General features: G+C 45.5%; 50 protein-coding genes (2 of these 50 running past the window's edge). 30 read left to right on the top strand and 20 right to left on the bottom strand.

The window, feature by feature from the left end:
* From GTQ38_RS12305 to GTQ38_RS12275, 7 genes are all read left to right on the top strand, one after another.
* Positions 1-128 carry the final stretch of a purine-nucleoside phosphorylase gene (locus GTQ38_RS12305; RefSeq protein WP_161435823.1) on the top strand. Its footprint begins 691 nt before the window's first position, so the window shows 128 of its 819 coding nt (coding positions 692-819); the start codon falls outside the window, past its left edge; the stop codon is at positions 126-128.
* The gene (gene arsM / locus GTQ38_RS12300) at positions 125-1,090 is read left to right on the top strand and encodes an arsenosugar biosynthesis arsenite methyltransferase ArsM (protein ID WP_161435822.1); all 966 of its coding nucleotides are present in this window, start codon (positions 125-127) and stop codon (positions 1,088-1,090) included. Before GTQ38_RS12305 ends, arsM begins: the two co-directional genes overlap by 4 nt.
* 42 nt (positions 1,091-1,132) lie before the next feature.
* Positions 1,133-1,894: a DUF547 domain-containing protein gene (locus GTQ38_RS12295; protein WP_161435821.1), complete on the top strand. Its 762-nt coding sequence runs from the start codon at positions 1,133-1,135 to the stop codon at positions 1,892-1,894.
* Complete coding sequence (locus tag GTQ38_RS12290; RefSeq protein ID WP_161435820.1) at positions 1,866-2,567, top strand: TIGR04283 family arsenosugar biosynthesis glycosyltransferase; 702 nt, start codon at positions 1,866-1,868, stop codon at positions 2,565-2,567. The genes GTQ38_RS12295 and GTQ38_RS12290 overlap by 29 nt, the downstream gene beginning before the upstream one ends.
* A 92-nt stretch (positions 2,568-2,659) precedes the next feature.
* Positions 2,660-3,526, top strand: coding sequence for a helix-turn-helix domain-containing protein (locus GTQ38_RS12285; protein WP_161435819.1), 867 nt, complete (start codon positions 2,660-2,662; stop codon positions 3,524-3,526).
* Positions 3,527-3,610: 84 nt separating this feature from the next.
* The gene (locus GTQ38_RS12280) at positions 3,611-4,489 is read left to right on the top strand and encodes an NAD(P)-dependent oxidoreductase (protein ID WP_161435818.1); all 879 of its coding nucleotides are present in this window, start codon (positions 3,611-3,613) and stop codon (positions 4,487-4,489) included.
* 10 nt (positions 4,490-4,499) lie between these two features.
* Positions 4,500-5,276, top strand: coding sequence for an outer membrane lipoprotein-sorting protein (locus GTQ38_RS12275; RefSeq protein ID WP_161435817.1), 777 nt, complete (start codon positions 4,500-4,502; stop codon positions 5,274-5,276).
* A gap of 30 nt (positions 5,277-5,306) precedes the next feature.
* Here GTQ38_RS12275 and GTQ38_RS12270 read toward each other — a convergent pair whose 3' ends face one another.
* The 5 genes from GTQ38_RS12270 to GTQ38_RS12250 all read right to left on the bottom strand — a co-directional run bounded on the left by GTQ38_RS12270 (position 5,307) and on the right by GTQ38_RS12250 (position 10,580).
* Positions 5,307-6,368: an N-acetylmuramoyl-L-alanine amidase family protein gene (locus GTQ38_RS12270; protein ID WP_161435816.1), complete on the bottom strand. Its 1,062-nt coding sequence runs from the start codon at positions 6,366-6,368 to the stop codon at positions 5,307-5,309.
* A 176-nt stretch (positions 6,369-6,544) separates the two neighbouring features.
* Positions 6,545-7,807 (bottom strand): POTRA domain-containing protein, encoded by a 1,263-nt coding sequence (locus tag GTQ38_RS12265; protein WP_394350968.1) that lies wholly within the window; start codon positions 7,805-7,807, stop codon positions 6,545-6,547.
* Between the two features lie 87 nt (positions 7,808-7,894).
* On the bottom strand, positions 7,895-8,896 hold the full coding sequence (locus tag GTQ38_RS12260) for a glycoside hydrolase family 113 (RefSeq protein WP_161435815.1): 1,002 nt from the start codon (positions 8,894-8,896) through the stop codon (positions 7,895-7,897).
* Positions 8,897-8,942: 46 nt separating this feature from the next.
* Positions 8,943-9,830 (bottom strand): hypothetical protein, encoded by an 888-nt coding sequence (locus GTQ38_RS12255; protein ID WP_161435814.1) that lies wholly within the window; start codon positions 9,828-9,830, stop codon positions 8,943-8,945.
* Between the two features lie 30 nt (positions 9,831-9,860).
* Positions 9,861-10,580 (bottom strand): DUF547 domain-containing protein, encoded by a 720-nt coding sequence (locus GTQ38_RS12250; RefSeq protein WP_161435813.1) that lies wholly within the window; start codon positions 10,578-10,580, stop codon positions 9,861-9,863.
* 236 nt (positions 10,581-10,816) lie between these two features.
* Here GTQ38_RS12250 and GTQ38_RS12245 point away from each other — a divergent pair, with 236 nt between their 5' ends.
* The 5 genes from GTQ38_RS12245 to GTQ38_RS12225 are packed head-to-tail and all read left to right on the top strand — an operon-like array spanning position 10,817 to position 16,502.
* Positions 10,817-12,163, top strand: a complete 1,347-nt coding sequence (locus GTQ38_RS12245; protein WP_161435812.1) for an NAD(P)/FAD-dependent oxidoreductase — start codon at positions 10,817-10,819, stop codon at positions 12,161-12,163.
* A 46-nt stretch (positions 12,164-12,209) separates the two neighbouring features.
* Complete coding sequence (locus GTQ38_RS12240) at positions 12,210-13,793, top strand: 4Fe-4S binding protein (RefSeq protein WP_161435811.1); 1,584 nt, start codon at positions 12,210-12,212, stop codon at positions 13,791-13,793.
* A 45-nt stretch (positions 13,794-13,838) separates the two neighbouring features.
* Positions 13,839-14,327, top strand: a complete 489-nt coding sequence (locus tag GTQ38_RS12235; RefSeq protein WP_161435810.1) for a toxin-antitoxin system YwqK family antitoxin — start codon at positions 13,839-13,841, stop codon at positions 14,325-14,327.
* Positions 14,327-15,016: a glycosyltransferase family 2 protein gene (locus GTQ38_RS12230; protein ID WP_161435809.1), complete on the top strand. Its 690-nt coding sequence runs from the start codon at positions 14,327-14,329 to the stop codon at positions 15,014-15,016. Before GTQ38_RS12235 ends, GTQ38_RS12230 begins: the two co-directional genes overlap by 1 nt.
* A gap of 1 nt (position 15,017) precedes the next feature.
* A complete protein-coding gene (locus tag GTQ38_RS12225; protein ID WP_161435808.1) occupies positions 15,018-16,502 on the top strand; it encodes a cellulose synthase family protein in 1,485 nt (494 codons plus the stop codon).
* A gap of 15 nt (positions 16,503-16,517) precedes the next feature.
* On the opposite strand, the gene GTQ38_RS12220 is transcribed toward GTQ38_RS12225, so the two are convergent.
* Positions 16,518-19,268: a DUF6797 domain-containing protein gene (locus GTQ38_RS12220; RefSeq protein WP_161435807.1), complete on the bottom strand. Its 2,751-nt coding sequence runs from the start codon at positions 19,266-19,268 to the stop codon at positions 16,518-16,520.
* A gap of 337 nt (positions 19,269-19,605) precedes the next feature.
* On the opposite strand from GTQ38_RS12220, the gene GTQ38_RS12215 reads away from it, so the two are divergent.
* The 11 genes from GTQ38_RS12215 to GTQ38_RS12165 all read left to right on the top strand — a co-directional run bounded on the left by GTQ38_RS12215 (position 19,606) and on the right by GTQ38_RS12165 (position 30,864).
* Positions 19,606-20,967, top strand: coding sequence for a mannosyltransferase (locus GTQ38_RS12215; protein WP_161435806.1), 1,362 nt, complete (start codon positions 19,606-19,608; stop codon positions 20,965-20,967).
* Between the two features lie 228 nt (positions 20,968-21,195).
* Positions 21,196-21,813 (top strand): GNAT family N-acetyltransferase, encoded by a 618-nt coding sequence (locus tag GTQ38_RS12210; RefSeq protein ID WP_161435805.1) that lies wholly within the window; start codon positions 21,196-21,198, stop codon positions 21,811-21,813.
* Positions 21,810-23,000 carry an argininosuccinate synthase gene (argG, locus tag GTQ38_RS12205; protein WP_161435804.1) on the top strand — a complete coding sequence of 397 codons (1,191 nt, stop codon included), beginning with the start codon at positions 21,810-21,812 and terminating at the stop codon, positions 22,998-23,000. Before GTQ38_RS12210 ends, argG begins: the two co-directional genes overlap by 4 nt.
* The gene (gene argC, locus GTQ38_RS12200) at positions 22,993-23,967 is read left to right on the top strand and encodes an N-acetyl-gamma-glutamyl-phosphate reductase (RefSeq protein WP_161435803.1); all 975 of its coding nucleotides are present in this window, start codon (positions 22,993-22,995) and stop codon (positions 23,965-23,967) included. Before argG ends, argC begins: the two co-directional genes overlap by 8 nt.
* A gap of 51 nt (positions 23,968-24,018) precedes the next feature.
* Complete coding sequence (proC, locus tag GTQ38_RS12195; RefSeq protein ID WP_161435802.1) at positions 24,019-24,816, top strand: pyrroline-5-carboxylate reductase; 798 nt, start codon at positions 24,019-24,021, stop codon at positions 24,814-24,816.
* Between the two features lie 51 nt (positions 24,817-24,867).
* On the top strand, positions 24,868-25,992 hold the full coding sequence (locus GTQ38_RS12190; protein ID WP_161435939.1) for an aspartate aminotransferase family protein: 1,125 nt from the start codon (positions 24,868-24,870) through the stop codon (positions 25,990-25,992).
* Complete coding sequence (locus GTQ38_RS12185) at positions 25,992-26,930, top strand: Rossmann-fold NAD(P)-binding domain-containing protein (RefSeq protein ID WP_161435938.1); 939 nt, start codon at positions 25,992-25,994, stop codon at positions 26,928-26,930. Before GTQ38_RS12190 ends, GTQ38_RS12185 begins: the two co-directional genes overlap by 1 nt.
* Positions 26,927-27,706, top strand: a complete 780-nt coding sequence (gene argB, locus GTQ38_RS12180; protein ID WP_161435801.1) for an acetylglutamate kinase — start codon at positions 26,927-26,929, stop codon at positions 27,704-27,706. Before GTQ38_RS12185 ends, argB begins: the two co-directional genes overlap by 4 nt.
* Positions 27,703-28,776, top strand: a complete 1,074-nt coding sequence (locus GTQ38_RS12175; protein WP_161435800.1) for a M20 family metallo-hydrolase — start codon at positions 27,703-27,705, stop codon at positions 28,774-28,776. The genes argB and GTQ38_RS12175 overlap by 4 nt, the downstream gene beginning before the upstream one ends.
* A gap of 72 nt (positions 28,777-28,848) precedes the next feature.
* Positions 28,849-30,129: an argininosuccinate lyase gene (argH, locus tag GTQ38_RS12170; protein WP_161435799.1), complete on the top strand. Its 1,281-nt coding sequence runs from the start codon at positions 28,849-28,851 to the stop codon at positions 30,127-30,129.
* A 42-nt stretch (positions 30,130-30,171) separates the two neighbouring features.
* Positions 30,172-30,864, top strand: coding sequence for a cyclase family protein (locus tag GTQ38_RS12165; RefSeq protein WP_161435798.1), 693 nt, complete (start codon positions 30,172-30,174; stop codon positions 30,862-30,864).
* A 33-nt stretch (positions 30,865-30,897) separates the two neighbouring features.
* Here GTQ38_RS12165 and GTQ38_RS12160 read toward each other — a convergent pair whose 3' ends face one another.
* From GTQ38_RS12160 to GTQ38_RS12140, 5 genes are all read right to left on the bottom strand, one after another.
* Positions 30,898-31,737 carry a pseudouridine synthase gene (locus GTQ38_RS12160; RefSeq protein WP_161435797.1) on the bottom strand — a complete coding sequence of 280 codons (840 nt, stop codon included), beginning with the start codon at positions 31,735-31,737 and terminating at the stop codon, positions 30,898-30,900.
* 62 nt (positions 31,738-31,799) lie between these two features.
* Positions 31,800-32,750 (bottom strand): carbon-nitrogen hydrolase family protein, encoded by a 951-nt coding sequence (locus GTQ38_RS12155; RefSeq protein WP_161435937.1) that lies wholly within the window; start codon positions 32,748-32,750, stop codon positions 31,800-31,802.
* Positions 32,750-33,655, bottom strand: a complete 906-nt coding sequence (locus GTQ38_RS12150; protein WP_161435796.1) for a geranylgeranylglycerol-phosphate geranylgeranyltransferase — start codon at positions 33,653-33,655, stop codon at positions 32,750-32,752. The genes GTQ38_RS12155 and GTQ38_RS12150 overlap by 1 nt, the downstream gene beginning before the upstream one ends.
* Positions 33,656-33,664: 9 nt before the next feature.
* Complete coding sequence (locus tag GTQ38_RS12145; protein ID WP_161435795.1) at positions 33,665-34,603, bottom strand: mevalonate kinase family protein; 939 nt, start codon at positions 34,601-34,603, stop codon at positions 33,665-33,667.
* Positions 34,604-34,660: 57 nt separating this feature from the next.
* Positions 34,661-35,743 (bottom strand): diphosphomevalonate/mevalonate 3,5-bisphosphate decarboxylase family protein, encoded by a 1,083-nt coding sequence (locus tag GTQ38_RS12140; protein ID WP_161435794.1) that lies wholly within the window; start codon positions 35,741-35,743, stop codon positions 34,661-34,663.
* 92 nt (positions 35,744-35,835) lie between these two features.
* Here GTQ38_RS12140 and GTQ38_RS12135 point away from each other — a divergent pair, with 92 nt between their 5' ends.
* On the top strand, positions 35,836-36,309 hold the full coding sequence (locus GTQ38_RS12135) for a TspO/MBR family protein (protein ID WP_161435793.1): 474 nt from the start codon (positions 35,836-35,838) through the stop codon (positions 36,307-36,309).
* Between the two features lie 13 nt (positions 36,310-36,322).
* Here the strand turns inward: GTQ38_RS12135 and GTQ38_RS12130 are convergent, their stop codons facing one another.
* On the bottom strand, positions 36,323-36,871 hold the full coding sequence (locus GTQ38_RS12130; protein WP_161435792.1) for a DUF1697 domain-containing protein: 549 nt from the start codon (positions 36,869-36,871) through the stop codon (positions 36,323-36,325).
* 115 nt (positions 36,872-36,986) lie between these two features.
* Between GTQ38_RS12130 and glpK the strand changes: the two genes are divergently transcribed.
* A complete protein-coding gene (gene glpK / locus GTQ38_RS12125) occupies positions 36,987-38,483 on the top strand; it encodes a glycerol kinase GlpK (RefSeq protein WP_161435790.1) in 1,497 nt (498 codons plus the stop codon).
* 16 nt (positions 38,484-38,499) lie between these two features.
* Entirely contained in the window at positions 38,500-39,225 is a 726-nt protein-coding gene (locus GTQ38_RS12120) for an MIP/aquaporin family protein (protein ID WP_161435789.1), read from the top strand.
* A 19-nt stretch (positions 39,226-39,244) separates the two neighbouring features.
* Here the strand turns inward: GTQ38_RS12120 and GTQ38_RS12115 are convergent, their stop codons facing one another.
* The 7 genes from GTQ38_RS12115 to GTQ38_RS12085 all read right to left on the bottom strand — a co-directional run bounded on the left by GTQ38_RS12115 (position 39,245) and on the right by GTQ38_RS12085 (position 49,172).
* Positions 39,245-40,537, bottom strand: a complete 1,293-nt coding sequence (locus GTQ38_RS12115; RefSeq protein WP_161435787.1) for a BaiN/RdsA family NAD(P)/FAD-dependent oxidoreductase — start codon at positions 40,535-40,537, stop codon at positions 39,245-39,247.
* Entirely contained in the window at positions 40,537-41,283 is a 747-nt protein-coding gene (locus tag GTQ38_RS12110; RefSeq protein WP_161435786.1) for a glycerophosphodiester phosphodiesterase, read from the bottom strand. The genes GTQ38_RS12115 and GTQ38_RS12110 overlap by 1 nt, the downstream gene beginning before the upstream one ends.
* A 72-nt stretch (positions 41,284-41,355) precedes the next feature.
* Complete coding sequence (locus GTQ38_RS12105) at positions 41,356-43,236, bottom strand: alpha-amylase family protein (RefSeq protein ID WP_394350967.1); 1,881 nt, start codon at positions 43,234-43,236, stop codon at positions 41,356-41,358.
* Positions 43,237-43,245: 9 nt separating this feature from the next.
* Entirely contained in the window at positions 43,246-45,078 is a 1,833-nt protein-coding gene (locus GTQ38_RS12100) for a glycoside hydrolase family 13 protein (protein ID WP_161435784.1), read from the bottom strand.
* 77 nt (positions 45,079-45,155) lie between these two features.
* Positions 45,156-47,462, bottom strand: a complete 2,307-nt coding sequence (locus tag GTQ38_RS12095) for a glycoside hydrolase family 65 protein (RefSeq protein WP_161435783.1) — start codon at positions 47,460-47,462, stop codon at positions 45,156-45,158.
* Positions 47,459-48,133 (bottom strand): beta-phosphoglucomutase, encoded by a 675-nt coding sequence (gene pgmB, locus GTQ38_RS12090; protein WP_161435781.1) that lies wholly within the window; start codon positions 48,131-48,133, stop codon positions 47,459-47,461. Before pgmB ends, GTQ38_RS12095 begins: the two co-directional genes overlap by 4 nt.
* A 19-nt stretch (positions 48,134-48,152) precedes the next feature.
* On the bottom strand, positions 48,153-49,172 hold the full coding sequence (locus GTQ38_RS12085; protein WP_161435779.1) for a LacI family DNA-binding transcriptional regulator: 1,020 nt from the start codon (positions 49,170-49,172) through the stop codon (positions 48,153-48,155).
* 355 nt (positions 49,173-49,527) lie between these two features.
* Here GTQ38_RS12085 and GTQ38_RS12080 point away from each other — a divergent pair, with 355 nt between their 5' ends.
* From GTQ38_RS12080 to xylA, 4 genes are all read left to right on the top strand, one after another.
* The gene (locus GTQ38_RS12080) at positions 49,528-52,644 is read left to right on the top strand and encodes a SusC/RagA family TonB-linked outer membrane protein (RefSeq protein WP_161435778.1); all 3,117 of its coding nucleotides are present in this window, start codon (positions 49,528-49,530) and stop codon (positions 52,642-52,644) included.
* A gap of 16 nt (positions 52,645-52,660) precedes the next feature.
* Complete coding sequence (locus tag GTQ38_RS12075) at positions 52,661-54,217, top strand: RagB/SusD family nutrient uptake outer membrane protein (protein ID WP_161435776.1); 1,557 nt, start codon at positions 52,661-52,663, stop codon at positions 54,215-54,217.
* 121 nt (positions 54,218-54,338) lie between these two features.
* Complete coding sequence (locus GTQ38_RS12070; RefSeq protein ID WP_161435775.1) at positions 54,339-55,823, top strand: xylulokinase; 1,485 nt, start codon at positions 54,339-54,341, stop codon at positions 55,821-55,823.
* Position 55,824: 1 nt separating this feature from the next.
* The gene (gene xylA, locus GTQ38_RS12065; protein WP_161435774.1) at positions 55,825-57,150 is read left to right on the top strand and encodes a xylose isomerase; all 1,326 of its coding nucleotides are present in this window, start codon (positions 55,825-55,827) and stop codon (positions 57,148-57,150) included.
* A gap of 103 nt (positions 57,151-57,253) precedes the next feature.
* On the opposite strand, the gene GTQ38_RS12060 is transcribed toward xylA, so the two are convergent.
* On the bottom strand, positions 57,254-57,671 hold the 3' portion of the coding sequence (locus tag GTQ38_RS12060) for a solute:sodium symporter family transporter (protein WP_161435773.1). Its footprint extends 1,235 nt past the window's final position; only the last 418 of its 1,653 coding nucleotides appear in the window; its start codon lies off the right edge, out of view; its stop codon occupies positions 57,254-57,256.

The raw sequence follows: 57,671 nt of genomic DNA, 5'->3' as shown, positions 1-57,671 counted from the left end.
CCGTGCTAACCGATGAATGTGATCCTGACAATCTGGAACCCATTAATATTCAGGAGATTATTGCAATCGCCGAGCAAACAGAGCCCAAAATGATCAAACTATTCAAAGAATTAATAAAGACACTATGAGTTATTTAGAAGCGACAAACACCTTATACAAAGAAGCAGCGCTTACCCCCGATGTAGGCCTCTGCTGTACGACCAGCCCGGTTTGGCAGTTCCCCGGCCTGTCCATTCCGAAGATCATGCAGCAAATGAATTACGGATGTGGAAGTACAGTTTCCGCTCAGGACCTTGTAAACGATCCCAGGATCTTATATGTTGGTGTGGGAGGTGGCATGGAGTTGCTTCAATTCGCTTATTTTTCAAGACAGGCCGGTGGGGTTACCGGGGTAGACAGCGTTCCGGAAATGCTGGAAGCCTCCCGAAGGAATTTTGAAATAGCAGAACAGGAGAATGACTGGTTCAAAAGTGATTTTGTAAAATTGGTCAAGGGAGATGCGCTTAATCTTCCTATAGAGGATGAAAGTATAGACGTTGCAGCCCAGAACTGCCTCTTCAACATTTTTAAGATGGAAGATCTGAGAAAAGCTGTTTCAGAAATGTACCGGGTCTTAAAGCCACACGGCAGACTCGTTATGAGTGATCCGGTCTGCGAGCAGCCTATGAACGATACTTTGAGAAATAACGACAGGCTTCGCGCACTTTGCCTTAGCGGAAGTATCCCCGTTAAGGATTACATCAAAGTACTGACGGATGCTGGTTTCGGTACCATAGAAATACGGGCCAGAAGGTCTTACCGGGTGCTCTCTCCGAACCACTATCCTACGGACGAACTGGTTCATATAGAATCTATAGAGATCGCCGCGATCAAAGATCCGATGCCGGAAGACGGTCCCTGCGTATTTACGGGAAAGACCGCCATATACTATGGGGATAAGGAATACTTTGACGATAATAAGGGACACGTTCTTTTGCAGAACCAGCCGCTTGCTGTTTGCGATAAGACCGCCGCGGCCCTGGCAAAAGAGAGCGATGAGATCCATATCAGTGAAAGTACCTGGCACTACAACGGCGGAGGCTGTTGTTAAGTCGGAAGCTACTGATCAATTAAGTATTTAATAGATAAAAAGATGCGAATTCTTCTTGTACTAATGGCTTTTTTGAGTTTCCTGCCCGGATCGGAAGCGGCATATTCCTGGGAAATGCCCGCTAATGCCCAGGCGACAGAAGAATTGGATCATACAGCCTGGGACAAACTTCTAAAGAAATACGTCAGCGCGGACGGGAACGTGGTGTATACCAAGTTCAAAGAAGACCTTCCGGCTTTAACGGATTATTTGAAATACCTTGGAGCCAACGAGCCGGCGGAAACGGCTTCCGCCAATGAGCGACTGGCCTTTTACATCAACCTTTACAATGCTGCAACGGTAAAGCTAATTTTGGACAATTATCCCGTTTCCAGCATTAAAGAAATTAAAGCGCCCTGGGCTACCAAGTGGATTCAGCTTGGAGACCGCAAGATCTCCCTTGGTCAGATTGAACATAAGATCCTCCGTAAAATGGGAGAGCCGCGAATTCATTTTGCGATCAATTGTGCCTCCTATTCTTGTCCGAAACTTCTAAACGAGGCCTTTACCTCAGGGAAGATGGAACAACAACTTGCAGAGGTAACACGTTCTTTCATTGAAGATAAGAGTCGGAATGTGATCGGTGAAGACACGCTGCAACTTTCGGAGATCTTTAAATGGTATAAGAAGGACTTTACAGCATCCGGCACCCTGATCGATTATCTGGAGGCAAACGGCAGCGGCCCTATTCAACCTAAAACCAAAATAGAGTATTTAAAGTACGATTGGAGTTTGAATGAAGCAAAGAAGTTTTCAGCATATTAGTATTATTATCCCCGTCCTCAATGAGGAAACCCATATCGGTAGCCTGCTGCAACATCTAAAAGCACAGTCCCTGAATTTCGTAAAGGAGATTATCGTGGTAGATGGGGGTAGTTCCGATAACACTGTTACAGTTGCCCTAAATCATGGTGTAAGTGTACTCCACTCCAATAAAGGCCGTGCAAAGCAAATGAACTTCGGGGCCAAACACGCCACCGGAGAAGTTCTGTATTTCCTGCATGCGGATACTTTCCCTCCACGTAATTTCGATAAACGCATTGCAGAAGCCGTGCAAAACGGTCTGGAAGCAGGCTGTTTTCGGATGAAATTTGATCACAAGAGCAGGTTCCTGCGTTTTTTCTCCTGGTTTAGCCGAATAAATTACCGCATTTGCCGTGGTGGAGATCAATCCCTGTTTATCACTGCAAAACTTTTTGAGGAAGCAAGTGGATTTAATGAGGAATATGTGATCTACGAAGACAACGAATTCATAGGCCGACTCTATAAAATGACGGTTTTTACCATTTTGCCTCAGCACGTCAGGACCTCAGCACGTAAATACGAAAAAATGGGTCTGGTAAAACTGCAATACCACTTTGGGATCATTCACCTGAAGAATTTTTTAGGCGCCGGTCCGGAGCAACTGTATCAGTATTATCGCAGAAATATCCTTTAACTCAGGTCAGGCATAGCGGTTCTGACCTAAAATCGTTACTTTTAGAAAAAAGCGCCATTTGTTTTGGTTCAAAATCTGCAATTTAGCTTTTGATGAAAGTTGTCCCTCAAGCATTCTATCAACACCCTAATATTGAAAAAGTCCTGGTAGACGGCCTTTCGGCTGTGATCCTGAAAAAGGTAAGCCAGGCAGATCTTCAGAACGAACGCTATCTTGCCGCTCATGCCCTTACCTATGTCCGCAACGGCAGCCTGCAAGTGGAGGCGGTGGATGGTCAACTGCTCCGTGTTCCTAAGAACCACTTCGTATTTATTCCGAAAGGCCTGTATATGATCTCGGATATCATCCCTCAGGATGAATTCTTTGAAGCGATGGTCTTTTTCTTTGACGAAACGCTGACAGATACTTTTCTGGAACGTTTTGATCCTGATGTTGATAAAGCTTCCGGGGAACTACTGCTTATCCCTCACAATGATGACCTTCGCTTGTTTGCAGACAATCTTAGCGCTCTTTATCGGGGAAAGAACCACCATCAGTTTACCACTCCCAAACTTCTGGAGTTGCTTCACCTGCTAAGCCTGTCCCCTCAGGGAGAAGACTTTGTAAACAGGCTGAAAGCCCTCAAAAAAAGGAACAAAAAAAGCCTGAAGGCCTTCATGGACGAACACTATGACAAGCCGTTGGACATAAAAGACTACGCCTATCTGACCGGAAGAAGCATCTCTACCTTCCAACGCGATTTTAAGCGAAGGTTTCACAGTTCTCCCAAGCAGTGGTTAATTGAAAAGAGACTCAGGAAAGCAGCCTCGCTCCTGAGACATTCCACACTGTCTGTCAACGAGGTAAAGCTGGCTGTAGGCTACGAGAACATATCGCATTTTATCAAGGCCTTTCACAAAAAGTACGGCAGTTCTCCAAAACAATTCCAACTGCAGTACAGAAAAAATATGTTCATTTAAGAATCTGACCGAAAACCACCAGTTTTATTCTTAGCCCTCATTTTAGCCTTTCCAAATACATCAATTTTGCTAAAAAATAAAGATATGGATACAATTGCTTTTATAGGATTAGGCATTATGGGCAGTAGGATGGCCGCCAATTTACAGAATGCGGGATATCAACTTGTCATTCACAACAGGACAAAAGATAAAGGACAAAATCTACTGGATAAGGGCGCAAAATGGGCTGATGATGCCAACAAAGCGGTAAAGGGTCGGAATATTGTTATTAGCATGTTATCCACTCCAGAGGTGGTCAGCGATCTGGCTGTAGGTGCCAATGGTTTTTTAAGCGATATAAAAGCCGGGGCGATTTGGGTGAATTGCAGTACGATAAACCCATCCCTTAGCCGGGAATTGAAAATGCGGGCAGCGGAAAAAGAAATTAGCTACGTTGACGCTCCTGTGGCTGGTACAAAAGGCCCTGCGGAGAAGGGGGAACTGCTATTCCTTGTTGGCGCAGAGCCAGAGGACCTGTCCCGAGTGAGACCCTTATTGGAAGTCATGGGACGGAAAATACTACACCTGGGTGAATCCGCTCAGGGCTCGGATATGAAAATGCTGATCAACCTCCTCTTGGGACAATCCATGCTGGCCTTCGCTGAGGCCCTGGTCCTGGGCAAAGAAATGGGGCTTCCCGGGAAGACTCTTTTTGATGTGCTTTTAAACACTCCTGTTGCGGCTCCTTACCTCAGCCTGGTACGGCCCAAATTCGAAAGCGGCGATTACGAAGCCAATTTTCCCCTGCAATGGCTACAAAAAGACCTGCAGCTTGTGAGCAATACTGCCTATGAGCAGGGCGTGGCCATGCCTTCACTTAACCTGGCCAAGGAGGTTTATGCTCTTGCCAAACAAAGTGGGTACGCCGAGAAAGATTTTAGCTCCATTTACGACTACCTTCACAACAAAAAAACATCACTTTAATCCACAAACAATGAAAACAATAACCGGAATATTAGTATTGATCCTCGCATTTGTACCTATTGCCGTCAGCGCACAGGATGCTAAACAATTGGTTACGGAAATGATAGAGACCGTAGGCGGGAAGAAAAACTTTTATCGCCTTAAAAATGTCAGCTATGACTACGAATACCAAAACGGAATTCTTCCCCTAACGCTGATAGCGCATGAGACCTATGTCTTCAATGGAGAATTGTCTCACGCGGTCTACAGTGCGCACACCATGACAGCTCCTGAGGGGGAGAAGGTGGTGGAAGGCTTTGACGGGAATGAAGCCTGGGTTACCGTAAACGGGCAACTTTCGGATAACGAACAGGCAAATAATTTTTCGAGATTTATTCGCAAAACAAATTACTACTGGTTTAGTATGTTCTTTAAACTACTGGACGATGGCATCAATTACGAACATTTGGGAACTAAGAAAGTCAATGGAAAAGACTATGAACTGGTGCGCATCAGTTATGGCGAAAACGTAGGAGATGCCCAGGACACTTACGTCCTTTACATCAACAAAGAAACCAAGCGGATAGATCAGTTCCTCTTTACCGTAATGGGCTTTGGAATAGCCGAACCCAGCCTAATGGTCATGGAATACGAAACCGTTGATGGGATCCAAATTCCGAGCAAGCGGAAATACATCAAAGCGGATTGGGACGGAAATGTAAAAGGAGACGAATGGATCACCACCAATTGGACGAATATTAAGTTCAACCAGGAGATTGACAGATCCATATTCAACAAACCGGAATAAAAGGGGCAAAGTACATATGACAGCCTGGTATTAGCGGGTAGTTCTGGTGGGATTATTTTTCTCGTAATCCAATAAGGCTCCCTCGCTGATCCACTTGGCCAGGGCCTGCCGATTGTCCGGGTCCAGAATGCGGCGTTGGTCCTTTTTGTTGTTGATGTTACCAATTTCTATATAAGCCATGGCGGGAAGGGTCTTTCTAACCAGGTACAAATTACTGCGATCACTAAAAGTTCCGGTATACGTTCTATTGGGCTGGTATTTCCGGTATTTAAGCTCAAAGGTTTTATGAATACTCTCTGCCAGTTTCTTACCACTTTTGCTGTTTTCGTGATGGTAAAAGAACACATCGATATTCTGGCCTTTACTCCGGCTGTCCACATGTGTCACGATCAGGCGTTGGTGTTTGCCCTTGTGCTTCATGTATAATTTGTTTACCGCTTTCACCCGCTGATCCAGGCGTGCCTTGTGGTTTAATGGGATGGCTTTGTTAGGGTAAGTGACCTCGTCCTTATCCATTTCCAGTATGCGTTCGTCCCTGATACCGTCATTCGGATCGCGAATAATTACGTATACCATTGCCCCGTGGGAAAGCAGTTCTTTGGCGAGGCGCAGGCTAATATCATAGGCGTATTCATCTTCAGAGATCTGCTTACCTACATAATTAGTGACAGCACCGGGATCCGGACCTCCGTGGCCCGCGATCACATAATAAACAGTTCCCTGAAGGCGGGTACTCTTAGGCTCCACTATGGCGTGTTCATCCCCAAAGATCGGATAAGCGATTCCCTTAACAGGCCTTGTTTCTGTTGCTACTTTGACCTCTGACCCTGCCTTGTCTAAGGTATCGAGTTCCGCGGTAGGTATTAAATAGGACTTTCCCTCGTATAGGTGGATGCTATCCCTGAGATTCTCCCGATTCAATTCCACAAAATCGTCGTATAACTCATAGGGGTTCACCCCTTGTTTTCGCAACAGCGAATATATCCCGTCACCTTTCTCGGCCACTACAGCGGGTAAGGAATCCTGAGAGAAGGCTCCGAAAAGAGGAAAAAGAAAAATTGGGAAGAGAAGCGAGGCGCATCTCCGCTTCATAGATATAGTGTTCATAGTTTAAGGAAACGGTTCTATCTTATAAACTCAAAAACAATGCCTAAAATTGTGCATATATCCCACAAAATTAGAGAACACAACAACCGCAAACACGGCAATTTCCAGAATTAATTAACGGAGTATTCAACAATCGGCAGATGGTTTTCGTCCCTGGTCTTTTAGAAGTATTGTCCTATACCAAAAACTATTCCCCGGCTGGCTTCCTTAGTTATCCCGTAGCCATAATCAATACGAAAAACAGCATTAAAGATCCTTTTGTGAATGAACCGCAGTCCCAAACCGGGATAAACCCGAATGTTCTGATCATCCCCAAAATCACTAAAATCTCCGCCAGGATTCCTCCAGGAACCCCCATCAATGAAGATATTACTTTGCAGCACGAACCAGTCTTTGTCTATCCAGGTATGCCGGTATTCAGTATTTAGTACGATGGCTCCTGTGCCCCTGTCGATGGTGTTCCCCACACCTCGGATATTCAAATTGTTATCCACGGTAAAGGGGGCGAAAGGAGAATCTACATTACTGGCCAGTCCAAGGCGCAATCTGTTGGCCCAATTGCCCTTTTTGCCCACACGTTTAAAGTATACAAAATCGTTGAAGCCGATCAGGAACTCCGGAAGCTGTATATCCGTACTGATCACATATTGGAAATTCAGTGTACTCCTAAAACCAGATAAGTACTGGTAGTAATAACTGATGTTGTCGTAATTGTAGATCAGCTTGAACAGAGATTTGTCTACGTTGAGTTGCTGCGGCACCTCCGGGCTGGTAAAACCAAATAGATATTGATAGTCTTCAGTAAACCAGCTATATCCCAATTCAAACCTGTTTTTAAAGTTCGGTTCATAGATCCCCAGTACCTCAAATCCTTTGTTGTTGTAGCGGTAGTCTGCCGTGGTGTCCTCGAAAAAGACAGGTTCCTGGGTGGTAAAATCCTTGTAATTGACCTCCATACCCAACTTATTGCTGAATAAATAAGGCGCCCTGATATTTATGCCGTAGGAGTTAAATATGTCGTACTGATAAAATCCTCCAAGGGTAATATTCCTGCCTAAAAAATTAAACTCCTGAAGACCCACTCTAAAAGCGAACTCATCGTTGGTAGAAGTGTAGACATTGGCGAAGGGGATAAGCGTAAAATTCTCTTCCACATTGTAAAAGACATTATGCATGCCATCTATGGACGAAAAAACCTGGAAATAGGCGTGTGAGACAGAGGGTAAGCGTTTCAATCTTTCCACATCCTGGTTCAGCATAGTGGAATCTAACTCCATCCCCGGTTTTACCCTAACCAGATTTTTGATGAATGATGTTTTAAGGCGCTTGTTTCCCTGGATCTTTACGTCTAGTATCCGACCGTCCTGGGAGAAACTCCAGGTAGCACAACACAGCAAGCACAGAAGAGGAAGTTTCTTTATCACAGCAGGTTAAAATTTTAACCGCTTAAAGATAGGGCATTCAGCTAACAGAAAGTTCACAATTACAAATTCAATTCAGGAAAATGCAACTCAATAGGAACTGTAGTATTTCTTTATGATTTCCTGGGCAGGTTTATTCTGAGGAGTAAATCTATTATCCTGGGCTCCTCCAACTCTTTTGTGATCTATAAACCATTTCCAGACATAGCCCCCGGCGAACCAATCCTCCTTCCAGAACTCTTCAAATATGGCCCGTTTCGCATTGGCCTGGGCATTGAGATTAACCCTTTCCTCATTTTCGTCTACAAGCCAGGGTTTTTTGGCAGTATAATCCATGCTGCGATACCCAAACTCAGTAAAAAGCACCGGCTTACCTACCTTTTTAGCAAGTAACGCTATCTTCTCTTTCCAGGGTTTCCATCCCGCTTTCAGTTCTTCTACAGAGGGTGTTTTTGATTCGGACAGCGGGAAATAAGCATCGATCCCAATATAATCCAGAGCTTCCCAGAAGGGGGTGCGTTTGTATTCATCCCAGTTGGCGGCATAAGTTAGCTTACCCTTGTAGATCGCCCGTATCTTATTGATCAGTCCTTTCCAGTATTCAGGCCTGTTAATTACAAATTTCTCCAGCTCAGTACCAATGCAAAGTACCGCCACATTAGTTTCCTGGGCCACCCTGGCATAGGTAAGCATAAACTTGTCATAGGATTCTTCCAGGGTCTTCCAGTCCTCTTCGGATTTCATGATCAGGGTACCGGTAAACTCTCCCCTCCATATCCAGATCTGAGGCTTAAGCATTACCTCAATATTGTTTTTATGGAGCATCTCAATATACTGTTTGGCACCTTGCTTGGTCTCTCCGAACCACTGACGGTCCGTATCAAAAATGATCTCCGGCGAATGAATGTCGCGGATAAACCCAAACGGCATCACAGCAGCGTGATTGGCGTTTATCCTCATAACCTCATCTACATGAGTCTGTAGCGCCTTGTTCCGCGAGGCCACAAAACTCACCCCATTGATCTTCTCCATAACCTGACTCGTACAGGAAAATTGCAAAAGGCATAAAAAAAGAAGTCCTAACCTTCGCATTGCAAGTGGTTTAAGACTTCTAAAATAAGGTATTTATCGATTTGTGCTAAAAAATAGCGCGTAATCCAATGTTAAATGTTTCTCCCAGGCCGGTATTGCTACCACGTACAAAATTGGTATAAAGGGCTTCAATGTTCAATTCGTCCGTCAACTGATATTTGGCACCTCCTCCAAGAGCCGTAAAATCCTGGGCAAAATTGTTCCCCAGATCAATGCGTTGGGAGTGTTGTGCCAGCACAAGTACGGTGAACTTAGAACTCGGAAAATAACTTAGGAACAATCCAGGGTTCAGATTCAGACTGTTGTTGGCAAAGCTCTTGTCCTCATCTCCAAAATTAAGTTCGGTGGTCAGCTCTGAAAATAACTGCCATTTATTTCCGGGGAAAGTGTAATCGTAAAATAGCCGGTTCTGCCATACAAAACCATTTTGCTCCAAAAAGACATCGTTTTCCGTTTCGTTGTCGATCAATGGGATAAACAGCGAACTCTGAATGGAAAAATTACTCAGGGAAGCAATAGGCACAAATTTTACGGAAGGCGCAATTGCTGTTAACCCGGATCTGGCTGTGCCTTCTTCTCCGTCAAAACTGAATACATCCAAAGCGCTCCTGTCATTAACCACATTTGAACGAAATCTGAGGATTCCTCCAATGTTCCACCGCTTGTTATTTCCAATACCGGTATAAGCCTCCAGGGTGGAAGTAAAAAAGGTCTGCCTCCGTTCCCGACCATCTGTAAAGGTACTTTCTGTCTGGGTATAGAGGTTGTTGAACCATTTGAGGTCCCACTGCCCTTTACCGATCAGTTTGGAAGGGGTGTATTGCTGTATGTTACTTTGAGGTTGAGGATCATTGCCCGTGTTGTCCTGGGAAGAACCCATAAAAGGGGCTAGAAATACTCCCAACATTAGGAGTCCTCTTGAGATCGTTTTCATTTTTTAGAATTTAAGTGATTAAGTATTTTTTTAGCGGTCGTTGAGAGTCCAGTCGTAGGTATAGTAGGAAACCTTCGCCTTTTCAGGTAATTTGTCTTCTTTGTATTTATTGATAAAGCTTACCAGGTCCTGGCCATCCTGTACAAAGTCTTCATTATACCATTCAAAGATCTGTGAGATCTTGACTTTGTTCTTGTTCACCCTGATAAAGTTGGGGTCGTTCAGGGCTTTCTTTGTTTGGGTTTGAAGTTGATCGTCCAGGGTGTTTGGCAAATAGGCCTGACTGATGATCGGAGGGCAACCCAGACCGGCACATACCAGTACAAAGTGAAACCTGGGTTCTTTAGGGAATCTCGCCCGAAGCAATTTGTTTTCCAGATCGTTAAGGGTTGTACTCGTTCCTCCTATTTCGTATTTCTTTTTGTCAAAAAAACCACCGATATCCAGGGGTGATTTTACCGGGTAATTATCTACAATTCCCTTGATAACCAAAAGGTTGTAACTGTTGATCCAGAAAGCCTGATAATTGGCGGCATCATTTTCAGAGACCGATATCCCCTGTGCCATCCGCAGCAATTCATCAAGTTCAGCAGGCTTTGCTTTGATATCCTTATAAGCTACACGCCCATCCTTTACGTACGTCTTAAAAAAGCTGTCTGCCTTGGTAAAAAATTCCGAAGTGCCTTGAGCCTGAACTGAGGTCATAAGGCCTGAGATCATTATTGCGAATACAAATACTAGATTTTTCATGCTATGCGATTTGTTAGTGTTTCAATGCCGCCTAGGTCGCATTAATTTTTGATCCCCTACAAAAAGGGGGCAAATTTATGATTTATTTAAGACTTTCTAAATCAATGCATTAGACGTTCGAAAAGTGCTGCAAAACCTTACAAAAGTCAAGGTATTTATATTTATTCTAAATTGATTCTAAATGTTAAGTTCTTATCTTTAAGATCGACAGAAACCACATCAACTTTTCAATCAACATGGAAAACATTATCATTATAGGAAATGGTATTGCCGGGGTATCTGCTGCCAGGCACATCCGAAAAATGTCTGATAAGAGGATCATTATGATCTCAGCAGAGACGGACCATTTCTTCTCCCGTACCGCACTGATGTATGTTTATATGGGGCATATGAAATACGAACACATTAAGCCCTACGAAGATTGGTTTTGGGATAAGAACCGAATTGAATTGGTTCGCGGTTATGTTACCCAGGTAGATGTTGAGAAAAAAGAGGTACTACTGGAAAACTCCAGAGTATTCCAATACGATAAGCTGATCATCGCCACCGGATCCAAACCGAACAAATTTGGTTGGCCGGGACAGGATCTTCACGGGGTACAGGGTCTGTATTCCAAGCAAGACCTGGACCTGCTGGAGGTAAACGCCCCCAATAAGGACATCTGCAAAAGAGCTGTGATCGTAGGAGGAGGCCTAATTGGTATAGAATTGGCAGAAATGTTGAGGAGCCGGGATATCCCGGTTACCTTCCTGGTCCGGGAAAAGAATTTTTGGGATGGCGTATTGCCGGATGGCGAATCTAAAATGATCAACGAACATATACTGGAACACCATATAGATCTCAGGTTGGATACCAATCTCGTCGAGATCCTTCCGGACGAAAACGGAAGGGTAAGAGCTGTTACTACAGATAAGGGAGATACCATCGACTGTAATATGGTTGGTATTACCCCTGGTGTTTCACCGAATATAAACTTCCTGAAAGACTCCGGAATTGAGCTGGGAAGAGGTGTAAAAGTGAACCGCTACCTGGAGACGAATATCGATGGAGTTTACGCTATAGGGGATTGTGCCGAACAGCACGAGGCCATTGGAAACCGTCGCCCCATAGAAGCGGTTTGGTATACCGGTCGGATGATGGGGGAAACCGTCGCCCAGACCATCTGTGGGAATCGCATTCAGTACAAACCCGGTCACTGGTTCAATTCAGCCAAGTTTCTCGATATCGAGTATCAGACCTACGGCTGGGTCTTTAGCGCCAGGGGAAGAAAGGATTATGAAGAGCAATTCCACTGGAGGCACTCCACAGAAAAGCTTTGTATTACCATTTCGTATCACAAAGACACCAAAGAATTTTTGGGGATCAACACTTTCGGGATCCGCATGCGCCACGAGACCTTTGATCGCTGGCTGAATGAAAAACGTTCCGTTGAGCACGTCATGGAATACCTGAAAGACGCCAATTTTGATCCGGAATTCTATTCCAAATACGAAGAGGAGATCGTCTCTGCCTTTAACACTCAACTAGGAACACAAATAAAAGCCCGTAAAAAAAGCTGGAAACGAATCTTTGCCAGCGCCTGATCCGGCAAAACACCATCAGTTTATTAAGCAATTAAAAGAAATTACTATGAGTACATATGATAAAAGCATGGCCCTTACCGGTCAACCACCAGTAAGCCTTTCCAGGAATCAGCGAATAGCGACCCTACTGGGATTGTCCGGATTGTTCGTAATGCTTTTGGCATCCTTTAATGTAGATTTTCCGAATAAAGGCCTGTGGCTTAGCTTTTCTTTGTTCGCCATTGCCGTGGGCACGGTCTGGTTCTCCAAAGAGGCGTATTCCAGCAAACACAAGGGCATTAAGAACGATGGAGTTTGGTTCAAGTCGATCTCCTCAGCCGGACTCTGGGGTTGGATCGCAGGGGTGGCCCTTACGGGATTTTATATTGTACTCTATTTTTTTCCGGAATACCTTGGCCTGACACCACGTGGTGGCAATACCGGGGTTATTGGCCTATTCGATCCCTTAAGCCGATTGCTCAGCGGTAATCCTGCCAGTCAATGGTTTGTATATGGCACTTTGTATACCGTGGCCATTTTGGCCTTTGGGGTAAAGTTTATCTGGAAGTACAGGCATAACCGATACGAGGTGATCAGGACCATCAGTGTGATGTTCTTTCAAACCGCATTCGCCTTTCTCATTCCGGAGATCATGGCCAGGCTTAACGGAAAGCTGCCGTATTACGACCTCAAAAACGTCTGGCCGTTAAACTATTACAATTTTGAACGTTATCGCATTAATGCTTTTATAGATGCAGGCGATATTGGCCTGGCAATGCTGATATTCGGAGTGCTCTCCATTTTTGTGATCTCCCCTATTCTTACCTTCCGCTACGGCAAACGCTGGTATTGCTCCTGGGTTTGTGGATGCGGAGGCCTGGCAGAGACCGCCGGGGACCCCTTCAGGCATTTAAGTGATAAAAGGTTGTCCGCTTGGAAGGTAGAAAGATGGGTGGTTCACAGTGTAGTGGTATTTGTTACATTGATGACCACGGCAGTGATCTACTCCTATCTCGGTAACGATACCAGCAAATACTGGCTTACAAAAAGTACTTTCCTGATCGGTGTGGCCAGTTTGATCACCGTGATTTTTGTCCTGGTAATGGTTTTTAAGCGGGATGAATTCAAGAAAGATGCAAAGTATGGGGCTATCGGGTATTTTATTATAATCATGGCGCTAATAGGCTTCCACTATTTTAGTGGCGACAACAATATATTCTTATTCAAATCTGAGACCCTCAGAAAGTCTTACGGATTTCTTATCGGCAGTATTTTCTCCGGGGTAATTGGGACAGGCTTCTACCCGGTCTTCGGAAACAGGGTCTGGTGCCGTTTCGGATGCCCTATGGCAGCCATTCTAGGATTCCAGCAGCGGCTTTTCTCCAGGTTTAGAATCACCACCAATGGCGGTCAGTGTATTAGCTGCGGCAATTGCTCTACCTATTGCGAAATGGGAATCGATGTAAGAGCATATGCGCAGAAAGGCGAAAACATCGTACGCTCAAGTTGTGTGGGATGTGGGATCTGTTCTGCGGTCTGCCCAAGAGGGGTTCTTAAACTGGAAAACGGCCCGCTCAAAGGCAGGATTGATGGCAACCAGATCTTACTCGGAAACGATGTGGACCTGATGACCCTCGTAAATAAAAAATAATCTGTTAGCTGAGGCAAAGTTTTGCGACATACCTAAAAAAAGGTCATGGTCCTCAAAGCGCTTTTCGGGTTCCTATTTCTCCTGCTTCCCCTGGCAGAGGACTTAGACGCTTTGAAATTATACCACAGGGATTACTACCAAAACGGGGAATTGAAGTCCGAAGGCTGGCTAAAGATGGGTGAAAAGTCCGATTATTGGAAACACTATCACCCCAATGGCGCCATCGCTCAAAAAGGGCATTACAAGAATAATCAACGGGAGAATTATTGGTATTTCTATGAGGATAACGGAAAGTTATCCAGCGAAGGCCATTACAAAAACGGCAAAAAGGCGGATTGGTGGCTTTTTTATGATGAAAATGGCCGTGTCAATCACAAATGCCAGCTGAGCAATGGGAAGAAAAACGGCTATTGCCTGAAGTATAAGGATGAGAAACTCAACTCTGCGGTAAAATATTCTAATGGAAAAAGAATCAAGGAATGGTATACCTTTAGTAGCTTTAAAAAGGAAAACAAATTGTCCGATTTAAAATAATGGCGGATATAAAGGTTATTATTCCAGCTTTTAACGAAGCGGATTCTATTGCGAAGGTAATACAGGATATTCCTGATACGGTCTCTGAAATAATTGTAGTCAGCAACAATTCCACGGACGATACGATAAAAAATGCAACGAATGCAGGGGCTACCGTACTATCCGAAGACCGAAAAGGTTACGGATATGCCTGCCTTAAGGGCATGGAATATGTTGCCAAACAATCCAAAAAGCCGGATATCATCGTATTTATCGACGGAGACTATTCCGATTACCCTGAGGAGCTGACCAAATTGGTGGCTCCGATCTTAGACGAAGGAATTGATTTTGTTGTAGGGGCCAGGGTACCGGAATTCAGGGAAGCAGGGTCCATGACGCCCCAACAGGTTTTTGGGAATTGGCTGGCTACCTTTCTCATGAAATTGCTTTTTAGGGCAACATTTACCGATCTTGGGCCGTTTAGAGCAATAAAATATGAGAAGTTGTTAACACTGGAAATGGAGGACAAGACCTACGGCTGGACAGTGGAAATGCAGCTGAAAGCGATTAAAAGGAAACTGACATATATCGAAGTACCAGTACATTACAAAAAAAGAATTGGGGTGTCTAAGGTATCTGGAACCGTAAAAGGTAGTATATTTGCAGGCGTAAAAATATTGGGGTGGATATTTAAATACAGCTTAAAATAATATGGGACTAACAATTGCTTACATCATCATTGCAATCTACACAGTTGCATTATTATTGATCTTCTTTTACAGTTTGGCTCAATTGAACCTTCTGGTAAACTATTTGGGTCAGAAAAAAAGGAACGAAGTTGCTCCAAAATTCAATCTCTTAGACCCTAAAGAAATTCCGTTTGTAACCATACAACTTCCTATCTACAATGAAAAATATGTAGTAGAGCGGTTGCTGGACAATATAGCCAAGATCGAGTATCCAAAGAGCAAACTGGAAATCCAGGTACTGGACGATTCCACAGACGATTCCGTAGTGGAAACCGCGGAAAGGGTAAAAGCGCTTCAGGCAACCGGTCTGGATATCCAACACATACGTCGCGAGAACAGGGAAGGCTTTAAAGCAGGAGCTCTTAAAGAAGGATTGAATATCGCCAAGGGCGACTTCATTGCCATCTTTGATGCTGATTTCCTTCCTGATCCCGATTGGCTTAAAAAGACAGTGATCTACTTCAAAGACGAAGAAATTGGGGTAGTACAGACCCGTTGGGGGCATATCAACCGCGATTATTCTACCCTGACCAGGATTCAGGCATTCGCTTTGGATGCACACTTTACCCTGGAACAGGTAGGAAGAAACTCCAAAGGACACTTTATCAACTTTAACGGTACGGCAGGCATCTGGCGTAAGCAGTGCATTTTAGATGCCGGTAACTGGGAAGGAGATACCCTTACTGAAGACCTGGATCTAAGCTACCGCGCGCAACTGAAGAACTGGAAATTCAAATACCTGGAAGACGTGGAAACCCCTGCGGAATTGCCTGTAGTGATCAGTGCGGCCCGTTCTCAGCAGTTCCGATGGAATAAGGGAGGGGCTGAAAACTTTAGAAAATCCGTTTGGAGTGTTATTTCGGCTAAGAACATATCACTAAAAACCAAGTTCCATGGGGTAATGCACCTGCTGAACAGTTCCATGTTCCTCTGTGTTTTCCTCGTTTCTGTATTGAGCATCCCTATGCTTTACATCAAAAACATCTACGGCCACCTGGGTTGGGTTTTTGAGGTGACCAGCTTTTTCATCATCAGTACCATCATACTTTTCATTTGCTATTGGTTTACCTACAAGAGTATACAGGGAAGCAGTTTTGACAATTTCGTCGATTATATAAAACTCTTTTTTACCTTTTTCTCTGTGGCCCTCGGCTTTTCGTTGCACAATAGTGTCGCGGTTCTTGAAGGCCATATGGGGAAACGAAGTGAATTCGTTCGCACCCCGAAATTCAATATCAACAATCTTACAGACAGTTGGAAAGGCAATAAGTATCTGGCCAAGAAATTGTCGCCCAATATGATACTGGAATTTGCCCTGATGGTGTATTTCCTCTTCGGAATGTACAGCGCCATCCCCTTAAATGATTACGGTTTATTTCCTTTTCATTTTATGCTGTTCCTCGGTTTTGGTTTTGTATTCTTCAAGTCCCTGACAGCCAAGGCTTAAACTCGTTTGGCATTATTATTTTGAAGTTACATCGGTGGTCGTTACCAGGTGATGCAGGGTATATTGAATCTTATTCTCCACCTTTTCGTTGGACGCTCCCTGGATGTTATACGATATTTCAATTTGCCAAACGGGCTCCAGATCATTTACATCCAAAACAATGGTCTTGTTATCCGACCGTAGTCTTACATCGGTTATACGCAATGACTTTTCATTATAGTGCTCTGAGCCATACTTTCTTGATCGAATCAATTCCCAGGTCTTCACTTCAAAGTTGTCTTTTTTGATGGAAGTTTTGTTGAGTTCATCCGAAAACTTCAACATGATACTTTTATCAGTTATCATGACATCGAGAGGGGCGTAAACGGGCTCCCCGGTATAACCTACCCTGTAAAGGCCTCCGGGTAATACCGATTGCTGAGTACCCCACGCGGCCATTCCACAGGCATATAATTTTCCGTCAGAGGGATTGAATCTACCTCTCATTACACCGGTTTCAAATGGCACGATGGGAAGCTGGACCAAACCGCCCTGTAGTTGTCCATTTACCTTGCTGTGCGGCACGAGCAAAACGGTACCATATCCATAGGAAAGATTTAAAAGACTGCCATTCAATGGCCCCCATTTTTCTGAATCTATCCACACCAATTCTGATGGTGATCTATCCAATTTTTTGTCTACCCAGGCCAAAGGTGGAACCATTCCGGCATCAGTAGAGTCTTTTGGCGGATTATAACCATACATATTTCCGTAGAAGCCATCTTTTTTGTTTATGTCTATCCAATTGATTCGGTTCATAGGGTTCCAATGCCCTTCTTGATCGGTAACCATAAAACTCCCGTCCGGGTTTATGCAGACACCGTTGGCTGCACGAAGACCATTGGCCAATATTTCAGTGGAGGTGCCGTCACGACTCACCTTTAATAATGTGCCATGCTGTGGGACCAATGCTTCCCTGGCATGTCTACCGCTTTTTGCATAATAAAAGTTGCCTTCGGGGTCAATTTGAAGTCCCATGGCAAATTCATGGTAGTGTTCGGTAACTTGATGGTCGTTATTAAAACTCGCGTAATAATCCGTTTCACCATCTCCGTTCAAATCGACCAGTTTTACCAACTGATCGCGACATATCACAAATACTTCCTCATCAACCACCTTGATACCCAAGGGCTGAAATAAACCAGATGCAATTCTTCTCCAGGTGACCGTATCGTTGCTCAGAAGGTCTTCCAACAGCCAAACATCCCCACCTACGCTACAGACCACCGCTTTGCTTGAGTCTTTAAAGAAATCGATGCCGCTCAATTGTAGGCGACTGTTCCATTTGTTGGTCACCGGAGCGGTAATTTTTTGCGTTTCGAACGCTCCGTGATCTTGAAAAGTCGCGACTTTCGTGGGATATACTTCCGGATAACGGGTTTTTCCTCCTTTTGTAAGCTCTAACAATTCTTGAGGCGATGGGGAGTCATTGACCCACTGCTTGTCCAAAATTGTTCCTTGTTGGGCTATATAGATCTTAAATTTTCTGAATTGATTTCCATCCACTTCTACATAATGTTGCCCATTCAAAGTTTGTAGTTCAGCTCCTTCACCTTTGACAGCAACTGTGATATTTTTTGGAGCAATGTGAAGTTTTAAATTATGGTCGAAAGTGTTGGTCACATGGATGTTTCGGACGAAAACTGGTTGACCATCAACGAATTCCAATCCCAATAATTCCAGGATCTGGGCATCACCCACAAAATATGAGATCACAACATCATCGTTATGATGGTAAATCCCTTTTAATCTGCCCCAGTCTTTGGGAAGTGGCCCAAATTTTCTATTGTCGCGTGCGGTGAACCTGGGGTCATCAAATGTATTGGACTGTGGGTGGGCAACTCCCGGTAAAATGGGATTGCTGAAATGAAGCTTGCCAACCGTACGAGGGTAAATATTGTGTTTTCCATTGAACAAAATATTTTCCCAATCTATGAAGCCGTCACCAGACCAACCACCAGCTACTCTTAACAGGTCATGATCAAAAATCATCCAGTATTTGCCCTCGGCTATCCCGCCTTCTCCTCTGTCCAACCGTATAGCGATCCCTTTGTAGGCAAAATTTGAATTGGAGAGATCTTCATCGGGAATGGGGTTATGTCTATTGTTGATATTGCGTTCTGAGGCAGTACTGTCTGCCAATTCATAGGTATTGATCAAAAAATCTCCATAGTCCATGGAGGCCCATGCTTGGTTGTTGTCAGATTCGGGGCCCTGGGTGGACCCTTTAGGAAGGCTATTTAAATAGGTATCATCAATTCGGACGAATTGTTCCCTATTATGTTTTTCTATAAAGTTGTTTTGAATGTATTGGATTACACTGTATTTCTCCTTTGGGGTCATGAGTACCTGGGGTGGCATAGTTTGAAATCCTCGGGTAACGACCTGGTACATGGAATAGGGGTCACTTCCAACCTTAAATTCTTGGGACCAGAACTTTAATGAAGTTGGAATAGAACCATCAGCTTCCATATCTCCATGGCAAGTAATGCAATTGGATTTATAGATTTTCTCTCCAACTTGAATCGATTCACTGTTCAGACCGGAAATGATGCCCTTATGGTCAATATCATACTCATATTCCTTTAATTGGTCCTCAGATAATGTAAAACTGATATGACTGTAATCTTTTGTGTTCCTTTTGCAGCCATTCAGTCCAACTAAAATACCAACCAGCAACGTGCTTGTAAGCAACATCCGACCTCTAACCCATATCGTTTTGTACATTGGATCTTAATTTATAAACAAAAGAATGCTTTGTATAAATGCCTTTCTACTACATTTTTACTAATAGTGTAATATAGGATTTTTAAAGTCGTGTTTTAAGTATAAGATTAAGCGCAACAAGAGCATCAAACTTTTGGACCTCTTGCGCACTAAACTTTCGGAAATCAACCGCGAATGGAATTAAATCTATGCAAGTTTCACTGGTCTAATACTTTCCGACATCATGTGACTTCTTGAGATGCCTGGAAAACTATTTAAGAATCTTATAGCTTTGATGCCACAATAGGTAATTCTCTCTATTTTTCTGTTATTTGCACTGACCTAACCTTAGTGAACAGTGCAAAACCGTATACTTATATTCTGGAAGCTTCACAGGCTTTCCATGGTCCTGGCCTTGGCAAGTGGCCTGCTATATGCGGTATTTGCTTACGACCTGGTCCGCACAGAGTTCATGAAAATGATCGGCCTGTTTGCAGTGCTGTTCTTTTTTTGTTTTAAGCTGATACAGTTCCAGAAATGGAATTTCAGGTTTTTGCTGCTGGTAGGCATCCTCTTTAGACTGGTTTTCCTCCTGGCTATTCCAAACCTTTCTCAAGACTTTTATCGGTTCATATGGGATGGAGAACTGCTCGGCATTGGAGTAAATCCCTATCTCTTCCTCCCTGATGAACTCATAAGCGATCCGGAATTCCTCCTTGCAAACGCGGACGCCTTACACTCGGGAATGGGAGAGTTGAGCGCCAGGCATTACAGCAACTACCCTCCCCTTAATCAGTTCTTTTTTTATATCTGTACCCTTTTGGGTGGGAAAACCATTTTAGGGACCGTCATCGCCATGCGCAGCCTGATCATTTTGGCAGATGTGGGCATCTTTTTCTTCGGCAGGCAGTTGCTAAAGCACCTAAATCGTTCTCCTCACCTGATCTTTTGGTATTTTCTGAATCCGCTGGTGATCATTGAACTCACAGGAAACCTGCATTTTGAAGGGGTCATGCTCTTTTTCTTCGTTTGGGCGCTTCACCTGCTTTCCGTTAAACAGTGGGCCTGGGCGGCAGTGGTCTATGCACTTTCCATTTCGATAAAACTGGTTCCGCTAATATTTCTCCCGCTTTTCCTCAAGCATTTTCCCTGGAAAAGGAGTTTTTTGTTCTATGGAATTATCGGACTGGTTATTCTGCTCACTTTTGTCCCCTTTTACGATCCGGCGTTTCTGGCCAATTATTCGGATACCATAACACTTTGGTTTTCGAACTTTGAATTCAATGCCGGGATATACAATGCGGTGAAAAAGGTGGGCCTGCAGTTTGAGGCTAAGCCCTGGGAACTTATCAAAAGCTATGGTAAGGTTACTCCGCTACTGGTAATTCTCACCGTACTGATCATTAGCTTTCTGAGGAAGAATCAAAAGTTGCAGATCCTTATTACGTCCATGTTGTTTGTTCTGGCGCTGCATTTCTTCCTTTCAGCTACCGTACATCCCTGGTATATTATTTTCCTTATCGTATTGGCCATTTTTACGGAATTTCGATTTCCGATCTTCTGGTCGGCCGTGATCATATTGAGTTATTCTGCCTATTCCAACCCTGATTTTCGTGAAAACCTGGGTTTACTGTTTATTGAATATTTTGTTGTGTTTGGAATTTTACTCTACGAAATTATCAGGTTGAGAGGCCAAAAATTGCTATTTCGCAAAAATTAAAGCGCAAAACAGGCTATTTCAATTTAATTTGTACATTTGACCGATAATGAAAACAGAAGCGCACATTTTAGATTTACTTCCGGCATTAGTGCCAGCACCTGCTTTTGTACCCTTCCGCCGCCGCCCGTAAGGGTGTATCCTGGTATTGGAAATAGGTGAGTCCATTTCCGCAATTTTCACTTAGCTCTTAGTTTCAAATTTTCAGTTTTCAGTTTAAATATTTAAGCAATGAACATTGTTATTGCTAACGAATCACATATAAAGTACGCTCAGATCATAAGCGATACCATAAGCGAATCTGCGAAGGTCCGCGGTACCGGTATAGCACAAAGGTCCGCCGATTATATCATAAAACGACTCGTTAACGGCAACGCCGTCATCGCATTGGATGAGGAGAATTTTGCGGGTTTCTGTTATATCGAGGTATGGGGGCATAAGAAATTCGTCGCCAATTCCGGCTTGATAGTACATCCGGATTACCGAAATCAGGGACTGGCCAAAAAGATCAAAAAGGCCATTTTTGAACTCTCCAGGAAAAAGTTCCCGGATGCTAAAATATTCGGGATCACCACCGGCCTTGCCGTGATGAAAATGAATTACGAACTCGGCTACAAACCAGTTACTTTTTCGGAACTGACCAATGATCCTGACTTCTGGACAGGCTGCCAGACCTGCAAGAATTTTGACGTCCTTACACGGACCGAACAAAAGATGTGCTTGTGTACCGGCATGTTATACGACCCCAGCGACAAAACGAAAATCAAAAAAGACAAGGTGAACAGCAAAGCCTTCAAAAGATTAAAAAGTATCAAGGAACAGTTGTTCCTTAAAAAGAAAGCCAAATGAAAAAATTAGTTCTAGCCTATAGCGGTGGCCTTGACACTTCCTATTGCGCCAGATACCTCTCAAAAGAAAAGGGGTTCGAGGTACACGCTGTAAGCGTTAATACCGGGGGATTCTCCAAAGAAGAGATTGCGGTAATTGAAGAAAAGGCCCTACAGCTTGGTGCCAGTTCTTATGTCTCCCTGGACGCGGTACAAACCTTTTATGAAAGCGTGGTTAAGTACCTGATCTTCGGAAATGTTCTAAGGAACAATACCTATCCCTTGTCCGTAAGCGCGGAAAGGATCGTTCAGGCCCTGGAAATCGTAAAATACGCTAAAAAAATTGGTGCATCAGCCATAGCCCACGGCAGTACTGGTGCCGGCAACGACCAGGTTAGATTTGATATGATCTTCCAGATCATTGCTCCTGAAATCGAGATCATTACCCCTATCCGGGACCAGAAACTCTCCAGGGAAACCGAAATTGCCTATTTAAAAGAGAACGGGATAGCCTATTCCTGGGAAAAAGCGAAATACTCCATTAACCAGGGACTTTGGGGCACCTCTGTCGGAGGAGATGAAACCCTTACCTCCAACCTGCCATTGCCGGAATCTGCCTACCCCAGCCAGTTAGAAAGGAAGGAGCCCGTACAGTTGACCCTGCAGTTCAAAAACGGGGAATTTGTAGCTCTGGACGGTGTAGAGGATAGCCCGGTAAACAATATTGAGAAACTGAATTCCCTGGCGGCTTCTTACGCCATCGGCCGGGACATTCATGTAGGAGATACCATAATCGGAATTAAAGGGAGGGTAGGTTTTGAAGCCGCGGCTCCGCTTATCATTATAAAAGCGCATCATTTGCTGGAGAAACACACCCTGAGCAAATGGCAGCAATACCAGAAAGAACAACTCGGCAATTTCTATGGGATGTTGCTTCACGAAGGCAATTACCTGGATGAGGTTATGCGGAATATTGAGGCTTTTTTGGAGGATACTCAAAAACATGTATCCGGCGAGGTATTTGTTACCCTTTACCCCTACAGGTTCCAGCTAGATGGTATACAATCCGAACACGACCTTATGAATGCCTCTTTCGGAAGCTACGGAGAGATGAACAAAGGCTGGAGCGCCGATGATGCCAAAGGCTTTATCAAGATCCTGTCTAACCAGGGGAAAATCGCCAACCATGTAAACCAATCCCATGATTAAAGCAGGTATTATAGGCGGTTCAGGTTATACCGGGGGAGAGTTGATCAGATTGCTGCTGGGGCATCCACAGGCTGAAATTGATTTTGTATTTAGCACCACAAGGGCCGGCAAAAGTTTGAGTAGCGCACATCCGGACCTGACGGGTATTACGGATATGCTCTTCAGCGATAAGGTAAATACTGAAGCGGACCTGATCTTTCTATGTCTCGGCCATGGGAACTCTTCCGAATTCCTGAGGTCCCATGATTTTGCAGAACACACCAAGATCATAGACCTCAGTAACGACTTCAGGCTGGCTGATGATGCCTCATTTGAAGGTATGCAATTTGTTTACGGTCTGCCTGAACTCAAACTCGATGCCATCCGCGAATCGAAATTCATCGCAAATCCCGGTTGCTTTGCCACGGCCATTCAACTGGCCTTATTACCGCTTGCCAAACAAGGTCTGCTAAACAAGGATGTACATATAAATGCAGTTACAGGTAGCACCGGAGCCGGGGTACGCCCATCAGCCACCACCCATTTCAGCTGGCGAAACAATAATGCCTCCTGGTACAAGCCATTTACCCACCAGCACTTAGGTGAGATAAGTGAAAGCCTTAACTCTTTTGATCAGCAGATCGGGGAACTCTTCTTTTTACCAATGAGAGGAAACTTTAGCAGAGGCATTCTGGCAACAGCCTATACCCAATTTGAAGGAACCTTAGAAGAAGCAGGGCAACTGTTTTCTGATTTCTATGAGGAGGCAGCTTTTACACAGATCACAGAAGACCCGATTTACCTGAAACAAGTGGTCAATACCAATCAGTGCCATCTGCACTTGCACAAGCACGGGAATACACTGCTGGTAACCTCTGCCATAGACAACTTGCTAAAGGGCGCTTCCGGCCAGGCGGTTCAAAACATGAACCTGATGTTCGGATATCCGGAAAAAACCGGGCTGGAACTTAAAGCGAGCATATTTTAAATCCCAATAAGTAATCCCTTCATTAATCAAATAACGAATCAACAACATATTATGAAAATAGCGATCATCGGAGCCGGAAACCTGGGACTATCCATAGCCAAGGGGATATTGCACAGCAATGGGGCCACTACCATGTACCTTACCAAAAGGAACACGGACAGCATTAAAGATTACGAAAAATACGGGAATGTGGTAGTCACATCGGATAACCTGGAAGCCGTAAAAAAATCAGACGTGTTGATCTTCGCGGTGCAGCCGGGCCATTTTGCCGCGATACTTGAGGACGTAAAAGACCTGCTTACGGAAAAACATGTGGTAATCTCTACCATTACCGGCTTTAGCATTTCCAAAATGGAGTCCATATTGGGGAAGGACAAATTCATTATCCGAAGTATGCCCAATACGGCTATTTCCGTAGGGCGGTCTATGACCTGTATCTGCAGTAATGATGCGGGCAGGAAACGTATAGACCTCGCCAAGGCCATTTTTAACAGGATGGGACACTCTCTGGAGATCCCGGAAGAGCAAATGCAGGCGGCCACAGTGATCTGCGCCAGTGGGATCGCTTTTTGGATGCGATTGATCCGGGCTACTACCCAGGGTGCCATCCAGCTTGGTTTTGATGCCCGCGAAGCACAGGAACTGGCTATGCACACTTGTAATGGCGCCGCTTCCTTGCTGATCGAGTCCGGCAACCACCCTGAAGAAGAGATCGATAAAGTAACTACGCCCATGGGTTGTACGATACAAGGTCTGAACGAGATGGAGCACCAGGGCCTCAGTTCCTCGCTTATCAGGGGAATTGTAGCTTCATTTGAGAAGATCAGTGAGTTTAAAACCAAAAACTAGAAGAGAATGAGCAACTCATCAGCTGTTGAGATTAGCGGAAACAATAAAACTATGAAGCTTTTTGATGTTTACCCCTTATACGATGTGGTTCCCGTATCTGCCCGTGGTCTGATGGTAACAGACAGCCAGGGAAAGGAATACATGGATCTTTACGGAGGCCATGCCGTGATCTCGATCGGGCATTCCCACCCTCACTACGTTAGCCGGATTAAAGAGCAACTGGAAAAGATCGGGTTCTACAGCAATTCCGTGATCAATCCATTACAAGAACAATTGGCCGAAAAGCTGGGAAGAATGTCCGGCTGTGAGAACTATAGCCTGTTTCTCTGTAACTCCGGGGCAGAAGCCAACGAGAATGCCTTAAAACTGGCTTCTTTCCATACCGGGAAATCCAGGGTAATTGCCTTCAAAAATGGGTTTCACGGAAGAACCTCAGCTGCGGTGGCTGCAACGGATAACGAGAAGATCAACGCCCCGATCAACAAGCAACAAAAGGTGAGTTTTCTTGCACTAAACGATGCGGAAACCCTTAAGGCTGAATTGGAAAAAGGCGATGTTTGCGCAGTGATCCTGGAGGCCATTCAGGGAGTAGGTGGGCTGGACCAACCCAGCACGGAATTCTACCGGCAATTGAGAGCACTGTGTACGGAAATGGGAGTGGTACTTATTGCGGATGAAGTACAGTCGGGTTATGGACGAAGTGGGAAGTTCTTCGCCTTTCAGCATCATGAGGTAAGTCCGGATATCATCAGTCTGGCCAAAGGGATGGGTAATGGTTTTCCCGTTGGTGGCGTTTTGATCCACAACAAATTCCAGGCGTCTTATGGCCTGCTGGGTACAACCTTTGGAGGAAACCATCTGGCCTGCGCAGCAGCCCTTTCAGTACTTGAGGTGATTGAATCGGAAAACCTCATCTCAAACGCAGGAGAAATGGGTCAATACTTCCGGGAAAAAGCTAAAAGTCTGTCGGGCTTACGAAAGATCAAAGGGAAAGGACTCATGCTTGGACTGGAGTTCGATTTTGATGTTGCTGATCTCCGCAAGCGACTGATCTTTAATCAGCAGATATTCACCGGAGGGTCTAAGGACCGCCATGTTTTGAGGATACTACCCCCACTGAATATAGAGAAAACGCATATTGACCATTTTTTAAGCGCCCTTAAAAAAGAACTATGATGCAGCATTATTTATCCGTAAATGACATTGAATCCCTGCCGGATTGGATCAGGGAGGCCAGGGCAATGAAAGAGACTCCGGACAAGTTTTTGAGTTTGGGAAAAAGAAAGACCCTTGGCCTGCTTTTTTTTAACAATAGCCTGCGGACCAGGCTTAGCAGTCAAAAGGCAGCGAGCAACCTGGGAATGGAAGTCATGGTAATGAATTTTGGTAACGAAGGCTGGTCTTTGGAATTTGCCGATGGTACCATTATGAATGGCGACAGCGCGGAACACATACGCGAAGCCGCGCCTGTGGTTTCCCAGTATTGTGATATCATTGGTATTCGGGCTTTTGCCCAACTTAAGGATAAAGAAAAAGATGCCGCGGAAATGGTTTTAAATGGTTTTGCTAAATATGCCGGAGTGCCTATAGTTAATCTTGAAAGCCCTCTTAGTCATCCCTTGCAGGCTCTTGCGGATGCGATCACCATTGCAGAACACAGCAGCCTGTCCCGCCCCAAGGTAGTACTTTCCTGGGCCCCACATCCGAAAGCGCTGCCTCATGCGGTTGCCAACTCTTTTGTTCAAATGATGGGATTATACGATGCGGAATTTGTAATTACCCACCCAAGAGGTTACGAATTGGACCCTCAGATCACAGCAGGTTGCCAGATCCAGTACGATCAGGACGCCGCCTTGAAAGATGCTGATTTCGTCTACGTAAAAAACTGGAGTAGCTATTCGGATTACGGAAAAGTACTGAGTCAGGATCCCAGCTGGATGCTTACAGCCGCTAAGCTGGGCAAAGCGAAATTTATGCATTGCCTGCCGGTCAGGCGAAATGTGGTGGTGGAAGATGCCGTTCTTGACGGGCCACAGTCCCTGGTGATTGAACAGGCAAACAACCGGACCTTTTCAGCTCAATTGGTATTAAAGAAATTATTGGAAGCAAAATGAGATCCCAGCTAAGCATAGTAAAAATAGGAGGTAATGTCATAGAGAACCAGGAGGAACTCAAGACCTTTCTGAGTTTGTTTTCTCAGCTTCCATCACCCAAGATCCTGGTACACGGAGGTGGAAAAAGGGCCACTGAGATCAGCGAAAGAATGGGTATACCAGCTAAATTGGTAAATGGGAGAAGGATCACGGACGCCAAAGGCCTGGAGGTTGTAGTTATGGTATATGCCGGCCTGCTGAATAAGAAGCTGGTGGCCGGATTACAGGCCCTGGATTGTAACGCTATCGGACTAAGTGGTGCGGATGCCAATGCCATTACTGCTTACAAAAGGCCGGTTAAGGAGATTGATTACGGTTTTGCCGGAGATGTTTCATCCGTCAACGGGGAGGCCATCGGAAAACTGTTGGAAGCCGGTTTCGCTCCTGTCTTCTGTGCCCTCACCCACGATGGAAAGGGTCAGATGCTGAATACCAATGCGGATACCATAGCCGCAGAACTGGGAATCGGGATGAGCCCGAATTACGATGTTACCCTATATTACTGCTTCGAAAAGCCAGGAGTGCTGAGTAATGTGGAAGATGAAAGTTCCGTCATACAACATATTGATCAGGAAAATTACCCCCAACTGCTTAAAGATAAAGTCATTGCTAACGGAATGCTGCCTAAATTACACAACTGCTTCCACGCCCTGGAGCACGGAGTGCAAACGGTTTGTATTGGCAACCTGGAAATGCTGAAGCCCAATGCTCAATTATTCACCACTGTTACCCTATGAAAACAAAAGAATTGCTTACCGATAAAGCTGTTGAGCTGTTGAAACAACTGATTGGCACACCCTCCTTTTCGTCGGAAGAAGGACCTACCGCCGCTTTGATCGCCAGCTGGCTCAACGAATTCAACATTCCGTTCAAACAGGAAAACAACAATATATACGCCTTCAACAAATACTATGACGAGAATAAGCCTAATCTGCTGCTCAACTCGCACCATGATACCGTAAAGCCCAATGCAGGATATACGCTAGACCCTTTTGAGCCGATAACCTCAGATGGGAAACTCTTCGGTTTGGGCAGTAATGATGCGGGTGGCTGCCTGGTTTCCCTCTTAGCTACTTTCGTCTACTTTTACGAGGCCAAAAACCTGACCCACAACCTGATCATAGTTGCCTCAGCAGAAGAGGAAAGTTCCGGGCCTAACGGCCTGAACAGCATGCTGGCCATATTACCTCATATTGACGTGGCTATCGTAGGGGAACCAACGCTGATGCAATTAGCGATAGCGGAAAAGGGCCTGGTTATCTTTGACGCCGAAGTGACGGGCACTCCCTCTCATGCAGCTCACCCCAATGACAACAACTCCATTTACAACACTATTGAGGCATTGGAATGGTTTAAAAACTATAAATTCGAAAAGGTCTCGGAAGTTCTTGGTGAGGTAAAGTTAACGGTAACGCAGATAAACGGGGGAAGCCAGCACAATGTGGTACCAGCAAAGGTGGATTTGGTGATAGATGTACGGGTCAACGATTGCTACAGCAACCGGGAAATCGCGGATCTTTTGATGGCTTCAGCCCCTTGTGATCTGAAAGCTCGTTCCCTTCGCCTCAATTCATCATCGATTGATAAGGATCATCCGTTGGTAGAATCAGGAATAGCTTTGGGAAGGTCAACCTACGGATCTCCAACGCTTTCGGATCAGGCGGCATTAAGCTGCCCTTCCCTGAAATTAGGGCCCGGAGACAGCACACGCTCGCATTCAGCAGACGAATTTATCTATTTGGAAGAGATCAGTGAAGGAATTTCCCTTTATATTGAGATCCTGGATCGGTTCTTAAAGGGAAAATAGGCCGGGGAAAGACAATGGGATCACAAAACATTAATCAGTCCTGATGCACATCAGGAATAAGTAGTTAGCGATATGAAACTCTGGGATAAAGGATTTAGCACAGATCAGAAAATAGACCGTTTCACGGTGGGTAACGACCGTGAATTAGACCTCGTCCTGGCAAAGTACGACGTGATCGCCTCTAAAGCACATGCCAAAATGCTCGGGCAGACCGGCCTGATCCCTGAGCAGGAATCCGCCAGCCTCATCAAGGAACTGGAACAGATCGCGAAAAGCATCGAAGAAGGCAATTTCAGCATCGAAGAAAGCTTTGAGGATATGCATTCTAAAATCGAATTCCTGCTTACTGAGGCCCTGGGAGATCCCGGGAAAAAAATTCATACGGCCCGTTCCAGGAACGACCAGGTACTGGTGGCCATGCAGCTTTATCTCAAGGATGAATTGAGCGAGGTAAAGGGAGATGTAAAAGCCCTTTTTGATCTGCTCATGACCCTTGCCGAAAAGCACCAGGAGGTACTATTACCCGGCTATACCCACCTGCAAATAGCCATGCCCTCCTCCTTTGGGCTCTGGTTTTCAGCCTATGCCGAAAGTCTGATAGACGATCTTTATCTGCTTGAAGCCGCTTATAAAATAACCGATCAGAACCCGCTGGGAAGCGCTGCCGGATACGGTAGTTCCTTTCCTATTGACAGGGAACTCACCACGGCTGAGATGGGTTTCAAAACCCTGAAGTACAACGTAGTGGCCGCTCAAATGGGCCGGGGCAAGGTAGAAAAGGCCGCAGCTATAGGAATAGCTTCGGTAGCAGGCACTGTCGCCAAACTGGCCATGGATATCTGCCTGTATATGAGCCAGAATTTTGATTTTATCTCCTTCCCTGATGAATTGACCACCGGGAGCAGCATTATGCCTCACAAAAAGAACCCGGATGTTTTTGAATTGATCCGGGCCAAGTGTAATCGTCTGCAAGCCGTACCTAACGAACTCACAATGATCACCACTAATCTGCCCAGCGGATATCACCGGGATCTGCAGTTGGTGAAGGCCGTTATCATGCCGGCAATAGAAGAATTAAAGGCCTGTCTGGAATTCATGCGATTCAGTCTAAAAGAGGTACGCGTAAACACAAGCATTCTGGACGATCCAAAATACGACTACCTCTTTAGCGTTGATACCCTTAACGGCCTGGTAGGTGACGGAATGCCATTTAGGGATGCTTACAAAAAAATGGGGGAGGAAATTGAAAAGGGGACCTTCAAGCCACGGAAAGATCTCGATCATACCCACTCCGGAAGCATTGGAAAGCTTTGTTTGAATGAGATTCGCGCCAAGATGCAGCAAATTTCATAGTACAGGCGGCCTTGCCTATCTTTATCCCAGCTTTTCATTAAGATGGTTGAAATAATAGACCTAAGCCAGGAATTGTTTTCCGGTATGCCTGTTTACAAAGGTATGCCAGAAGTGCGCATCAATATGCACGCCTCCCACGAAGAATGGGAGGGTATAAAAAATAGCTCCGTCGTTTCCCCATCGGTCTTTAAACTGGAGCTCGGAGAGCATACCGGCACCCATGTAGATGGCATGAATCATATGAAGCGAGAATTAAGGGGTCAATCCATAGACAGCATGCCCCTTAGTACCTTTTATACACCAGGAATTTGCCTGGACCTTTCGCATAAGGGAAAGGAAGAACTTATTAATCTGAAGGAGGTAAAGCAAGCCCTTACAAACGCGGGCCAGGAAATCCGAGCGGGAGATACTGTGCTGCTTTATACGGATCACTACCGCAAAACTTATGGTACGGAAAACTGGCCCATAGGTCCGGGGATAGACACTGAGGTTGCGCTATGGTTCGGGGAACAGAAAATCGCGGCTTTCGGCGTGGAGACCATGGCGCCAGGCATTGTGGGGAAAACCAACAAGGAAGTACATCATATTTGCGGGGACCTGGGATTTACCCATTATGAAAACCTCATCAATCTACATCTCCTGATAGGTAGGGGTCGTTTCCGGTTTATTGGATTCCCATTGCGGATCCGAGGAGGAACGGGATCGCCCGTAAGGGCTGTAGCAATATTCGAATAGGCTATTAATGGGATGCGCTCGCGGAAATCGGTCTTATTGGATCATCCCTAAATGGATGACTTCTTCTTTGGTGAGATAGCGCCAATGACCGCGGGGTAGGTCTTTCTTTGTCAGACCTGCAAATACCACACGATCCAACTTAACCACGTCGTAGCCAAGGTGTTCAAAGATCCGCCTTACAATACGGTTTCTACCGCTATGGATCTTGATCCCAACCTCGCGCTTAGGGGCATTATCAATATAACTGGCATCATCTACCAGTACCGGGCCGTCTTCCAATTCCAAGCCGGTCTTGATCTTCCGCAGATCATCCGCCTTGAGGTTTTTATTCAGTTCTACGTGATATATCTTTCGAACCCCGTGTTTTGGATGTGTTAGTTTTTTGGCCAGGTCGCCATCGTTGGTAAAAAGCAACAGGCCGGTAGTATTGCGATCCAGTCTGCCTACAGGAACAAGCCTGGCCCTGGACGCATTGGAGATCAGTTCCATTACCGTACGCCTGCCTCTCTCATCACTGGTCGTAGTGATGAAGTTCTTAGGTTTATTCAGCAAGACATACTCTTTTTTCTCAGGATTGAGCAAACGGCCGTCAAACCTTACCTCATCTCCGGTTTTCACCTTGTAGCCCATTTCGGTAATCGGCTTCCCATTAACCGTAACATTCCCGGCGGCGATATAAACATCCGCCTCCCTTCTGGAGCAAACTCCTGAATTGGCCACGTACTTGTTTAGCCGGATCAATCCGGATGCTGTTCCGCCTGTTTTAGCGGAACTTCTCTTGGGAGCACTCTTTTGAGGCCCTCCTTTTTTCTGGAATTTCCCCCCGGGTTTTCCTGCTTTACTTCTATGGCTTTGCTGCCTGGGCTTACGCATGAATTAAATTTTGGCAAAGGTACACAAATGGATGCCCTGAGCCCTACGGCAGGCTTAAAATTTTAGTCCTCAAAGGATACGGTAGACTGTCTTTCGCGGTTGACGGACAAATGGGTAACATCCGGGCGTGAGTAGTGCCCGACGGGATCAAAATTCTGACGTTCCTCCAGCACCCGGTTAAAATCCAGTTCGGCATAGATAAGTCCTTCCTTGTTCAGCTGAGGTTCTATGATCCATTCCCCGTCCGGACCGGCAATACAAGATCCTCCATTACCCAAGATCTCCGGGGCTTTTTGGAGAATGGCATCCAAATGTGGAGTATCCCCGGGAAAATCCGAAGTTTTCATCAAGGAGGACACCGAAATCACATAACTTCTTGCTTCTCTGGCAATAAACCTCGTGATGTCCTTGGTATTGTTCTCATTTCCCGGCCATACCGCAACATGCAGGTTTTCTCCCTGTCCATAAAGCGCTGCCCGTGCAAGTGGCATCCAGTTCTCCCAGCAATTGAGTCCTCCTACTGTAAATTGCTTTAGAGGGTGTACCCTAAGGCCGTGACCATCTCCTGGGGCCCAGGTTAGTCTTTCGTCGTAAGTGGGCTGTAATTTTCGGTGTACGGACCTTATCTCTCCCGTTTCATCTATGTAGATCAGGGAGCAGTACAGGCTGTGGCCTCCCCGGTCCTTTGCCCTCTCCATAGCCCCTAAATAAATGGCAAGACCGTTTTGTGCCGCAAGCTTGAGAATCGGGTCAAGATCACCGGCCTCTATCTGAATGGCATTCCGGGTATAATGCCTGTGGATCTCCTTGTTTATTTTCAGGTCCCAGGCAGCTCCATCCGTATAGGCCAGCCAAAAAGGATAGCCCGGAAGGAAAGCCTCCCCAAAAACCAGGAGTTCTGTACCCGCTTTTCCGGCCTCCTCAATGGTATTTTTTATTTTTTCCAGAGTGTCTTTTTTGTTGAGCCAAACCGGAGCAATTTGTGCCAGGCCTACTTTCAGGGTATTTTCCATCATATTATACGGTTTAGGACGAGGTTAATATCGATCAGAAGAATACTGAAAACCCCGACGATGATGATAAACTTCAATATGTTATGCAGCCAAACATAGTGTTTCTTGCTTTTGGATTTCCACAGTAATACCAGGAAAAGGATCAGCAAAATGATACTGCCGATAAAATACAGGAACATATAACCCACATCGAAATAGTAGATCAAAAGCAGTGCGGGTAGCAATGTAATGGCCACCAGCAAACTGATACATATCTTGGAGTACTTTGCCCCGTAAAGGATGGGTACTGTTTTGTAATTCTGTGCCATATCCCCAGCCATATTTTCCATATCCTTGATCATTTCCCGGGCAAGGATTAGCAGGAAGAGGAACATGGCGTGCACAAAGATCACCGCCTCAAAATTCTTGTAATACACGAATACGGCAAAAAAAGGAGAGATAGCCAGGGTGGCCGAAACCAGGTTCCCCAAAAAGGGGATCCGCTTTAGTTTATGCGAATAAAACCAAATGCCAAAAATATAGGCAGAAAAGAAGAGTACCGCCCTGAAAGAAACATAACTGGCAAACAATACGGATACAAAATTCAGCACAAAATAGGCAGATAATTTGGTGCGTTGACTCACCAATCGGTCCAGCATACTTTTTCTCGGTTTATTGATCAGGTCCTTTTCAGAATCGTAAAAGCTATTTATGATATAACCCGCAGCGATCACCAGGGCTGAAGACAATACTATGATGAACAAATTCAGGTCGAAAACCACCTTTCTAAGGGGTAGCTGATGCCCAAGAATATAGATGGAAGCCAGGTACTGGGCCAGGGCGATCATCAGGATGTTGTAGCCCCTTACGATTGAAAAAAGGCTCAGGGATTTTAATAGCAGTAGCTTATTCTTTCTGCTAAGCATAGGGTGGTTTTAGAAGTTATAAACCACCTCCAAGTTATACCCTTTTAGTGCTTTTTTTGCTTTTTCGATATCCTCTGTAAAGCCGAGAATGTAACCACCTCCGCCAGAACCGCAGAGTTTCAGATAGTAGTCGTTAGAATCAATACCGTGTTTCCAAAGTTTGTGGAACTCTTTAGGGATCATGGGCTTGAAGTTGTCTAAAACCACATGGGAAAGTTGCTTCAGGTTACCGAAGAGGGATTTTACATTTCCGTTGATAAAATCCTCCACACAAGCGTCCGTGTGTTTTATAAACTGATCCTTCAACACCTTGCGAAAGCCTTCCTGTTTCATTTTCTCCATAAAGATTTGGACCATCGGCGCTGTTTCTCCGCTGGAACCGCTGTCTAAAAGGAATACTGCCCCCTTGCCACGGGTATTTTGAGACGGAATACTTGTAGATTCAATATTGTCCTTAGAATTGATAAGGATTGGAAGGCTCAGATAACTATTCAAAGGATCAAGACCTGAAGATTTCCCGTGAAAGAAAGATTCCATTTTCCCAAAGATCTCTTTCAATCGAAGCAGTTTCTCCCGGGTCAGATTTTCCAGTACTGTGATCTTGTTGTGGGCATACTTATCGTAGATGGCTGCCACCAACGCACCACTGCTGCCAATACCATATCCCTGGGGTATGGAACTGTCAAAATACATCCCTTCTTCAACATCCTTCCTCAATGAATCCAGATCAAAAGATACCAGCCCCGGATTATCCTGCTCCAGTTGTTCCAGGTACTTTGCAAATTTTCGCAAACCCGCATTGGATTCCTTTGCCTTTTCATCGCCATTCTCGTCCTTTTTTAGAGCTCCCTTGAAAAAATTATATGGAATAGATAGCCCCTTGGAATCCTTAATAATACCGTATTCGCCGAATAACAGTATCTTGGAATAAAACAGTGGTCCTTTCATAGTATGCTATTGAAATGGGTTGTTTTAATGTTTGATCTTTAATTCTAAAAATACAATTTAGCCATTTTTTGGGCCCATTCCAATTTGATCACAAATATACTGCCCCTTTTGGCAAAAAGCAACTAACTCATTCTGAACAAATTGATCTACAGCCTCTTTTTCGGATTCCGGAAAGAGCAAATGAACATTAGCTCCTGCATCCAATGTGAAACAAACCGGAACTCCCTGCTCCTTTCTAAACGCCCAAATCCGCTCAATAATATGTAGCGTATTGGGTTTCATCAAAATAAAATAGGGTTCACTGCTCATCATCATGGCGTGCAGGGTTAGCGCCTCACTCTCTACTATAGTGATAAAGCTATCCAGGTCACCAGTCTTGAAAACCTCCTGCAGCCGACTGAGGTTCGCATTGGCCTGTTCAAAACGGGAATTGGCAAACCAATGTCCGTGCATCAGGTTGTGCCCCGCCGTACTGCTTACCGTTTTCTCTCCCTTGTGTACCAGCAGAATGGTGTCCTGATAATTGCGAAAGACCGGATGAAGGTCATAACTATAAGGCAATCCGTAAAGGTCCGAACTATTGGGGATCCGCGGATGTTGCCCCCAGGTCACCAGGCCTCCGTAAATACTGCGGCATGCGCTCCCCGATCCCAGGCGGGACAGAAAAGAAGCTTTCCTGAAGTAGTCCGCCTCCTTCATGCCGGAATTTAATTCCTTTTCTATATCCATAAGGCAAAGGGCCAGGGCAGACATCCCACTTGCGGAAGATGCGATCCCACTGCTGTGCGGAAAGGAATTGGAGGTTGAAATTTTAAAATGATAGTCCTTTAAAAAGGGCAGGTAAGCTTCAATTCTCGATAGAAAGGTGGTTATTTTTGGTTTGAAACTTTCCTTCTCCTTCCCTTCAAATAACAGATCAAAGGAAAAGTCCTTCGCCTTTTTGTCCAACAGCCTGTATTCAAGTGTGGTCGTAGTTGTACAATGCTCTAGGGTAAAACTGATGGAGGGATTTGCCGGGATTTGATTTTCTTTTTTACCCCAGTATTTTACCAGGGCGATATTGCTGGGCGATTTCCAGGTAGATTTTCCTTCCGCTTTTTTTTCCGTATAGGTGGAAGGGACAAAATCTCTTTCTGTCATTGCTTTCAATTTGCGCAAAGATAACTTTTAAGGACGATGGCTATGGTCTCAAATAAAATAAATTGCTATTTTAGTTTACTTGCATTGATTTCTTGAAGAAGCCATTATTACATATCACCATAGCGGTAGGCATTTGCCTGCTCATCGGGTTCTTGTCCAGTTTTGCAACGCAAAGCTCTGTGAACGACTGGTATCTGACACTTAACAAACCGGAGTTTAACCCCCCGAACTGGATCTTTGCCCCGGTTTGGACCGTGCTCTATATTTTGATGGGCATAGCAGCCGGACTGGTTTGGGCCAAGGGTTTTTATCACATTTGGGTAAAGACCGCGCTGTACTACTTTGGCTTCCAGCTAATCTTCAATGCACTTTGGAGCGTGGTTTTCTTTGGATTGAAAAGTCCGTTTTGGGCCCTCCTTACCATACTGGTACTGCTCACCCTTATCCTGGCAACCATAAAGTGGTTCAAGGTGGTCAGTAAAGCTGCCGCCTATTTACTTGTCCCATACTTTATTTGGGTCTGCTTCGCTACCCTGCTCAATTACAAGATCTGGGAGATGAACTGAAAACCAGTGCCTTTCAGACCGATTCCGCCAGTGCCAGCAATTTGAGCAGTGTCCGCTGATTTCTCGTAGTTGCCTGAACCTTTAATTTCCTTTCGATAAGATTGTTATTGAGTTTGGCCTTTCCTGCTCCTTTCATACAAAACAGATATGCACATTTTCCCAAGACCACGCACTTCTCATTTTCGTATTTCTCTTCAGTAAAAGATGCCAGGTTTTCCGGTTGGGGTTCGCTCTTGAGAATGGTATAGTAGAGCTTTTCATTTTCAAACTCGGGATCCTCAGAAAATGGATTGACATCGAGTATGGAACGGAGCTCATCAACCTCCAGAACAACCACAGGAACATCAAACCCAAAGGTAGTTTGGATCGCGTCATGGATATCATCGGCAATTTTGATAACATCGGACTTTTTTACCTTAAAAACCACATTCCCACTCTGGATATATGTTGTTACTTCCGAATAGCCGGAACGCTCAAAGCAGTGCTTCAAATCCAGCATCCTGATCTTCTTTTGGCCGGAGACGTTTATTCCTCTTAACAAGGCAATATAGGTGGTCATCATTTGTAGTTTCTAAAGTTTCGAATCCTACACAAATAAAGCAAATTATGAAGTATAAAATAATTCGATTACATTTATTCCGAATCACATTGAAATAACAAACTAATCGCTTCATCCTATGGAACAATACATTCTTGCCCTGGACCAGGGCACTACCAGCTGTCGTGCTTTACTTTTCAGCAAAACCGGAGAAATTGTTTCCACAGCTCAAAAAGAATTTACCCAACACTTTCCGAAACCCGGATGGGTGGAGCACGATGCTCTGGAGATCTGGGCTACCCAATCCGGTATGGCCGCCGAGGCCGCAAGTTACAAGGGTGTAGGGACAGATCAGATCGCAGGGATTGGGATCACCAATCAAAGGGAAACCGTAGTGGTCTGGGATAAGAACTCAGGAGAACCGGTTTACAATGCGATAGTCTGGCAGGACAAGCGTACCGCGGACTATTGCGACGAATTGAAGAAAGCGGGAAAAGCAGACATGATACGGGAAAAAACCGGACTGGTCATAGATGCCTATTTTTCCGGGACCAAGGTTAAGTGGATTCTGGACAATGTTGAAGGTGCCAGGGAACGGGCCGAGGCCGGGGAACTTCTTATGGGTACCATAGACACCTGGCTGATCTGGAAAATGACCCATGGAGAACTGCACATCACAGATGTGACCAATGCTTGCCGAACCCTCTTTTTTAATATCAATACCCTGGACTGGGACGATGATCTACTGACCCTTTTTGATATCCCCAAAAGCATATTGCCAGAGGTGAGGCAATCCAGCGAAAATTACGGAAACACCAGTGGGGATTTCTTCGCTCCGGGTGTCCCGATCGCGGGAATTGCCGGAGACCAGCAAGCGGCACTTTTCGGACAGATGTGTACCGAAAAGGGAATGGTAAAAAACACCTATGGTACCGGTTGTTTTATGTTGATGAATATTGGCGATAAACCGATCGTCTCCAAGAATAACCTGCTTACATCAGTGGCCTGGCAGATAAATGGGAAGGCCGAATACGTGCTTGAAGGAAGCATCTTCATAGCGGGTGCTGTTGTACAGTGGCTAAGGGATAGCCTTAAGATCATTGAAAGTTCCTCAGAGGTTGAGCAGCTCGCAGGCTCCGTTGACAGCTCGGAAGGCGTTTATTTTGTCCCGGCATTTGCCGGTTTGGGGGCACCACACTGGAACCAATATGCCCAGGGCACTATTTTTGGGCTTACCCGTGGAAGTACGGATGCGCATATTGCCAGAGCGGCTCTGGAATCCATAGCCTACCAGACCCTGGACATCGTTAAGGCAATGGAGGCTGATTCAGGAATTCCTATCCAGGAACTCCGGGTGGATGGCGGGGCTACAGTGAACAATATGCTCATGCAGTTCCAGGCCGATGTACTGAACACCACCACAGTGCGTCCCAAGATCGTGGAGACCACGGTTATGGGCGCTGCATTTCTGGCCGGACTGGCAGTAGGGTACTGGGAAAGCCTGGATGAAATCCGGGAGTTATGGCAAACCGATGTGACATTCAAACCAACCGCAGAAAGGGAAGAAATGGAGAAAGGCATTGCCGGATGGTATAAAGCCATATCAGCCCTGGAATTCTGGACCAAACAAGACTAACCAAAAAACCAAAACTATGTCTCCTTTCATAGCTGAGATCGTCGGCACCTTTTTACTGCTCTTATTAGGCCTTGGGGTTGTAGCCAATGTTATACTTGAAAAGACAAAATCCAACGACCGTGGCTGGATGGTTATAACTACGGGCTGGGGCCTCGCGGTATTTGTAGGGGTGGTAGTGGCCACGCCCTATAGCGGTGCACACCTGAACCCGGCGGTTACGGTAGGCCTGGCCGCGGCTGGCAGGTTTGCCTGGGAACTGGTACCTCAGTACATTCTTGCGCAGTTTATAGGGGCCATGCTAGGAGCACTCGTAATATGGATAATATACAGGGATCACTTTGATGAGACCGAAGATAAGGAGATAAAAAGGGCCGTATTCTGTACGGCACCCGCCATACGGAATATCCGCTCAAATCTGTTCAGCGAGGTGGTTGGCACCTTTGTATTGGTTTTCACTGTGCTTTACTTTACCAATGCCGGTATGGGGGAACCTGAGACCATTATTGGTCTCGGATCCATAGGCGCATTACCGGTGGCATTCCTGGTTTGGTCCATAGGATTGTCCCTGGGCGGAACAACGGGTTACGCTATCAACCCGGCCAGAGACCTGGGACCCCGAATTATGCACGCCTTATTGCCCATTAAAGCTAAAGGTCAAAACGATTGGGGCTATAGCTGGATCCCGGTAATTGGTCCTGTTTTGGGAGGAGTACTGGCAGCATTACTATCCCTGGCCCTCTAAACACTATTGGTTCAGATATTTAAAGATCTTTGGAGATGGCCTGGGCGGCGATATAGGCCCCGGTCCATGCATTCTGAAAATTGAAACCCCCGGTTATCCCATCCACATTGATCACCTCCCCCGCAAGAAATAAATTCTTGTGCAATTTGCTTTCGAATGTCTTAAAGTTAATCTCTTTCAGATGTACACCGCCTGCGGTTACAAATTCCTCCTTGAAAGTACTTTTGCCCTGAACCCGGAATTCCGATCCCGTAAGCTGGCCGGCCAGATTTTCCATTAGTTTTTGGGGTACTTCCGCCCATTTCATCTGCTCACTGATACCCGAAGCTTTTACAAGATTCCGCCACAAACGCCTGGGGAGATCCAGGGCCTGAGTGCGAAATACGGTCTTTCTGGATTCTACCACTTTTACTTCCCGTAACAGGGATTGCACCCCTTCCCTTTGGTATTCCGGAATCCAGTTGACCCTGATCCTGAAATTGTAATTGTAGGAGTTCAGGATATTGGCGCCCCAGGCCGAGAGCTTTAATACCGCAGGACCGCTCATTCCCCAATGAGTGATCAATAGAGGGCCTTCGGCTCTCAATTTAGGGGATCTTTCGCTGGCACTTCGCAATGAAACCGTGATGGCCTTTCTGGGTTTTCCGTCTTGAAGCACCTCCACCTGGGCATGGGTACTTACGCCCTGCAGTCCCTTGATCCTGTTATCAGAAATATTGAAAGTAAACAGGGATGGAACGGGACTTACAATGGTATGCCCCAGATTCTGGAGAATATCCCAAATCCTGATATTGCTTCCTGTCGCCAGGAGCACCTTTCTGGTGGTATAGGTTTTCTTTATGGATTTAACCCGCCAGTGGGTTTCGGATCCCTTCCCCTCATTATGGTCCAAAGGAATTATCTGCTTTACACCGCTCTGCCTAAAAAGTTGTATTCCCAGACGTTCAACCTGCTCCATAAGACTGTCAATAACGGTCTGAGAAGAGTCCGTTACCGGGAACATCCTACCATCGGATTCAGTTTTAAGCGCTACCCCCAGCGACTCAAAAAAGTCTACTGTATCAGCGCTACCATGCTTGTGAAGGGGGCCTAAAAGCTCTCGCTCCCCCCTTGGGTAATTCCGTACAAATTCAGCTGGGTCAAAAATGGCATGAGTGACATTACATCGACCACCACCCGATATTCTCACTTTGGCCAATACCTGTTTCCCTCTTTCCAGGATCGCTATCTTAAGGTGAGGACGAGCCAGGGCGATATGTATGGCCCCATAAAAACCGGCAGCACCGCCGCCGATCACAATTACATCAAACATTAACGGAGTCGTTCCGGGTAGTTAGTGAAAATACCGTCTACCCCTAATTCCTTCATTCTATCAATATCTTCGGGTTCGTTTACCGTCCAGGTATAGACCCTGTAGCCGGCTTGCTGTAAAGCAGTAACGTTTTCCCGGTTTAGCATTTTAAAATTGGGGTTAATGGCCATAGCATTTAGTTCCTTAGCCGTTGGAAGGGCTTCTAAGGGATCTGCTTCCGTAAGCACAGCGATAGCGATATCGTCATTCAAGCTACGCATCTTGCGAAGTTCGTCCCAGTTAAAGCTGGAGATAACAAACTGGTCCAGTGTCCAGCCCCTTTCCTTGATATAGTAATCTGTTATGAAATTTACACGTTGTGCGGTGTTAGCTCCTTTTAGCTCTATATTCAAAGCCACCTTGCCGTCTATCAGTTTCAGGACATCCTGCAATTGTGGGATCTTGTGGTTTCCGTCCAGAGTGAGCTGCATCAGATCAAAAATATTGTATTCTTCAATCTTGCCTCCACCATTTGTAAGCCTTTCTACCCTCTCGTCATGAAAAACTACAATTTCGCCGCTGTCTATTTTGAAGACATCAATTTCAATCATATCCACTCCCAATTCCATCGCCTTTTCCACCGAAGCGAGTGTGTTCTCCGTTTCGTGCCCCATCGCACCCCTATGACCAATAACCAAAAGCTCGTCTGACATATGTCCGCATCCAGTTGCAAGAAGGACTAAAACCGTTGCAAGTATCTGTCTCATCACAGCTCGTTTTAAGTGCTGTTAAATTTACGATTATGAATCGAATAAAAAACTTTTAAGCGCCTTTAGCCACTAATCTATACGGTAAATATAAGACTCTAAGGGAGATAGGTGTATCTTCAGTTTTCCCTGCCCATTTTCCACTTTCATTTCAATTTTGCTCCCATATAATTGATCTGTAAGGGTATAGGTCTCCTGATCCAATTGCCAGGCTGCAATCACGTTCTCAGGGATCTTTAGTTCAAATTCGTGGCTGGTATCCCTGTCAAAATTAGAGAGCACCACAAGTTTTTCATCTTCAGACCATCGGACAAAGGAAAGTACCCGATGGTTATAGGCTTCCGTATGATCCCGGTTGAAATAATGAATGTCTTCATAGGCCCCCATTAAACCCGGGCTGTTGATCGTAAAATTCAACAGGCGTTTGTAGAAGTCCCGCAATTTCTTTTCTTCCGGACGAAGCTGGCCTCCGTCAAATTTTTTCTCGTTCAACCACCGCTGGTGATGTGGAACACCGATATAATCAAATATAGAGGTTCTTGTCGGTTTTCCGAATCCGGCATCTTCTGCTCCGGGCTCACCCACTTCCTGTCCGAAGTAGATCATGGTGGGCGATGTGCTTAAGGTGGCGGAAACTACCATAGCCGGTTTTCCTATCTGTGCATCGCCAACAAATTCCGGGCTTGCTATACGCTGTTCGTCATGGTTCTCCAGGAAGTGCAGCATGTGGTGCTCAATATCTGCCAGCCCGCGCTGTACTACCGGAATATGATCCGTCCAGCCATGCCCCTGCATGATGTGTTTTAAACTATCGTACAGTTCTACCTTGTCGTACAAATAATCCATTTTGCCCCTGTGGATATAATCCCTATACAAACCCGGATTGTACACTTCGGCCAGGAGAAAAGCCTCCGGATTCTTCATCTTGATCGCTGAATTCATATAGCTCCAAAACTCTACCGGCACCATTTCGGCCATGTCAAAGCGAAATCCGTCAACGCCCATATCAAGCCAATACAAGGCGATATCCTTAAACTTAATCCAGGAGTCCGGAACCTGCTTGTCCGACCAAAATGCATGGTGTTCCTTGTAATCCATGGATGTGTATTCTTCCGGCAGAATTTCGAATTCAGCAGTGCCTTCCGGAGTAACACCGTAATTGATCTTTACTGTCTCATACCAATCGTTAAAATGCGGTTGAGCCAACCTTGAACCGTTACCCGTCCACTTCGCAGGGACCTCTTGAAACTTTCCGTCCACTTTGGGATGGGCTTCACCTCCAAGCGGTAAATATCCATTTTCCCATTGGGGTATTTTAAAGGCCGAGTCCGGGATGTAGTAAAAATTGTTGTCCCTGCTATAGGTCACGCTTTGATCGTCGGAAGAACCAAAGGGTTCTGATCCTTCCGGGGTGGCCTTACCTACATAATTCCGTGCTACGTGGTTAGGAACAATATCTATAAGCAATTTAAGGTCCGCTTTATGTGTACGACCTATTAAAGCTTTAAACTCCTCCAGCCGTTTTTCCGGTTCATCGGCCAGGTCGGGATTCACACTGTAGTAATCCTTGACCGCATAAGGCGATCCTGCCCTACCCTTGATCACATCAGGATCATCTCCGGATATTCCGTATTCAGAATAATCAGTGGCCAGCGCATGGTGGGGTACCCCCGTATACCAGACATAGGTAACCCCCAGGTCTTTAATTTCTTTAAGAGCCTTATCCGTAAAGTCGGAAAACTTACCCACTCCGTTTTCCTCAATGGTTCCCCAGGGTTTGTTGGTGGTATTGGTATTGCCAAACAAGCGCGTGAACACTTGGTAGACCACCTCTTTTCGCTTCTTTTTCATAGTGTCATTTATATCTGTGACCTTGTTCTCAGGATCTTTCTTTTCTCCACAACCCTGTAGAAACAGCACACTTAAAAAAAAGAACAGGGTCAATCGACTCATAGGATTAAATTAATGGGTTAGCACAAAAATAAAGGCCCCTTTCCTTTTTAAAGATAAGGCTTCATTCCATTTTAGCGTATCTCCGGAAATTATTTCTTTTACAGGTTGATCCTGGAGATCCAATTCTTCAAATCTTTCCAACTCCAGTTGCACCGGCTCCTGGTTCTTATTTAGCAGCAGGACAACGGTTTGGTCCTTACCGGATCTGGTCATTACATAAATTCCCTGTTCGGGTGCAAAATGAACCGTAGCTCCCTGTCTGATCGCTTCGCTGGTTTTTCTAAAATTCAGAAGCCGCCGGAGCTTGTCCTGCATTTTCTTCTGGTCCGGAGAAAGGCCTTCTCCTGTGAACGCGTTTATGGCATCGGAATCCCATCCTCCGGGAAAATCCGAACGGATCAGGCCGTGATCGCCGCGTTTGGTGCTATTCTGTAGCAGGACTTCAGTTCCGTAATAGATCTGAGGTATCCTGGGTGCAGTCAGAATAAAAGCCAGCGCCATTTCCATCAGCGCCAGGTCCTCGTTTAACTGGGTAAAGAGACGGTCTATGTCGTGATTGTCTCCGAAGAGCAGAAGATCCTGAGGCCTGGAATAGTGAAAATCGTTGGCCAGGGCTTCGTACAACTTGATCAACCCCCTGTCCGAGCGTTCATCTTCAACTAACGCCTGTACCAATGCCCGTTGCATGGGAAAATCCATAGTACTCTTCAGGTAGGAGCGATAGCCGTCCTTATTGGATGCTCCATCCTGCCAATAAGCTACCAACAAGGGGTTATAGCTCCATTCCTCCCCGACAATAGAAAAGTTGGGGTACTCCCTCATTACGGCGCTTGCCCATTCTGCCATAAAGGCTTTCTCAGGGTAGGAGTAAGTGTCTTGCCTCACGCTGCTCACACCCAGGGTCTCTATCCACCAAATGCTGTTTTGAATGAGATAGGTAGCCATAAAGGAATTCGATTGATTGAGGTCTGGCATAGACGGAACAAACCAGCCTCTGTTCATGATGGCTTTGTCTGCCTTAGCGGCATAATTATCCTGGTTTACGGTCCTGCGATGATTGGTGCCTATAAAAGGTTTTCCGGAAAGGTAATCCTGCTGGTAGTGTATCCAGTCTGAAAAAGGCAGGTCTTTCATCCACCAATGTTCCAGACCGCAATGGTTTACCACCTGGTCCATCACAATTTTGATCCCTTTTCTTCTGGCTTCCGACACCAGTTCTTTGTAATCTTCCAAAGTCCCAAAACGCGGGTCTACCATGTAGAAATCCGTAATGGCGTATCCGTGATAGGAGGCCTCGGGCATATCGTTGACCAGCAACGGGCTGGGCCAAACTGCAGTGAATCCCATTTCACTGATATAATCCAGGTGTTGAATGATGCCGCGGATGTCCCCGCCGTGACGCGCATAGTCTTCTTCACGGTTTACCCCCTGTTCCCTCATACCCGGAATACTGTCAATTGCAGGATTACCGTTGGCAAATCGATCCGGGGTGATCAGGTAAATAACGTCAGAGGTTGTGAATCCCTCGAAGTTTTCCTCCTCGCCTTCGCGGGCCAGAAGTTCGTATTCGAGTCGTTGAAGCGGTTCCGAGGCGTGCTCCAGGATTATCTCCAGGCGTCCGGCTGTTGTTCCGGCTCCGATCTCCAAATCGACAAAGAGGTAATTCAGGCTATCTCCGGGCTGCCAACTTCGGATCCTGACCTTATCGTGGGTAAGTTTCGGATTGTAAGTTCCAATATTATCACCCTGAATAAGCAGTTGCAGTTTGGATGAGTTGAAACCAACCCACCAATTGGGGGGCTCAATGCGCAATTGGTCTTTACGATCTTGGGAAACCAGCATATTCAGATGCAATAAACTCCAGAGAATTAGCAGGAAAACCTTTTCCTTCCTATTGCCTGGAGCTCAGAAGTTCAATTTTAGACACTGACCGGCTTGCCCGGTGCGAGAACTACTCTTTTTCCATGCACGCGAAGCGACATTTCTTCTTTCCCTTCGAGTTCCAGGCTCACATCTTCATGGCTTATTCGCACTTTGAGAATGCGGTTCCTGAAATTGATCTTAAAGGAGTAGGCCTCCCATTCTTTAGGTATTCTGGGTGTAAATGATAATTTGTCCTCCACGATACGAAGTCCCCCAAAACCTTCCACAATACTCATCCAGGTACCTGCCATTGAGGTAATGTGCAAGCCTTCGTGAACCTCTTTGTTGTAATCGTCAAGATCCAGCCTTGAAGTCCTCAGATAAAAGGTGTAAGCCTGGTCCATCCTGTCCAGTTTGGCTGCCTGTATACTGTGAACACAGGGAGACAAAGAAGACTCGTGAACCGTAAAGGGTTCATAAAAATCAAAATGCCTTTCCAGTTCTTCCAGGGAGAAATGATCTTCGAACAAATAGAAACCCTGCAGCACATCGGCCTGCTTGATATAGGGTGACCTCAGAATCCGGTCCCAGCTCCACTTTTGATTGATCGGCCGTTGAGATTTGTCCAGATCCGCAACGGTAACCAGTTCCTTATCCAGGAAGCCATCCTGCTGTAGAAAGACGTTGTGCTCTTCGGAATAAGGGAAATAGAGTTGCCCGGCAATGGTTTCCCATTCCTCTGTTTCGAACTCCTTAAGCCCGGTATGCCCGATAATGCGATCGTAGTCTTCCGGATAACCTTCTTTAACCTTGTTTAGCTGCTCAAGAGTATACTGCAAACACCACTTGGCAATGTAATTCGTATACCAATTGTTGTTTACATTGTTTTCGTACTCGTTTGGCCCGGTAACCCCAAGGATCACATACTTATCCTTATGTGTTGAAAAGGTGGCCCGCTGCCCCCAAAAACGCGATATGCCAATAAGTACTTCCAATCCCATTTCCGGAATGTAACTGTAATCCCCCGTATACCTGTAATAATTGTATATGGCAAAGGCGATGGCACCATTTCTGTGGATCTCTTCAAAAGTGATCTCCCATTCGTTATGACACTCTTCTCCGTTCATAGTAACCATAGGGTAAAGGGCAGCTCCGTCCGTAAAACCGAGCTTTTCACCGTTTTCAATGGCCTTTTCCAGGTGATTGTACCTGTAGGTCAACAAATTCCTGGCCACGGAATGATCTTTAGTAGCCATATAGAATGGAATACAATAGGCTTCGGTATCCCAATAGGTGCTTCCACCGTATTTTTCTCCGGTGAAACCTTTTGGCCCGATGTTAAGCCTGGAATCTCTGCCCAGGTAGGTCTGGTTCAGATGAAATATGTTAAAGCGAATCCCCTGCTGGGCCTTTACATCCCCTTCAATGGAAATATCGCTCATCTCCCAGATAGCGGACCAGGCTTTTTTCTGATTTGCCATAAGCGTCTCAAATCCAAGCGAAGAAGCATTTTTCATGGCCTCCTTCGCAGCCGCTATCAACGCATCAGCTTTGTGGTTTCTGGATACGGTGTACCCTCCTAATTTCTGAAGGCTAAGCGTCTCTCCTTTTGCTGTTTTATGCTCGTATTGATGACCCACCCACAGTTCCTTCTGTATCACAGACGGTTCCGCATGTACAGCTTTGCCGTTGTGCAAGAGATCCGATTGCATAAAAGTGCAGGTCTCAAAATTGGTTTTCATGGTGTGGGCTTCAATAAAGGCCTGATTGCCTTCGGAGCTCACACTGGTAGTATTCCAGAATTTATCGTCCCAATTGCTGTCTTCATTGGTGATACTACTGTCCAGGTAGGGAACGAATTTTATGGTTACATCGCCGCTCAACGGAGTAACTTCAAATCGTATGGCACCGATCTCATCGAGATCGAGACTAAGGAAACGGGTAGCCTTAACACGGACTGAGACGTCATTGGGGAGAGTGGCCTCAAAACTTCTCTGGTACCAGCCTTCCTTCATATTCAGTTCCCGTCTGAAGCCAGAGACAGATTTACAAGTGTTCAGATCCAGAGCCTCCTCATCCACATAGACATTTATTCCTATCCAGTTCGGAGCGTTCAGGACTTTAGCAAAGTACTCCGGGTAACCGTTTTTCCACCAGCCCACCCGGGTCTTATCCGGGTAGTAGACCCCTGCTATATAACTTCCCTGAAAAGTTTCTCCTGAATAGTTCTCTTCAAAATTGGCCCGTTGTCCCATAGCACCGTTTCCAAGGCTAAAAAGACTTTCGGAAGACTGAACCCGCTCCTTTTCAAATCCTTCTTCAATGATGGACCATTGATCTGCTGTAATGTAATCTTGATTCATTTCAATATGTTGTTGCGTTGTCGAATTAAGTTATCCAGGAATTCGGTACTGATGGCCGTAAAATCCCAAAAGTTGTGATCTGCTGCTTCCAGAATTTCGGGCGAACCTATTCCCACGCTGGTCATCCCTGCAATATTGGCTGCCTCTATTCCGGCAAGGGCATCTTCAAAAACCACACAGGAAGAGGGCGCTACACCAATTTCATCGGCAGCGATCAGAAAGACCTCAGGGTCCGGTTTGGCCTTGGTTACCCGTGTTCCATCCACCACTGCTTTAAAATAAGGTAAAAGCTTCACTTTTTCCAGGATGGGAACGGCATTTTTACTGGCAGAGCCCAGAGCCATTGGCACATCCAATTGCCTAAGGTAGTTCAGTACTTTAGGAACGTCCGCCAGAATTTCGGATTCGTCCATTTCAGCGATATAGGCAAGGTAATCCTCGTTTTTTTCAACAAGCCAGCGGTCAAATTGTTCCTGGGAGGCTTCAATCCCTCCGATTTCAAGCAAAATCTCCAGGCATCTCCTGCGGCTTACCCCTTTGAAAGATTCATTTTGTTCTTCCGTAAAATCGAAGCCTAACTCATTGGCGAGTTTCTTCCAGGCCAGGTAATGATATTTGGCGGTATCCACAATGACCCCATCCAAATCGAAAATAAATCCGGTTTTCTCCATGAAATAAATCCCTTGATTTTTAATTGATCGTAGATTCCCTCTCAATGAGGGTTGATTTTAGAATTTCCGTTCTATAGGTTTCATTTTCTTCTTCGCTTTCCACTTTTTCTATAAGCATCTGAGCTGCAATTTCTCCCATCCTCTCTCCGTGCTGGGCAACTGAGGTAAGTCTGGGGTTGGCAAACTTGGAAAGAATGCCATCTGTAAACCCTATAAATGATATATCCTCAGGAATCTTCAGCCCCTTTTTAATCGCGTGACGCATACAACGGATCGCAAAGATCTCATTAACGCAAAGTACGGCATCTATTTCCTTGGATTCAAAAAATTTTCCACTCTTTTGTTCATCTTCGTATTGGTAAGGCAGCCGGAGTACCAGGCTTTCATCTATGGCCAGCCCATTATCCTTTAAGGCCTCAAAATAACCTTCCGCCCTTTTTTCACTTACATTGAGATAACTTTCGGTTGTGATCAGGGCGATACGCTTACGGCCATTGTTGATCAGTTTGGTAACTGCCTGGTAGGCGGCCTCTTTGTCATCAATAACCACCTTATCGCACTCGATCTCATCGGTAATCCGATCAAAAAGTACCAGTGGTATCCCCTGCTCCGTGACCTCCTTCAGATGGTTAAAATCATTCTTCAACTGGGTTTCTGCGGATAGCGCCATAATAAAGCCATCTATACTGCCGTTGGCCAGCATCTCCATGTTGATTACCTCTTTGTCAAATGATTCATCGGACACGCAGACAATCACATTATAACCATGAGAATCCGCGTATTTCTCGATCCCCCTGAAAACGGTAGTAAAAAAATGGTGAACGATGTCGGGAATTATAACGCCTATATTCTTAGTACGTTTGTTTTTAAGGCTAATCGCGATATTGTTGGGCTTGTAATTGTAAAGCTTGGCAAACGCCTGCACCTTTTCTTTGGTATCCCGGCTGATCTCTTCACTATTTTTAAGCGCCTTAGAGACCGTGGAAATTGATACCTCCAATTCCCTTGCGATGTGTTTTAAGGTTATTTTTTGTTTCAAAACGGTTTAGCTTAGACCACGATAAAACCGGGTTTAAATATACGTAAAAGAAATCTTAAAAAATCCATTTATTTAACAGTTGCAATTACGGGCATTTCCCCTATTAAAAGCATACTTGAAGGATTGAGAATTAAAAAAGTACTATATTTGTTTCGGTTTTAATAAATATCACACCCCAATTGTAAGGATCACATAATTTAAACTACCTTAGATTATGTGTTCTGCATTTTCTAAAAGTTATTAACACGAAACCGTTTTCGTAACACCACTCATTATAACGTATAGGAAATTAACAATTTTTTTATATATGTTTAACCTTGGAATTAAAATTAACTAAACTTAAAATTAACTATTTATGAAGATTACGCTACTAAAGGCCTTTATGCTGGTTGGGGCAATTTTATGCTTCGGGCTGGTAAAGGCGCAAGACGTATCAGGTACCGTATCTGACGCCACAGGTCCATTGCCCGGGGCCAGTGTCGTTGTAAAGGGAACCACAAATGGTACACAAACAGATTTTGATGGTAATTATACCATTAGTAATGTAGACAGTAACGCCACACTGGTCTTTAGTTACATAGGGTATGCTACTCAGGAAATTGCAGTAAATGGGCAGTCGACCATCAATGTAGTGTTGGAGGAAGACGCTCAGGCCCTGGACGAAGTGGTTATCATCGGTTACGGTCAAACCACGATCAAGGATGCAACCGGAGCCGTTGCCGCGGTAACTTCGGAGGATTTCCAAAAAGGGGTTATCACCTCACCTGAACAGCTGATCCAGGGTAAAACTGCCGGGGTTCAGATCGCTCAGGCGAGTGGTGAACCAGGAGCGGGAGTAGCCATCAGGATTCGGGGTACTTCTTCCGTACGTTCCAACAACAACCCTCTATTTGTTGTGGACGGGGTTCCATTAGCAGGAGACGATACCTCTGCTGAAGGGTCTAATGTCGGTGTTGGTTCCAGTTCGGCCAAAAACCCATTGGCGTTCCTTAACCCGAATGATATTGAAAGTATCAGTATTCTGAAAGATGCCTCTGCAACCGCGATCTACGGATCCAGGGGTGCGAATGGTGTTGTGATCATTACTACCAAAAGTGGTAAAGGTGGTGCCGAAGGCGGAACCTGGGAGTTCTCTTCTGAACTTAGTTTCGCTACACCCGCCGAGGAGTACGATCTTTTAGACAGAACCGGATTCTTAGCGGGAGTTGCCCAATTCGGAGGTGATCCTGCTGCCCAGGATTTTGGGGCCAACACAAATTGGCAGGATTATGTAACCCGTTCTACTGCTTCCACAAATAACAACCTGGCGTATTCTATGAATTACGGAAGCGGTAATGTAAGAGCTACCTTTAACTATGGTAAGCAATTCGGTGTTGTTGAAAAATCTTCTCAGGAAAGAATAACAGGACGTGTTAACTGGGCACATCGTTTCCTTGACGATAAGCTTAGATTGAACCTTCAGGGTACATTATCAAGAGTAAACGACGAAGCTCCACCACTTAGTGGTAGTGCTGGTTTCCGTGGGGATTTACTCGGTGCAGCTTATTCTGCCAACCCAACCTGGCCGGTAAGCGCTTCTTTTGATACAGGAGGCCAGATCAACCCGGCCAACCTGTTGGAAAATTTCCAGGATGAGACGGCCACAGATCGTATTCTCCTTAATTTTTCTGCCGAGTACGATATTACAGATGAACTCACAGCCAAAATTAATTTAGGTTATGACAAGTCTGATTCTTCACGTGAGCAAAGCATTAACGCTCTTGCAACCAATGTAGATAGAGGAGCCCAGGGAAATGGTAGAGGAGCTTTGTCAGATGTAATTGCTGAAAACAGGCTATTGGAAGCTACTCTGACTTATACCAAGGAGTTTGAAAATTCAAGACTTGAAGCTTTGGGAGGTTTCTCTTATCAGGATTTTAATAGAAGAGGAAGAAACGTTACCGGATGGGGTTACGCTACTCCGGACCTCAACCAAATGGCCAGTGACCTGGAAGCTACTGCCAACGGCTTGGAAGCTCTGATCAGCGGAAGTTATCAATCATACGGCAGTGGACAGGGAGCCAGTGACTTTTTTGTGACAAGACTTTTCCCAACGGCCCAAGTGGATATGCTTCCACTAAGTGGCGGTGTGAAACAAGTGCGATCTGTATTCGGAGACACTTTTGACTTCACTGACGAACTACAGTCTTTCTTCGCCAGAGTCAATTATTCTATCGCAGACAAATACCTCTTCACAGCTACAGTAAGAGCGGATGGTTCGTCCCGATTTGGTGAGAACAATCAATACGGTATTTTCCCATCAGGAGCCTTTGCCTGGAAGATCAACGAAGAAGACTTCATAGGCGAGAGCATTTCAACCCTTAAGTTGAGACTAGGATATGGTGTCAGTGGTAGCCAGGATGGTTTGGGATATGGTAACTTCATTAGAAGGCAACGCTATGCTGGTGGAAACCTTATTCAGGATAATGGAGACATTAATATCCCTGGAATCACTTCGGTTTCCTTCGCAAACCCGGATCTGAAGTGGGAATCCACAACTCAGTATTCCATAGGTGTTGATTTCGGATTCAACAACGATCGTCTGAACGGTAGTTTTGATGTATACTATAAGGACACTCAGGATCTTCTGCTCAGCGTTACAGCGGCTCAGCCATCACCACAGCCGTTCTTTTTCCAGAACCTGGATGCTAACGTAATTAACCAGGGTGTTGAATTTGCTCTGAATTACGATATCGTACAAGGTGAGGACTTCTACTGGACTGCCGGTTTCAACATGGCATACAACGAGAATGAGATCCAGAACTTTGACGGATTTATCCCTGCAGGTACAATCCGTGGTCAGGGTCTCTCAAGAGCCTTCTCCCAGTTATTGGCAGCCGGCCAACCGCTTTTCGCTTTCTTTGTAAGGGAATTTGAAGGATTTGACAGCAACGGACAGCCAATTGGTGATATCCAGCAATTTGTGGACAAGGGAGCTCTTCCTGACATTACCGGAGGTTTCTCTACTTCGCTTAACTACAAAAACTGGGATTTCGCGGCCTACCTAACCGGCCAATTCGGAAACTATGTTTACAACAATACAAGAAACGCATTCTTTACGGCTGGTGCCATACAGAATGCAAGAAATGTGACTCCTGATGTTCTGACTAGCGGGGAAGCTGGTTCTGCAGAGGCAGCGGTTTCTACAAGATTCCTTGAGAAAGGTGATTTTGTAAGACTCCAGACCGCCTCTATCGGATACAATGTTCCGGTTTCAGGAGAGGGTGCATTTAAATCACTTAGGTTATCTTTGACAGGGCAGAACCTTTTCGTTATTACTGACTATAGCGGTCTGGATCCTGAGGTTAGTGTTGCTCCGGCTCCTTCGGCTGCAGCGGGCGACCTGTTAAACGGACTACCAGTTGCTGGTATTGACTATACTGGATTCCCTAGACCCAGAACGGTAACTTTCGGAATTAATGCTACATTTTAAATAAAAAAAAGTTATTATGAAAAAAAGAAGAATTTTTAATCAGGTCGGATGGGTTTCAGCTATTGTAGCTGCCTTGTTCATCTCATGTACCGACCTTGAGATTGAGGAAACCGATTCCATCATTGCTGAGGATTCGGGAGAATTTGGAGGTGTAGAAGGTGCAGCCGGAGCTCTGGATCAGCTTTATACTGATGTAGGAGGCAACTTTGGTAACCAGGAGAGAATGTACGGTATGAGTGAAGTCGCTTCAGATGAATTACTCGTCCCAACCCGTGGAACAGACTGGGGGGATAACGGGATCTGGAGAGCCTATCACAACCATACCTGGGATGCTAATCACGGATTTATTTTAGATGCTTGGAATAACTTAAATCAGGCAGTTTTCAGGGCTAGTGAATTGATAGACCCAAGAACTGCCGCATTAGGTGAATTTACCAATCAACAGATTGCCGAAGCAAAATTCCTTCGTGCTCTTAACATGTATTTCGTAATGGATCTATGGGGGCAAGTTCCTTTCAGGGAAGTAGATGAAGGACCTGAGATTGATCCAAGGATCTTATCGCCACAGGAAGCCTATGACTTTATCCTTGGCGATATCAACGAAGCACTTCCCGATTTACCAACAATCGGCCCTGGAGGTGATCCCTTTCAGGCATCAAAAGCTGCTGCCAATTTCCTTTTGGCCAAGCTTTACCTAAATGCAGATCGTTATACGGGAACTGCAAATTACGCCGGAGTGATCACTGCAGTTGACGCGATCACAGCAGATGGTTTTGCACTGGATTCGGGTTACTTTGACATCTTTGAGCCAACAGAGGACACAGAAAGTGTTTTCGTTATCCGTGGCGATGTTGGAACCAGGATCTGGAATACGCTCCACTACAACCTCAATGCTCCCGATAATGAAGGTGGTGGTTGGAATGGATTTGCCACTTTGGCGGAGATCTATGATCTTTTTGAAGGAGATCCGAATACCAACTACGTTGGAGACGGACAGGAAGAAAGAAGAGGATGGGTTCCGGATGCTACAACCGCAACAGCGGACAACCTGGGGATCGGATACGGATTCCTTATCGGTCAGCAGTATGAGCAGGATGGTACACCACTTAATGATCGTCCAGGTGCTCCTCTGGTTTTCACCAAAGACTTTCCCGGACTTGTTGGTAACAATGAGCGTACAGGTGTGAGGGTGATCAAGTACCACCCAAGTAGCCCGGCAGGTTCACGTAGACAACACATGATCTTGTTCCGCTATGCCGATGCTCACCTTATGAAAGCTGAAGCTACACTCAGGTCCGGAGGAGACGCTCTGGCCATGGTAAATGAACTTAGAACAATTCGTAGCGCTTCTCCTCTGGGAACCATCAACGAAGATGAATTACTGGATGAAAGAGTACGTGAATTGTACGCTGAGTACTGGAGAAGAAATGATCTCCTGAGATACGGACAGTTTACAAAAGACTGGCCATTTAAAGATCCGGCCGCAGTTGGTAATGCAGATAGGAACCTATTCCCTATCCCAGCCGTTGCGATCCTTTCTAACCCTAACCTGGTTCAGAATCCCGGATACTAAGTTTAAGATTTTAAGTGTTAAAAAGCCCTGACAAATTCGTCAGGGCTTTTTTTATAATCCAACTTGCCCTGTCCTGTTAAAAACGATATCTTGGAGATTTCATTTTAGTTAAGCAATTTCCATGTACAACATAGGCTATGATATCGGTAGCTCTTCCATTAAAGCTGCTCTTGTAGACGCTCATTCCGGCAAGAGCATGGCAGTGGTCAACGAACCGGAAAAAGAGATGGGCATGCTGGCCCTGAACAACGGTTGGGCAGAACAAAACCCAGAAGACTGGTGGACCCATATTTGTAATGCCACCAAAAAATTACTCAAAGAAACCGGTATTGCCGCATCCGAGATCATCGGTATTGGGATATCCTATCAAATGCACGGCCTGGTGCTGGTTGATGAGCAGGGAAAAGTCATAAGAAATTCCATCATTTGGTGCGACAGCCGCGCCGTCGACATCGGTGATAAGGCTTTTAGAGAATTGGGTGAAGATCGCTGTGCCAGACAATTGCTCAATTCACCAGGAAATTTTACAGCCTCTAAACTCAAATGGGTCAAGGAGAATGAACAGGAAAACTACGCCAGGATAAGCAAGTTTATGCTGCCGGGCGACTACGTGGCCTTTAGATTTAGTGGGCAAATCAACTCTACCGTTTCCGGACTCTCAGAAGGTATTTTCTGGGATTTTGAAAAGGGAGAACCCGCGGTTTGGTTATTGGATCACTACGGTTTGGATCAAAATCATATTCCGAAACTGCGCCCGACTTTTTCAGAACAGGGGACAGTTTCCGCCCAGGGCGCGAGCGAGTCAGGATTGGCAGAAGGCACCCCGATCCTCTATCGTGCAGGAGACCAGCCCAACAACGCGCTTTCCCTGAACGTCTTTCAGCCTGGGGAGCTAGCCGCCACCGGGGGAACCTCAGGAGTGGTTTACGCCATTACGGATAACCTTTCAGTTAAAGAGAGTTCCCGGGTGAATAATTTTGCCCACGTCAATTACAATTCGGAATCACAAAGGATCGGCAAACTTCTATGTATAAACGGAGCAGGAATTCAGTATCGCTGGTTGCTCAACAACCTGGACGTGAGTTCTTATGAAGAAATGAATCAACTGGCCTCCTCAGTTCCTGTGGGTTCAGACGGAGTGGTATTGCTTCCTTTTGGCAATGGAGCAGAACGTATGCTGAACAATAAAAATGTCGGCTCCAGGATCTTTAACATCAACCTGAACAATCACGGTAAAGCGCATCTTTGCCGGGCAGCCCTGGAAGGTATCGCCTTTTCCTTCGTATACGGCATGGAGATCCTTACTTCTGATGGCATCCGGCCTCAGGTGATCCGTGCAGGAAATGATAATATGTTCCGATCCGATATTTTTTCGGAAACCATAGCGACATTGATCAAGCAGGAAATAGAAATATACAATACTACCGGGGCAATTGGGGCGGCAAGAGCCTGTATTCTGCACCAGGGGGATTACAACGCCTTCGGGATGCAGATCATGAACAACGATTATGTGATGAGCTTCAAACCGTTGAAATCAACAGAAGCATACCAAACAGCATACAACAACTGGAAAAAAGAACTAGAAACAACCTTAAAAAACAACTAAGATGGCACTAATTGGTGACAAGGAATACTACAAAGGAATCGATGAGATCAAATTTGAGGGGAAAGATTCAGACAACCCCCTGGCCTTCAAATACTACGACCCGGAAAGAAGTGTGGCAGGAAAAACCATGCGGGAACATTTCAAATTTGCCGTGGCTTACTGGCATACCTTCTGTGGAGTTGGGGCGGATCCTTTTGGCCCGGGTACCTTGAAATTTCCATGGGATGAACCCACCGATGCCCTGGAAGCTGCAAAAGAAAAAGCAGACGCGGCCTTTGAGTTTATCACCAAATTAGGATTTGATTACTTCTGTTTTCACGATTTTGACCTTATCAGGGAGGCGAATACCTTTGCCGAATCCGAGAAACGGCTGGCAGCTATAGTAGACTACCTGAAAGAGAAAAAAGCCTCTTCAGGTGTAAAGCTTCTGTGGGGGACAGCTAATTGCTTTTCCAATCCGCGATACATGAACGGGGCATCTACAAACCCGGATTTCAATGTACTTGCACGAGCCGGTGGGCAGATCAAGCTCGCACTGGATGCGACGATCGCCCTGGATGGTGAAAACTATGTTTTCTGGGGAGGGCGTGAAGGCTATATGTCTCTGCTCAATACGGACATTAAAAGAGAACTGGACCATATGGGCAGGTTCCTTGGGCTAGCTCGGGATTATGCGCGTTCTCAGGGCTTCAAAGGTACTTTCTTCATAGAACCTAAACCTATGGAGCCTATGAAGCATCAGTATGATTTTGACGCCGCAACGGTAATTGGTTTCCTGAATCAATACGGGCTTCAGGACGATTTCAAATTGAATCTGGAGGTGAATCACGCAACACTTGCGAGCCATACCATGCAGCACGAAATGGAAATTGCCGTAGCCAACGGTATGCTTGGCAGCATAGATGCCAACCGCGGAGATTACCAAAACGGTTGGGATACAGACCAGTTCCCAAACAATATCACGGAGGTAACCGAAGCTATGCTAACCTTCCTAAAAGGAGGCGGACTTCAGGGGGGCGGCATTAACTTCGACGCCAAGTTAAGACGGAATTCCACCGACCTGGAAGATATCTTCCTGGCTCATATTGGAGGTGCGGACACCTTTGCAAGGGCTTTGATCGTGGCGGATAAGATCCTGAATTCTTCCCCCTATGAATCTCTGAGACAAAAAAGATACAGTTCTTTTGACCAGGGTAACGGTAAGGCATATGAAGAAGGCAAACTGGATCTGAAAAACCTTTATGATATTGCCATGGAAAATGGAGAGCTGGAGTTACAGAGTGGCAAACAGGAACTCTTCGAGAATATTATCAACCAATATATCTAGGATCCCCTAGAATTGCGGGTGTTATTTTGTGTACTTTCCCGGAGAAGCCTTTCGGGTTGGACAGCAAGAAGTAACACCCGCAAATTTTATCTCTGAAACTGCTTTATTTAGCAAAATACACATAGATACAGATCACGATCACCACTACGGCAAGACCCATCTGCTTCACGTATTTGAAAGGGACAATATCCACCTTTTCCGTGTACTGTAAGGTAAAGGCCTCCTTCCTGGGATAAATCCAGCCAATAATGAGCATTATAAGGGAGTTTACAAGAAATAAAGCCGCCATTACGTGCAGGTAATGCGGATAGGCATCTGCTTCTACAATTGCCAGTTGTGCCGCATCTGTAATACCCTGTCCCCTGGCTTCGGCCAAAGCGCTATCCACCAGCCTTGGTTTAAGAACAAATTGGCTCAGGATGTAAAGCAACGACCCTGATATGATACCGATCTTGGCTGCAATTGCCGGAACTCTCTTCGTAAGATAGCCAATCACGATTATCGTTAGAATGGGAATGCTG

Origin of the sequence: Poritiphilus flavus, from assembly GCF_009901585.1 — a bacterium.
GTDB lineage: Bacteria > Bacteroidota > Bacteroidia > Flavobacteriales > Flavobacteriaceae > Poritiphilus > Poritiphilus flavus.
Note: the sequence above shows the minus strand (reverse complement) of the source record. Positions and strands in the feature narration are given on the sequence as shown.

Bases quoted from the DNA above. Each gene is read 5' to 3' on its own strand.
- arsM (WP_161435822.1), top strand. From the start codon at position 125: ATGAGTTATTTAGAAGCGACAAACACCTTATACAAAGAAGCAGCGCTT.
- GTQ38_RS12295 (WP_161435821.1), top strand. From the start codon at position 1,133: ATGCGAATTCTTCTTGTACTAATGGCTTTTTTGAGTTTCCTGCCCGGA.
- GTQ38_RS12290 (WP_161435820.1), top strand. From the start codon at position 1,866: ATGAAGCAAAGAAGTTTTCAGCATATTAGTATTATTATCCCCGTCCTC.
- GTQ38_RS12285 (WP_161435819.1), top strand. From the start codon at position 2,660: ATGAAAGTTGTCCCTCAAGCATTCTATCAACACCCTAATATTGAAAAA.
- GTQ38_RS12280 (WP_161435818.1), top strand. From the start codon at position 3,611: ATGGATACAATTGCTTTTATAGGATTAGGCATTATGGGCAGTAGGATG.
- GTQ38_RS12275 (WP_161435817.1), top strand. From the start codon at position 4,500: ATGAAAACAATAACCGGAATATTAGTATTGATCCTCGCATTTGTACCT.
- GTQ38_RS12270 (WP_161435816.1), bottom strand. From the start codon at position 6,368: ATGAAGCGGAGATGCGCCTCGCTTCTCTTCCCAATTTTTCTTTTTCCT.
- GTQ38_RS12260 (WP_161435815.1), bottom strand. From the start codon at position 8,896: ATGCGAAGGTTAGGACTTCTTTTTTTATGCCTTTTGCAATTTTCCTGT.
- GTQ38_RS12255 (WP_161435814.1), bottom strand. From the start codon at position 9,830: ATGAAAACGATCTCAAGAGGACTCCTAATGTTGGGAGTATTTCTAGCC.
- GTQ38_RS12250 (WP_161435813.1), bottom strand. From the start codon at position 10,580: ATGAAAAATCTAGTATTTGTATTCGCAATAATGATCTCAGGCCTTATG.
- GTQ38_RS12245 (WP_161435812.1), top strand. From the start codon at position 10,817: ATGGAAAACATTATCATTATAGGAAATGGTATTGCCGGGGTATCTGCT.
- GTQ38_RS12240 (WP_161435811.1), top strand. From the start codon at position 12,210: ATGAGTACATATGATAAAAGCATGGCCCTTACCGGTCAACCACCAGTA.
- GTQ38_RS12235 (WP_161435810.1), top strand. From the start codon at position 13,839: ATGGTCCTCAAAGCGCTTTTCGGGTTCCTATTTCTCCTGCTTCCCCTG.
- GTQ38_RS12230 (WP_161435809.1), top strand. From the start codon at position 14,327: ATGGCGGATATAAAGGTTATTATTCCAGCTTTTAACGAAGCGGATTCT.
- GTQ38_RS12225 (WP_161435808.1), top strand. From the start codon at position 15,018: ATGGGACTAACAATTGCTTACATCATCATTGCAATCTACACAGTTGCA.
- GTQ38_RS12220 (WP_161435807.1), bottom strand. From the start codon at position 19,268: ATGTACAAAACGATATGGGTTAGAGGTCGGATGTTGCTTACAAGCACG.
- GTQ38_RS12210 (WP_161435805.1), top strand. From the start codon at position 21,196: ATGAACATTGTTATTGCTAACGAATCACATATAAAGTACGCTCAGATC.
- argG (WP_161435804.1), top strand. From the start codon at position 21,810: ATGAAAAAATTAGTTCTAGCCTATAGCGGTGGCCTTGACACTTCCTAT.
- argC (WP_161435803.1), top strand. From the start codon at position 22,993: ATGATTAAAGCAGGTATTATAGGCGGTTCAGGTTATACCGGGGGAGAG.
- proC (WP_161435802.1), top strand. From the start codon at position 24,019: ATGAAAATAGCGATCATCGGAGCCGGAAACCTGGGACTATCCATAGCC.
- GTQ38_RS12190 (WP_161435939.1), top strand. From the start codon at position 24,868: ATGAAGCTTTTTGATGTTTACCCCTTATACGATGTGGTTCCCGTATCT.
- GTQ38_RS12185 (WP_161435938.1), top strand. From the start codon at position 25,992: ATGCAGCATTATTTATCCGTAAATGACATTGAATCCCTGCCGGATTGG.
- argB (WP_161435801.1), top strand. From the start codon at position 26,927: ATGAGATCCCAGCTAAGCATAGTAAAAATAGGAGGTAATGTCATAGAG.
- GTQ38_RS12175 (WP_161435800.1), top strand. From the start codon at position 27,703: ATGAAAACAAAAGAATTGCTTACCGATAAAGCTGTTGAGCTGTTGAAA.
- argH (WP_161435799.1), top strand. From the start codon at position 28,849: ATGAAACTCTGGGATAAAGGATTTAGCACAGATCAGAAAATAGACCGT.
- GTQ38_RS12165 (WP_161435798.1), top strand. From the start codon at position 30,172: ATGGTTGAAATAATAGACCTAAGCCAGGAATTGTTTTCCGGTATGCCT.
- GTQ38_RS12160 (WP_161435797.1), bottom strand. From the start codon at position 31,737: ATGCGTAAGCCCAGGCAGCAAAGCCATAGAAGTAAAGCAGGAAAACCC.
- GTQ38_RS12155 (WP_161435937.1), bottom strand. From the start codon at position 32,750: ATGGAAAATACCCTGAAAGTAGGCCTGGCACAAATTGCTCCGGTTTGG.
- GTQ38_RS12150 (WP_161435796.1), bottom strand. From the start codon at position 33,655: ATGCTTAGCAGAAAGAATAAGCTACTGCTATTAAAATCCCTGAGCCTT.
- GTQ38_RS12145 (WP_161435795.1), bottom strand. From the start codon at position 34,603: ATGAAAGGACCACTGTTTTATTCCAAGATACTGTTATTCGGCGAATAC.
- GTQ38_RS12140 (WP_161435794.1), bottom strand. From the start codon at position 35,743: ATGACAGAAAGAGATTTTGTCCCTTCCACCTATACGGAAAAAAAAGCG.
- GTQ38_RS12130 (WP_161435792.1), bottom strand. From the start codon at position 36,871: ATGATGACCACCTATATTGCCTTGTTAAGAGGAATAAACGTCTCCGGC.
- glpK (WP_161435790.1), top strand. From the start codon at position 36,987: ATGGAACAATACATTCTTGCCCTGGACCAGGGCACTACCAGCTGTCGT.
- GTQ38_RS12120 (WP_161435789.1), top strand. From the start codon at position 38,500: ATGTCTCCTTTCATAGCTGAGATCGTCGGCACCTTTTTACTGCTCTTA.
- GTQ38_RS12115 (WP_161435787.1), bottom strand. From the start codon at position 40,537: ATGTTTGATGTAATTGTGATCGGCGGCGGTGCTGCCGGTTTTTATGGG.
- GTQ38_RS12110 (WP_161435786.1), bottom strand. From the start codon at position 41,283: ATGAGACAGATACTTGCAACGGTTTTAGTCCTTCTTGCAACTGGATGC.
- GTQ38_RS12105 (WP_394350967.1), bottom strand. From the start codon at position 43,236: ATGAGTCGATTGACCCTGTTCTTTTTTTTAAGTGTGCTGTTTCTACAG.
- GTQ38_RS12100 (WP_161435784.1), bottom strand. From the start codon at position 45,078: ATGCTGGTTTCCCAAGATCGTAAAGACCAATTGCGCATTGAGCCCCCC.
- GTQ38_RS12095 (WP_161435783.1), bottom strand. From the start codon at position 47,462: ATGAATCAAGATTACATTACAGCAGATCAATGGTCCATCATTGAAGAA.
- pgmB (WP_161435781.1), bottom strand. From the start codon at position 48,133: ATGGAGAAAACCGGATTTATTTTCGATTTGGATGGGGTCATTGTGGAT.
- GTQ38_RS12080 (WP_161435778.1), top strand. From the start codon at position 49,528: ATGAAGATTACGCTACTAAAGGCCTTTATGCTGGTTGGGGCAATTTTA.
- GTQ38_RS12075 (WP_161435776.1), top strand. From the start codon at position 52,661: ATGAAAAAAAGAAGAATTTTTAATCAGGTCGGATGGGTTTCAGCTATT.
- GTQ38_RS12070 (WP_161435775.1), top strand. From the start codon at position 54,339: ATGTACAACATAGGCTATGATATCGGTAGCTCTTCCATTAAAGCTGCT.
- xylA (WP_161435774.1), top strand. From the start codon at position 55,825: ATGGCACTAATTGGTGACAAGGAATACTACAAAGGAATCGATGAGATC.